We start from the raw sequence: 41,551 nt of genomic DNA on the forward strand, positions 1-41,551 counted from the left end.
CCGCGCGCCCGGCCGGGGGGCGCCCCCCGGCGCGGGGGGGGGGGGGGGGGTGCTCCGGGGGCTGGGTGATTTTCGGACTGCCGACCCTGTCCGACGGTGCCCGACCGCCGTTGGCAGTCTGAAAATCACCCGTCACGCCCCTCTCCGCACCCACCCCCTCCACCGCCCCCTCCCGCAGCGCGTCCCTCTCGCCTGGGAGAGGGAGGTGGGAGGTGGGAGGTGGATGGGGGTGCTGGGGGTGGGTGGGTGCGGGTTGGGGTGCCTCGGGCGCGCGGGGCGGGGCCCGCGCGCCCCGGGGTGGTGGTGGCGGTCAGGCGAGGTGGGTGAGGAGGAGGGCGCTGAGCCGTCCGGGAGCCGGTGGGACGTGGCGGCGGGGATGGCGGCGGTGAGGTGGGTGGCGACGGTAGGACGACGGGGGTTCCGGCGCCCCGGCGGTCGGCCCAGAGTCGGCCGCCGTCGGGGGTCGGGATCTCGTGTTCGGTCCTCATCCGGAGGATCCTCGCAGGCCTCGGCTCAGGCGGGTTCGGGGAGGCGGATCGGCATCAGGACGGAGAAGGTGCCGGTGCGGCCGGGGGTGCGGATGGCGAGCGGGGCGATCGGGCCGCCGAGTTCGAGCAGGAGCTGGTCGGGGCGGCCGGCGTCGAGGGCGTCCAGGAGGTAGTCCCGGTTGAGGGCGATGTGGACGTCGTCGGGGGTGGGGTCGGCGGCGACGGCGAGGCCGCCGTCGGGGGTGAGGGTGAGGACGGTGACCTGGCAGTCGGCGCCGTGCGGGCCGGAGGGGAGGGTGTGGGTGGCGCCGGTCTCGATCGCCGCGCGCAGGTCGGCGGCGGGCAGGGTGATCCGGTGCCGGGGGTCGAGGCGGGTCAGCACGCGGTGGTCGGGGTAGTCGAGGTCCGGGGTGGTGCCCTCGATGCGGTGGTCGGGGGTCTCGGCGCGGAAGGTGCCGCCGCCGAGGGTGAGGGCGACCTCGGTCGCGTCGTCGGGGAGCAGCGTGCGCAGGGCGTCGACCAGGGCGGTGGGGACGGTGGTGCCGGGCACCGGCTGCTGGGGGGCGCCGAGGGCGGGCAGTTCGGCGAGGGCCATCCGGTAGCGGTCGGTGGCGACCAGGCGCAGCACCGGGCCGTCCGCTTCGAACAGCACTCCGGCGAGGGCGGGCAGTTCGGGGTCGGCGCCGACCGCGAAGCGGACCGCGTCCAGGGCCGCGGCCAGGCCGTCGGCGCGGACGGTGAGGCGCAGGTCGGACGGGGTGGTGGTCATCGGGTGCTCCCTCTGTTCGATCATCGTGCGGATCAGGGAGAGCTCGCGGCGGGCGTCGGCGAGGCCGTCCTCCAGTCGGCGCAGGTGGGTGTCGAGGACCCGGTGGGACTGGTGGCCGGACAGGACGGCGCGGATGTCGGCCAGCGGCAGGCCGACCCGGCGCAGCCGGGCCAGCAGCCGGGCGTCGGCGAGTTGGCCGGGCCGGTACCAGCGGTAGCCGGTCTGCGGGTCGACCCAGGCGGGGGTGAGCACCTCGGCGCCGTCGTAGTAGCGCAGGGTGCCGACGCCCAGGCCGCTGGCGCGGGCCAGCTCGCCGATGCTGTGCAGGTCGCTCTCCATGCCGATGACTCTCGGGGCTCGACCTGGTCGAGGGTCAAGCGAGGTGGCCGAGCTTGTGGGGGTTGCGGACGACGCGGACGGCGGAGACCAGCGGTTCGCCGTCGGGGCCCTCGCTGAAGTCGAGGACCGAGACGGAGTCGACGGCGCCGTCCACGGTGACCAGCAGGCCGGGCTGGCCGTTCACCAGGACGGGCCGGACCTGCGCGGTCTCGCCGAGTTGGCGGAGCACGCCGAGCAGGAAGCGGGCCACGTTGTCGGCGCCGGTGACCGGGCGGAGGGCGGCGCGGATCACGCCGCCGCCGTCGCTCCAGGCGGTGACGTCGGGGGCGAGGAGTTCGAGCATCCGGTTGAGATCGCCGCCGACGGAGGCCGCCAGGAACTGGTCGGTGGCCCGGCGGCGCAGCTCCGGCGGGGCGTCGTAGCGGGGGCGCCGGGCGCGCACATGTGCCCTGGCGCGGCTGCCGACCTGGCGGCAGGCGGCCTCGGTGCGGTCCAGCGCCTCGGCGATCTCCTGGTAGGAGAAGCCGAAGGCCTCCTTGAGGACGAACACCGCCCGTTCCAGCGGGGAGAGGCTCTCCAGCACCACCAGCAGGGCGACCGAGACGGTCTCGGCGCGCTCGACGTCCTCGGTCGAGTCCGGGGCGGCGACCAGCGGCTCGGGCAGCCAGGGGCCGACGTAGGACTCGCGGCGGACGGCGGCCGAGTCGAGGCGGTTGAGGGCGAGGTTGGTGACCGTACGGGCCAGGTAGCCGCCGGGGCTGGCGACCGGTCCGGTGACCCGGCTCCAGCGCAGCCAGGTGTCCTGGACCAGGTCCTCGGCATCGGCGACGCTGCCGAGCATCCGGTAGGCGATGCCGAAGACCGTCCGCCGGTGCTGTTCGAAGTCGGCGAGCCGGGTGTCGGGCTCCAGGGCGGCGGTCTCGGGGGCGTCGGGCTCGGCGGCGTCGGTCACGTTCGGGACGCTACCGCACGGTAGTGGTCAGGAGCGGAAGGTTTCGTACGCGGGGGCGAGCAGGGCGGCGAGGTCGCGGCCGTGCACGGTGATGCCGGAGCGGCCGAGGCGCCGCAGCGAGGGCTCGTCGGGTTCGTCGTCCGGGGGTTCGGGCCGGAGGGTGAAGTCGCCGCGCCAGTAGGCGGCGACGTTGACCGTCGGAGGCTTGGGCCGCTGGTCGGTCATGCGTCCTCCTCGGCGACGGCGTCCTCGCGGGTGAGGGCGACCAGTTCGCGCAGGGCCTCGGTGGGGAGATCGGTCAGCCAGCGCTCGCCCGCGCCGACCACGGTGTCGGCCAGGGCCCGCTTGGCGGTGAGGAGTTCGTCGATCCGTTCCTCGACGGTGCCGACGCAGACCAGTCGGCGGACCTGGACGTCGCGGCGCTGGCCGATCCGGAAGGCGCGGTCGGTGGCCTGCTCCTCGACCGCCGGGTTCCACCAACGGTCCAGGTGGATCACCTGGTTGGCGGCGGTGAGGTTGAGGCCGGTGCCGCCGGCCCGGAGCGAGAGGAGGAAGACCCCCGGACCGTCCGGGGACTGGAAGCGTTCGACCAGCTCCTCCCGGCGGGCGCGCGGGACGCCGCCGTGCAGGTGGAGCACCTCCTCGCCGAGTCGGCGCTCCAGGTACGGGCGGAGCATGGTGCCGAACTCGGCGTACTGGGTGAAGACCAGGGTGCGGTCCCCCTCCGCCAGTGCCTCCTCCAGCAGCTCGGCGAGCCGGGCCACCTTGCCCGAGCGCTCCCCCAACGGCGAGCCGTCGTGCAGCAGTTGGGCCGGGTGGTTGCAGACCTGCTTGAGCTTGCCGATCGCCGCCAGCACCGTACCGCGCCGCTCCACGCCCCGGATGCCCTCGACCCGCTGGAGCAGGTCGGCGACCACCGCCTGGTAGAGGCCGGCCTGCTCCGCGGTGAGGTTGCACCAGACGGTCATCTCCTGCTTGGCGGGCAGTTCGGCCGCCACCGCCGGGTCGGACTTGAGCCGGCGCAGCACGAACGGGGCGGTGCGGCGCCGGAGTTCGGCGGTGCGTTCGGGGCTGCGGTGCAGTTCGACCGGGATCGCGTAGCGCTCCTTGAAGCGCTCGGCCGGGCCGAGCAGGCCGGGGTTGGCGAAGTCCAGTACGGCGTGCAGCTCGGCGAGCCGGTTCTCCACCGGGGTGCCGGTCAGGGCGATCCGGTGCCGGGTGACTGGCAGCGCGCGGATCGCCCGGGCCTGGGCGGTGCCGCTGTTCTTGATGTGCTGCGCCTCGTCGGCGACCACCCGGCGCCAGCGGATCGCGCGCAGCGCGGCGAGGTCGCGCTGGACCAGTCCGTAGGTGGTGATGACCAGGTCCACGTCCCGTACGGCGTCGGCGAGTCGACCGGCGCCGAGGCGGTCGGCGCCGTGGTGGACGTGCCGGCGCAGGGCGGGGGCGAAGCGTTCCGCCTCGCGCTGCCAGTTGCCGACCAGGGACATCGGGCAGACCAGGAGGGTGGGCGCGGTCGGCCCGGCGGCTCGTTCGGCGGCGAGCAGGGCGAGGGTCTGGACGGTCTTGCCGAGGCCCATGTCGTCGGCCAGGACGGCGCCGAGGCCGAGCCCGGACATGGTCGTCAGCCAGGCGAGGCCGCACTGCTGGTACGGGCGCAGTTCGGCGCGGAAGTCCGGTGGGAGAGCGGGGACTTCGGGGGCGGCGGCGCGTCCGGCGAGCAGGTCGCCGAGCGGGCCGTCCGCCTGGACGCCGGTGACCGGGAGGCCGGCGACGGTGGCCTCGGGGTCGAGGGCGAGCCGCAGCAGGTCGGCGGCGGCCAGCAGGCCGTCGCGCTGCTCGCCGAGGAAGGCGAGCGCGGCGGCGATCTGGGCCGGGTCGGCCTCCAGCCAGGTGCCCCGGACCCGCACCAGGCCCTGTTTGGCGGCGGCGAGTTCGGCGAGTTCCCGTTCGGTGAGCGGGGTGCCGTCCGGGCCGAGGGCGGCCTGCCACTGGAAGGCGACCACGGCGTCCCGGTCGATCCGGCTGGTGACGGCGAGGGTGCCGGGCGCGGGTGGGGTGGTGGCGCGCAGGGCGAGTCCGAGCCGGGGGCGGCGGCGCCACCAGGCGGGCAGCAGCACGCCGAAGCCGGCCTCGGCGAGGGCGGGGGCGGCGGTGCGCAGGAAGTCGAGGGCGCCGGTGCGGTCGAGCGGCAGGGCGGACGGGCGGGAGCGGTGGCGCAGCCCGTCCAGGGCGGGCCAGCGGTGGGCGGCGCGGGCGAGTTCGGCCACCAGGGTGTCGGCGGGGGCGGCCCGGTCGGTCTTCCGGGCGAGCGTGGCGTGGGCGGCGCCGCCCTCGTGGAGGTCGGCGGCGCGGACCAGCAGGGAGGGTTCGTCGACGGCCTGGAGCAGGAACTCCAGCCGCCAGGCGTCGTCGGAGGGGCGGCCGTCGGGGTCGTCGTCGGCGGGGCCGAGCGGTTCGACCAGGCGGAAGCAGAGCCGCAGCGCGGGGTCGGCGGGCTCGGCGGCGGCGTACCAGTCGGCGATCCGGCGGCCCAGGGCGGCGACCTCCTCGGGCGGGGCGTCGAGCTCGCCGGTGGGGGTGGCGAGGGCGTGCAGCCAGCGGTCGGCGACCGGTTCGCCGGGGGCGGGGAAGGGCGTGTCGGCCAGGGCGGCCCGGGCCTCGGCGTCCGTCAGGGCGGCCAGGGCGGCCTCCAGCAGCGCCTCGCCGGTGTCGGCGCCGGTGTCGGTGTCGGCGCCGGTCGGCCATTCGCCGAGCAGGACGGGCGGGCAGCCGGCGGCCAGCCGGGCGGCCTCGCGGCGGTCGGACGGGGTGGGGTCGGGGCGCCAGCGGGCCTGCGGGCGGCCGTCGGCGAGGACGGGCAGCGGCAGCACCCGGCCCCGGCCGACGGCCCGCCAGGCGAGGTCGTGCACCCCGGTGAGCCAGCGCAGCGAGGGGCCGTACACCACCTCGACCCGGCCGGTGCCGGGCAGGTCGGTGTCGGTGACGGCCCAGTGCGGGTCGTGGACCTCGCCGAGCAGCTGGGCGGCGGCCGCGGCGTCGAAGAGCAGCGTGGGCACCCGCCAGGGGGTGAGCACGGCGCCGCCGCGCGGCGGGGCGACCGGCAGGTCGGGCGAGGGGGCGGGCAGGGTGCCGACGGTGGGCAGCGGCAGGGTGGCCCAGCGTTCGGGGGCCTGCCCGGCGAGCCAGCCGAGGCCGGGCCCGATGCCGCCGAGCACGGCGGCCAGGGTGTCGGCCGGGCAGGCGTAGGGGTGGGCGCGCGGGGCGGGCCGGTCGGGGTGGGGCTCGGTGGCACCGGGGTGGGTGCGGGCGTCCTCGGCCCAGAGGGCCAGCCGTCCGTCCGCCCGCCAGAGTGCGTGCAGGACGAACATGGGGGGCCTTTCGGGGCAGGTGGGGACCGTCCTTCGCAGCCTAGCCGGGTGGTCGGACAGTGCCCGTCGGGCCGGGCCGCTGAGCCGTTCGGGCGAACCTCGGGAGATGTGGTTGAAACTTGAACGAAATCGTCGTACGGTGGAGCCAAGAAGTTGAAGCCTAAACAAATGGCTTCGAACCCGAGGAGGAGCCATGGGCCTGTTCAACCGCACCAAGACCGTCACCGCCGCCCCGGCCGCCGTCCGGACCCCGGCCGGCCCGGACCTGTCGCACCTGACCGGCGACTGGGCCATCGACGCCACCCACAGCGAGATCGGCTTCTCGGTCCGTCACGCCATGGTCACCAACGTCAAGGGCCGCTTCACCGAGTACGACGGCAAGCTGCACCTGGACGGCGCCACCCCGGCCAACTCCTCGGCGGACCTGGTGATCAAGGTCGCCAGTGTCGACACCAACCAGGCCCAGCGCGACGAGCACCTGCGCACCGGCGACTTCTTCGCCACCGAGACCTACCCGGAGATCCGCTTCCGCAGCACCTCCACCGAACAGCGCGGCGAGGACTCCTACCGGATGCACGGCGAGCTCACCATCAAGGACACCACCCGCCCGGTGGTCCTCGACCTCGACTTCACCGGCAGCGCCACCGACGCCTACGGCGCCGAGCGGGTCGGCTTCGAGGGCCGGACCGTGGTCGACCGCACCGAGTTCGGCCTCACCTACAACGCGGCCCTGGAGACCGGCGGCGTGCTGATCGGCGAGAAGGTCAAGCTCAGCTTCGACATCTCCGCCGTCAAGGCGGCCTGACCCGGCCGCCCCCGAGCCCACCGCCCCTGCCTATCCCCCCGAGGCAGGGGCGGTGTTGCGTACGGCCGAGGCCAGCGCCGCGTCCGCCGGGGGCAGCCAGCTGCCCGCCGGGCGGTCCAACCAGCCCTCGGCCGTGGCGAGTTCACCCGCCGCCGCGGCCAGTGCCGACAGCCCCGGGTGGCGCTCCCCCGGCCGGTGCACCAGGCTGACCAGGCACAGCGGCACCGGCTCCACCAGCGGCACGTTCACCGCCCCCGGGATCCTCGGCCCGCCGACCGTGGTCAGCATCGGATCGCCGTGCCGGGCCAGGTAGCGGGCGGTCTCGTCCAGGCCCACCGGCGGGACGTACGGCTCGGCCGCGCGCAGCCCGTGCTCGCGCAGCAGCCGGGCCCCGAGGTCGGCCCACTCGGTGGTGGCCGGGTTGCCCGCGCAGATGTCGACCGGGTGCCCGGCCAGCTCGGCGAGCCGCAGCACCGGGCGGCCGGCCAGCGGATGGCTGTCCGCCATCATCACCGAGATCCGCTCCAACCGCACCGGCAGCTGGGCGAGTTGACCGCGCACCGGATCGGGCAGACCGGCGAAGCGACCGAACGAGGCGTCCAGCCGGTGCGCCAGCAGTTCGGCGGCGGCCGCGGCCAGCCCGCCGTGGAAGCGGGCCAGCAGCTCCCCCTCCGGCCAGGCGGCCCGGGCCCGCCCCAGCACCCGGTCGGCGGTGAGGTCCGGCCCGGTGACGTCGCTGTTGAGGTCCAGCAGCAGCGGCCGGGCGACGACCCCGGCGCCGCGGCCGGCCTCGGCGAGGATCTCGCCGTGCAGGGCGAGCAGCCGGCGCGCCCTCGGCAGCAACCGGTGTCCGGCCGGGGTGAGTTCGACGCTGCGGGTGGTGCGGGTGAACAGCGGGTCGCCGAGCAGCTCCTCCAGGGAGCGGATGTCCCGGCTGAGGGCCTGCTGGGCGACGTACAGCCGCTGGGCGGCCCGGCCGAAGTGCAGGGTCTCGGCGGTCGCGACGAAGCCGCGGAGCAGGCGGGGGTGCAGGTCACGGGGCATGGGCGGCAGATTAACAACACCGCGTTGTGGATCCGGCGGAACAGGTGTTGGACGCCCGCCGCCGACCCGGGCGAGGGTGGCCGCATCCCCCTTCCGTCCGGTGCCCCAGGAGCCCGATTGCCCACCCGCGCCCTGCTCGCCTCCTACCGCTCCTACCGCCGGCTGTTCGCCGCCCCCGGCGCCGCCGCCTTCACCCTGGCCGGGCTGCTCGGCCGGCTCGCGCTGTCGATGAACGGCGTCTCGCTGGTGGTGCTGCTCGCCGAGCGGCGCGGCTCGTACGCGCTGGCCGGAACGGTCTCGGCGGCCGGACTGGTCACCGGCGCGATCGGGATGCCGCTGCTCGGCCGGCTGGTGGACCGGTACGGGCAGGCCCGGGTGGCGGTGCCGGCCGCGCTGTACAACGCCGTCCCGCTCGCCGCCCTGCTGCTCTGCGTCCGGCTCGGCGCGCCGGACTGGACGTTGTACCTCTGCTGGGCGGCCGCCGCGGCCGCGCCCAACCTGGGCGGGATGGCCCGGGCCCGCTGGGCCCACCTGCACCGGGACGACCCGGCCGCCCGGCACCTGGCCAACTCCCTCGAACAGGCGCTGGACGAACTCTGCTTCATGGCCGGACCGGTGCTGGCCATGCTGCTCTGCACCGGGCTCGCCCCGGAGGCCGGGCTGCTCACCGCCGGCGCCCTCGGCACCACCGGCGCGCTGCTGTTCGCCGCCCAGCGGCGCACCGAACCTCCGTTGGCCGGCAGGTTGTTGGCCGAACCGCCGTCGGCCGGACGGTCGTCGGACGGACGGTCGCCGGACGGCGGGAAGCACGGCTCGCCGCTGCGGGTGCCCGGGCTGCGGGTGCTGGCGCTGACCTTCCTCGCCACCGGCATGGTGTTCGGCGCGAACGAGGTCACCACCGTCGCCTACGCCGAGGCGCTCGGCCACCGGGCGGCGGCCGGTCCGCTGCTGGCCCTGGTCGCGGCCGGATCCTGCGTCGCCGGGCTGCTGTTCGGCCTGCTGACCCCGCGTCGGGCGCCCGCGACGCGCTTCCTGCTCGGGGCGGCGGCGATGGCCGGGGTCCTGCTGCTGCCGCTGGCCGCCGGGCTCGGCGGGGCCGGGCTCGCCCTGCTCGGGGCGGTGCTGTTCGCGGCCGGGACGGCCACCGCGCCGACCATGGTGACCGGCATGACGCTGGTCCAGGAACTGTTGCCGCAGCGGCAGTTCAACGAGGGGATGGCGGTGGCGGTGTCCGGCATCGTGGTCGGCATCTCGGCCGGGTCGGCGCTCGCCGGGACGCTCGCCGAACACACCCCGCCCGGCACCGGCTACGTGCTGCCCGCCGGGGCCGCCGCGCTCGCCCTGCTGATCGCGCTGACCGGACGCCGCCATCTGCGCACACCCGGGGGCGGCACCGGGAGCGGCCCCGGGGCGCGGGAAAATACCGAGCGGGTTGTCAGTGCCTCCGTCTAACTTCTAGGGCATGGCGGAAATCACCTACGTCCGAGGCGATGCCACCACGCCCCAGGGCAAGGGCGTGAAGGTGATCGCGCACGTCTGCAACGACCTGGGCGGCTGGGGAAAGGGCTTCGTGCTCGCGCTCTCCAGACGCTGGCCCGAACCCGAGTCCGCGTTCCGACGCTGGCACCGGGAGCGGGCGAAGAACGACTTCGGCCTCGGCGCCCTGCAGTTGGTGCAGGTCGAGCCGTACGTCTGGGTGGCCAACCTGGTCGGCCAGCGCGGCATCCGGACCGGGCGCTCCACCGGAGTGCCGGTGCGGTACGAGGCCATCGACACCGCGCTGGCCGCCCTGGGCGGGCGCGCGCTCGAACTGGGCGCGTCCGTCCACATGCCGCGGATCGGCTGCGGACTGGCGGGCGGGCGCTGGGAGAAGGTCGAGCCGCTGGTGGCCGACCGGCTGACGGCGCGCGGCGTGCCGGTGACGGTCTACGACGTCGACTGACCGGCGGCGCGGCCCGACTTCGACTCCGACCCTGACCCCGTTCCCGACTTCGACACCGATACCGACTTCGACCCCGACTGCGCCGGCCAGGCGTACACGTACTCGGGCAGCAGGTGGCCGCCCGGGAAGACACCTTCCTGCGCCCTGATCCGGACCCCGCCCTCGCGTTCGTAGAAGGCGATCGCGCGGGTGTTGGCGCGCAGCACCTCCAGGCGCAGCTCCGCGCCGGGGTGCCGCTCGGCGACCTCGGCGCGGGCCGCGGCCAGCAGTTCCCGACCGATGCCCCCGCCGGTGAGGCCCGGGCGGACGTGCAGGTTGTCCACCAGCACCCCGCCGTCGGGCTGCGGCACCAGGTAGACGAATCCGACCGTTTCGCCGGACCGTTCGGCGATCAGCAGCACGGGCGTGTTCTCCGGCGTCCCGTAGTCGACCGTCAGGCGCAGCTCCCACAGCTCGCGCCGCTGGGCGGCCAGTCCGTCCCCGAGCGCCTCGTCGGGGACCATCCCGCGATAGCTGGTGCTCCAGCTGTCGGTGTGCAGATCCGCGACGGGCACGGCGTCCTGCGCGCCGCCGTGCCGAATGATCGTCCGCCCTATTCCGGTCATGTGACGAGCCTCCCACAGAGATGGAGTTGAACATGTTCAGCAACAAGGTCTACAGTTTCGACAACGTTTTGAACGCGTTCGAAATCACGGGGGTGGTGAGCGTGGCACCGGATGCGGAGGGGGCATCCGGTGCCACGAGCACCGACAGCACCGACACCGGGTGGAGCGTCGTCTCCGGCTAGGCTCGTGCTCGTGGACGACCTGGCAGCGACGAACCGAACGGACGGCGAGAAGGGTGCGGCCGACGCCTCGGCCGCACCCGGCACGGACGGCGGGCCCATGCCCGGCAGCCGGGCCCGGCCCAAGACCGACAAGAGCGAGGCGACCCGGGCCCTGATCCTGGAGACGGCCATGCGGCTGTTCCAGGAGCGGGGCTACGAGAAGACGACCATGCGCGCCATCGCCACCGAGGCGGGCGTGTCGGTCGGCAACGCCTACTACTACTTCTCGGCGAAGGAATTCCTGATCCAGGGGTTCTACGACGGGATGACCCACGACCACGCGGCGGACGCCAGGACCCGCATGGCCGGCACCCGGGACTTCGGCGAACGCCTGGAGATCGCGCTGACCTCCTGGCTGGACACCGCCGCGCCGTACCACGAGTTCGCCGCACAGTTCTTCCGCACCGCGGCCGACCCGACCAGCTCGCTGAGCCCGTTCTCCAACGAGTCCCACCCGGCCCGGGCGACGGCCGTCGAGCTGTTCCGCGACGTCCTCCAGGGCTCGGAGCTGGCGCCCAAGCTGGACGCCGAACTGGTCGAACTGCTGCCGGACGTGCTCTGGCTGCACCTGATGGTCGTGGTGCTCTACTGGGTCTTCGACCGGACCGAGGACACCGAGCGGACCAGGGAGTTCGTCCGGCGCTCGACCCCGATGGCGGCCCGGGTGATCAACCTGTCGCGCTACCGGGTGTTCCGACCGATCGTGCGGGACGCCAAGGGGCTGATCCAGGACTTCATCCTCCCCACGATCGGCAAGACCGCCGTCAAGTAGCGCCCGGCGGACCGGAGTCGGAAAACGACCCGGAGTCGGAAAACGGCCGGGGCCGGTCCGCGGTGCGGGCCGGCCCCGGCCGTCGTCCGGGCGGACGGTTCAGAACCCGGACGGTCTCGGACGGCTCAGAACTCGGTCGGCGTCCAGGCCCGCAGCGGAGTGCGCAGCAGCAGGTCGGCGGCGACCGCCGCGCCGGGGCGCAGCTCGGTGAGCAGTCCGGCCGCGGCCAGCCGCGGGACCGTCTCGGCACCCAGGTAGAGCGAGCCCAACCGGCAGGCGTCGAGGGCGAGATCGGCGTCGTCGGTGGTCCGGACGCAGCGGCCGGTGCCGTCCTCGGCGACCTCGATCGCGAAGCGGCCGGAGGCGTAGCCGAGGTGGTCCTCGACCTCCAGCACCACCCGGCCGGCGGCCCCGTACGAGCGGGCGCCGAAGGCGGCCTCGACGTCCAGCAGCCGCAGCCACATGGCGTCGGCGTTCCCCTTGTCCGGGGTGGCCGCACGCGGGTCCTGGAGCAGCAGCGGCAGCGGGTCGTCCGGGGCGACGCCCTCCACCACGACCCTGCGCACCCAGTCGACGCTCAGCACCAGGCGCCACAGTTCGACGGCGGTCGGCAGGTCGAGGGCGATCAGCTCCTCCACGGTGAGCGTGGAGTCGGGGACGGCGCCGTCCCACTTGTTGTCGATCCGGTAGACCACCAGGCCGGTGACCTCGCCGTCGGCGTTCCGGTGGACGGCGACGAACGGCTCCTTGAAGTCGTCCCCCGGTACCTCGATCACCCGGGTGGTGCGCTCCCACCAGATGTCGTCCCGGGCGATCGCGCCCGGCTGGGTGAGCCGCCAGCGGTCGTACAGCGGGGCGCCGAGCTCGCGCTGCTCCGCCAGGGTCACGAAGTCGACCCGGCCGCCGGGCACGCCCGGCAGGCCCTCGCGCAGCCCGCGGGTGCGCGAGAGGTCGACGGTCCAACCGCAGCCCTGGGTGGCCGGGCCGAAGCCGAAGCGGCCGTAGATGTTGTACTCGGCCGCCATCAGGACGGCGACCGCACAGCCCCGCTGGGCGGCGGATTCGAGGTCCCGGCGCATCATCGCGCTGAGCAGGCCCCGGCGGCGGTGGGTGGCGCTGACCGTGACGTTGGTGAGGGCGTCGGCCCGGACGAGGGCACCGCCCGGAACGGTCAGTTCGACGTCGAAGCTGCGGAAGGTGGCGATCTGGCGGTCACCGTCGAAGCCGGCCTGCATCCGCCCCGGCTCCCACTGCCGCCGCCGCAGCCCCGGCGCGATGCCCGCGTGCGGGCGCAGGAAGCCGAAGTTCAGCGCCCGGTTCCATTCCTCGACCTCGTCCACGGAGACGGCCCTGACCTGCAGTCCGTCCACGGTGTCGACGGCCGTGTCATCGATCTCGTTGCCCATCCGGCCACGGTACGGCGGTGGCCGGGCGGGGGCATCCGATTATTCCGTGGCCGATCCGTCGTGCCGACCGGGCAGGACGACCCAGTGGTTGGTGCGCAGGACGCGGTCGTCGAAGTCGAGGTCCCGCTCGCCGAGCAGCCGGAAGCCGAGCCCGCGGCAGACCCCGTTGGAGGGGGCGTTGGTGACGCCCGGGTTGGCGTGCACCTCGCCCCACCGGCCGTCCGCCGCCGCGTCGTCCAGCACCCGGCGGGTGGCCGCCTTGGCGAGGCCCCGGCCCTGGTACTCGGGCAGCACCATCCAGCCGATCTCGGAGACGGTGACGCCGTCCGCCTCGTCCTGCCAGAGCACAACGAGGCCGGCCGCCGTGTCGGTGTCGCCGTCCGGCACGATCACCTTGATCCAGGCCTCGTCCGCCGCCGCCAGTGCGAGGTCCTTGCGCAGCCGGGCCTCGACCTTCTCCCGGGGCAGCGGGCCGCCCAGCTCGGCCATCATCACCTCGTCGCACTTCATCCGGACGTACGCGTCGACGTCGCCCGCCTCGATGTTCCGCAGCCGCACGGTTCCTCCTGGGAGTGGTCGGAGCGGCCACGCTAGCCCGCGCCTCCGACATCGACGGGTCCCGTGCCCGGGCTACGGCTACGGCTACGGCTACGGCCGGGCGTAGTAGTCCGGGGTGCCCATGATCCAGAGGCTGGCCTGCTTCACCGGCATGCCGACCCGCGGCGCCTCGATCATCTGGTCGTCGCCGATGTACAGGCCGACGTGGTGGATGTCCGCGGCGCGGCCGGTGTCGGTCCAGAAGACCAGGTCGCCGGGGCGCAGCTGGCGGTAGCTGACCGGGGCGGACTGGGCGTACTGGTCGGCGGCGAAGTGGTTGAGCTGCCGGCCGCCCTCGCGCCAGGCCATCATGGTCAGCCCCGAGCAGTCGTAGCCCTCCGGCCCCTCGCCGCCCCAGATGTAGGGCAGGCCGATCTTGGACTTGGCGAAGGCGATGGCGGCGGCCGCGCCCTCGGCGGACCACGGCCGGCCCGCCGGCGGTGGCGCCTGGGCCTTGGCCGCGGCGGCCGCGGCGGCTTCGGCCTCGCGGGCGGCCTGCTCGGCGGCGGCCCGGGCGGCCGCCTCCGCCTCGCGGGCGGCGATCGCCTCCAGCGCCTCGCGGCGCTGGCGCTCCAGCTCGACGGTGGTGTTCCGGGCGGCGGCCAGTTCGGCGAGCAGCCGCTCCCGGTGCGCGGCCGCGGCGGCGACCTCGCCCTGCTGGGCGGTGAGGCGCTGCTGCGCCCTGGTCCGGGCGGCGCCGACCTCGGTCGCGGCGTGCTCGGCGGTCCGGGTGGCGGCCTGGGCGGCGGCGGAGGCGCTGCGGGCGGCGGCGGCCGTGGAGGTGGCGGCGTCCAGGATCTGCCGGGTGCGTTCGCTGACCACGCCGATCACGGCGGCGCGGTCGCCGGCCTCGCGCGGGCCGTGGGCGCCGAGCAGGGCGTTGAGCGCGGACAGTTCGGCGCCTGCGCCCTGGCGGTACGTTTCGGCGGCGAGCCGGGCGGCGTCCTCGGCGGCCGTGGCGCGCGCGGCCTCGGCGGCGGCCGCGCGCCCGTTGGCGGCGGTCTCCTCGGTGCGGGCCCGGGTGAGGGCGAGCTGGGCGCCGTTGTAGGCCTCGACGGCCTGTTCGGCGCCGCGGCCGGCCCGGTCGAGTTCGGCCCGGGCGGCGGTCAGCGCGGTCTCCAGCGTGGCCGCCGAGGCGGCCTTGCCGTCGGCCTCGGCGCGGGAGCGGTCGATCTCCTCGGCGGAGGGGTACGGCTCCTGGCCGGTGCGGGGCGGCCCGGCCGCCGGGTCGGGGGCCGCCGGGGCGGCCTGGGCGGCGGGGAGCAGCCCGAGCAGGGCGGTGAGGGACAACAGGAGGGTCGGCAGGATCCTGCGCGCCACGAGACATCCCTTCTCACGGTCCGGAGGGGACGGCGGCGGATGCCGGGCGGCGCGCGGCCGCCGGGGCCGCCGGGGCTGCGGTCGAGGCGGCGGGTGCTACGGCCGAGGCGGCCGGGATCCGACGAATCATCCCATCACGTGACAGAACGGTCACTCGCCGCTCATGTTCTCAACTCCGGCGGCTTTCACACCTGGAACGCGCTCCGCCGGTCGGGTGACCATCAGATGATCCGATCGCACGTCAACTCCGCGCGGACGCCCACGGTATACGAACCAAGGCCGGAAGGGGCGGATCTAACGATGGATCCGGCGGGTCCGGGTGCGCAGGTGAGGGTGTCGGCCGGGACGGCGCTCCTGGCCGGTGGGGCCGACGGCGTACGTCCGGTTGCGCCCGGCACGGACCGCGCGGCGGCGCTGCTGGGCCCCGGCCGAACGGTCCGGGGCCGCGCCGGAGGGCCCCTCGGCCGGTTGCGGGTGCGGTGCGGACGGGCGCGGCGCCGAGGCGGCCACCGCGGCCGAGCGGCGGTCGGCGAGCCGGGCCTGACGGCGGGCCAGCCCCCGGGCGGCGTGGGCGTCGAGGTGGGCGGTGGCCCGGGCGGCCATCCGTTCGGCGACCCGGTGGGCGGCCGGGTGGTTGGCGGACACCTTGTCGGGCGCGCCGGCGATCAGGTCGAAGAGCCAGGTGCGGGCGCGGTCCGCGCGCCGGTGCAGCAGGCGTTCGCGCCGCAGCGCACGCGCCCGGCGGCGGGAGCGCGTGGTGTAGCGCCAGCGGGCCCACGGGCTGCTCGGGCGGGCCAGCCGGATCGCGCCGATCCAGGACAGGCCGGGGACCATGATCCCGAGCAGGCCGGTCCACACCTTGCCCTTGAACAGGGTGATCACCGAGGCCAGCGCGTTCACCGAGATGATGGTGATCAGGCCCCACCGGGTGTCCTCGCCGGGCAGCGCGCCGAACGGCACGTATCCGATCAGCAGCAGCGCGGTGGAGAGGATGCCGAAGATCACCGCGTCCACCGACTTGCGGCCCTGTTCGCTCCAGTAGACGTCGTCCAGGTGCAGGATCAGCGCGAACTCGTCCAGCACCAGACCGCAGCCGATGCCGAAGAGCAGCCCGAACACGTCGATCCACGGGGTCCCGCCGTAGGTGGCGAACACCCCTATGCCGCCGACCAGCAGGAAGCCCAGGCCGAACACCATGTGGTGGATGTGCAGGCCGCCGGGGGTGACGTTGCCGGGCCACCAGCGCACCTGGGCCCGGATCATCCGCACGCTGAAGCGGATGAAGACGAAGGAGGTGATGAAGCCGACCAGCAGCAGGAACAGCGGTTGCTTGTGCGCGTTGACGATGTGCTCGCGGTAGCTGTCCAGCAGTGTCGTCATGGGTCTTACCTTCGTTCCTGGTCCTGCGTCCTGCCTGCCGTGACATGGCCCGGGCCCCAATACCGGCCCAACACCGGGCCCGCTAAGGAACCCAACGCGCGGTCAGAACCCACGGGTGCGCTTGGCCGCCCGGCGCGGCATCGCCGGGTAGAGGGAGGGGAGCTCGGCGCCGACCGGCAGCTTCAGGAAGAGCCGGGCTATCTCCCCACCGAGGTTCACCCCGACGGCCAGCGCCATCGCGATCGCCGCCGCCCGGAAGACCGACACTAGGCCGGCGCTGGAGTGCCCCTGGGCGAAGGCGAGCATCCCCAGGTAGAGCGCCGAACCGGGCATCAGCGGGCCGATCGCGGCGGTCACGTAGGGCAGCGCCGAGCCGTTGCGGTAGCGCGCCATCAGCTGGCCGAAGAGGCCGACCAGGCCGGCCGCCACGCCGGTCGCGGCGATCGGGTTGACGTGGGCGTTGTAGACCAGCGCGCCGTAGCTGGCCCAGCCGATGCCGCTGTTGAGGGTGACCAGCGCGAGGGTGCGGCGGTCGGTCTGCAGCAGGGTGGCGAAGGCCAGGGTGAGCACCATCGCGGCGATCATCTGCACCGGCGGGTAGCTGATGCCCACCAGGCTCTCGTCGGGTTTCAGCTTCGCCTCGAAGCCGACGCCGAGGTAGAGGATCATGATCACGCCGATCACGATGCCCGCGACCAGGTAGACCACTTCCAGCAGGCGTGCCGCGGCGGTGATGTAGAAGCCGGTCAGGCCGTCCTGGACGGCGGCCACCAGGGCGCGCCCGGGCAGCAGGGCGAACAGCCCACCGGTGATCACCACCGAGCCGCGCAGGCCCCAGTCGTTGAAGGACAGGATGATCCCGGAGGCGGCGGCCGGCATCGCGGCCGCCACGAACTGGTAGAACTCCGGCAGCCGGCGCTTGGCCAGCGCGGACGCCAGCCGGTCGCCGAGCACGGCCGCGACGAAGGCGCTGGCGAAGACCAGCCAGGCCTTGTCGTCGAACCGCCCGCCGACCAGGAAGGTCGCCGCGCCGGCCAGCAGGCCGGTGGTCAGGGCGAGGAACCAGGCCGGGTACGGGTGCCGGTTGCGGCGGATCAGGGCCAGTCGGCGGTAGGCGTCGTTGACCGTCACCTTCTCCGCGGTGATGTCCGCCACCAGCTGGTAGACCGCGTTCAGCCGGGTGTAGTCGGAGGTGCGGCGGCGCACCACCCGGTCGGCGGTGACCGGCGGCTCGACCAGCGAGGGCTGGTGCGAGATGCCGATCAGGGTGAAGGTCACCTGCGGCTCGCAGCGGTCCAGCCGGTAGGCGTGCGCGATGCCGAGCATCGCCGCCTCGACGTCCTCGGCGGCCTCACCGCTGGCCAGCAGCAGTTCGCCGATGCGCAGGGTCAGGTCGAGGATGCGCGGCACGTTGCGGGTGACGGCCGCCGAGGGGTGCATCTCGCGGGCGGTCCGCTCGAAGGCGGGGCGCTCGGACATCGGGGTGCGCAGCAGGGTGCGCATCCGGTCCGGCCAGGGCGCCTCGCCGGGGGCGCCGGCGGTCAGCTCGGGGATCGGGATGCCGGTGGGCGGGGTGTAGCCGGCGGCGCGCCACTCCTCGGGGGTGAGGGTGTCCTCGGCGACCGAGCGGCGCCGGGCCGGGCGCGGCTGCTCGGGCCGGGCGTCGCGGGGGCGTACGTCGACGGTCAGCTCGGGGTGCGGCTCCAGCGGCGGTCCGGACCGCCGTCCCGGCCCCGGCTCGGGCTGCGGGCGCGGTCCCTTTTCGGGGGACGGTTCGGGGGCCGGCGCGGGCGCCGGCGCGGGGGCCGGCGCCGGAGTCGGTTCGGGCTCGGGGGCCAGCAGGCCCTTGGTCTCCGGGACGGGCGGGACGAGCGGGACCACGGTGACCGGGTCGACGACCGGGGCCGGGTGGCCGAGCAGGCCCTCGGTGGGCGGCGCCTCGGCGGGGTGCACCGGCTTCGGCGGTGTCTGCCGCATCTGGCGAACCGCCCGGCCTCCCCTCGCCCGCTTGCCCGCACCCGGTCGGCCCCGCTTCGGCACTTCCGCTCCTTGCCGCCCCTGGTGGCCGCCGGCCACCGTTCGATCTCGGGTTACACCTTGCCTGATCGAACAGCCGGACGCACATGTACGAGACGTCAGGCGGTGCCGCCCCCGGGCGCCTACCCGGCGCGGTGGTCCGCGGTGGGGGCCGCTCCGGAACGGCGCGCCCGGAGCAGTTCGACCGCCACCGGGACCACCGAGACCAGCACGATGGCGACCAGGATGGCCTCGATGTTGTCCCGGACGAAGGGGATCTGCCCGAGGAAGTAGCCGAGCACGGTGACCCCGCCGCCCCACAGCACCCCGCCGACCACGTTGAAGATCACGAAGCTGCGGTAGTTCATCCTGCTCACCCCGGCGACGATCGGGGTGAAGGTGCGCACGATCGGCACGAAGCGGGCCAGCACGATCGCCTTGGGGCCGTGCCGGTCGAAGAATGCGGCGGCCTTCTCGACGTTCTCCTGCTTGAACACCTTGGAGTCGGGCCGGCGGAACAGGCTCGGTCCGACCTTCCGGCCGAACAGGTAGCCGACCTGGTCCCCGGCGATCGCGGCCAGCACGATCAGCGTGCAGACCAGCCAGAGCGGCTGGTGCAGGTAGGTGCCGCCGGCCACCAGCAGGCCGGTGGTGAACAGCAGCGAGTCGCCGGGGAGGAAGAAGCCGATCAGGAGGCCGGACTCGGCGAAGACGATCGCCAGGATGCCGATCAGGCCGAAGGTGGAGATCAGGGTGGTCGGATCGAGCCAGGACGGGCCGAGGGCGAGGCTGGTCACGGTGCGGGCGCTCCTGGAGGTCGAGTCTTGGCAATGCAAGGGTAAAGCAATGACAAAGACTCGTCGGGGAGCGGGATGGTTCCCCGACCGGCCGCCGGTACGGCCGGGGAACCACCGGGGTCACGCAGTGCGGCGGCCGAAGCGCGCGGCTCGGCGGCCGAAGCGTTCGGTGCGGCGGCCGAAGCGCGCAGCGCGGCGCCCGCGGCACTCGGCTCAGAGGCCGTAGCGCTCGACCACCTCCCGGTGCGGGGCGAGGTCCGCCTCCGCCGCCTCGGCCAGGTCGAGCCAGGCCAGCGGGTGCGCCCAGTCGGCGGTGAGCCGGTGCAGCAGGGCGTCGGCCGCCTGGGCCGAGGCGGTCGGCGGGACGCCGACGGCGGCGTAGATGCCGGGAAGGTCCCCGCCCTCCTCCGCAGGATCGGTGACCCGGTACTGCTCCCCGCTGTACGCCCAGACCGCGAAGCCGGCCTCGCGCAGCGCGTCCCGGAACCCGGCCCAGGTCTCGTCGCCGGGCCAGGCGCCGTCGACCCAGTAGCTGGTGTAGCCGGCCGGGTCGAGCAGGGTCAGCAGGGCGAAGACCGGGCGCCAGCCGGCCCGCTCCTCCTCGGGGGCGTCCTCGGCCGGCGGGCGCTCCAGCAGGGCCGGGGAGAAGACCACCACGTCACCGTGGTTGAGCGTGAGGTCCGCGCCGAGGACCGGCAGGATCCGGGCGGTGGCCGGGCCCGTCCGGACCGCGGGCAGGTCGGCCGTCGCACCGTTGGTACGGGTGGCGCGGACGGTGATCAGCTGCCACTCCTCGTCCACCGGGCCCTCGGGCTCGTCGAACTCGATGCCGATCCGGGCACCGGTGGAGCGGACCACGGCCCAGTCCCGGTTGGCGCTGGCGGCGGTGATCAGGTGCCAGAGGTCGGGCTCCTGGACCGTCAGGTGGAGCTGCTCCTCCCCCACCTCCTCGGCGGGCCGGGCGTGCGCCAGCAGCTCCTGGTAGAGGCGCTGCGCGGTGGCGTGGTCGCCCAGCTCGGTGGCGGCGGCCGCGGCCAGCCGGCGGGTGTTGATCCGGCTCGCCTCCAGCGCCAGGATCGCCCCGCACTGCTCCAGCACCTCGGCCCAGCGGCCCTCCGCCGCGGCCCAGCGGGCGCGTATCCAGTGCCCGTCGGCCGGGGCCGTCGCGGCCAGCCGGTCGGCGAGGCGGCGGACGCCCTCGGCGTCACCGGCCTCGATCAGGGCCTGGCCAAGGGTGCCGGTCAGTGTCTCGCTGCCCGGGTCGGCCTCCAGCCGCTGCCAGAGCAGGTCGGCGGCGGCCCGGGCGTGGCCGAGGCCGCCGAGCACGTTGGCCAGCAGCACGGCGAGTTCGGTGGCGCCGGCCTGCTCACCCCGGTACCGGTCCAGGGCGACGGAGAGCAGGTCGGCGCCGGTCTCGACGGGCACCTCGGCCTCGGCCAGGTACGCCGTCAGTTCGCCGGGCGGCACCGGCAGCTCGGGGACCGGCAGCGCTTCGGCGGCCGCGCGCAGGGCGGCGACCTGCTCGACCACGCCCTCGGTGCGGCGCAGCCGGCCGAGCTTGCGCTCCCCGGACGCGGCGAGCGTGAGCGCCACCGTACGGGCGCCGCGGGCGAGCGCCAGCCGGCCGGCCGCCAGCAGCAGGTCCACACAGGGGCGGTGCGAGCCGGTGCCGTCCAGGTACCCGACCCAGCGGGCCACCGCGGCGCCCAGCTCGGCGTCGTTCTCCCGGGCGCCGGCCGCGACCAGCAGCTCGACCGTACGCGTCCAGGCCTCGCGCAGGTCGGCGTGCCGCTCGGCCTCGGCCTGGGCGGGCAGCAGGGCGAGCGCCTCCGCCGTCCGGCCGAGCGAGGCGAGCGCGCGGGCCCGCAGCAGGGCGCCCCAGCGCCGGTCGCTCTCGTCGAGCTCCTCGTTCCGGGCCTTGGCCGTCCGCTCGGTGGTGTCCAGCAGGGCGAGCACCTCCTCGTGCCGGCCCAGCAGGTGCAGGGTGCCGGCCCGGGCGCGGTGGAAGCGGAGCGAGACCTGCTGGCCCGCGGCCTGCATCCGGGCGGCGGCGGTGTCCAGGTGGGCGAGCGCGTCGGCGGGCCGGTCGTCGTCCTCCAGGGCGTCGGAGTACTCGCGGGAGAGGCAGTCGAAGCAGGCGCGGCCGGGCTCGATCCGGTCCAGCGTCTCGCCGACCACCTCCAGGCGCTCCGGGACGTACCCCGGGCCGTCGACCCGGGCGTGGCAGATCGCGAAGTCCTGCACCACGCAGACGGACTGCGGGCAGCCGGCCGTCTCCTCGCGGTGCGCGAACTCCAGCAGGTCGACCACCTCGGGCATGACCGACTCGCCCTGCTGGCGCTTGTTCAGCAGGTTCTGCATCCGCCAGTGCCGCAGGTAGACCTCGACCCAGGGCAGACCGAGGGCGCGGGCGGAGGCGAGGGCCTCCGGGTAGGCGGCGTCGAGCTGCTCGTTGCGGCCCTCGGTGGCGTGTTCGGGCAGCTCGTAGATGGCGTCGGCCAGTCGGGCGTGGCCGGCCGTGTGGAGCTGCTGGTGGGTGTCGCGCACCCAGGCCCAGATGTCGGTGGTCATGGTCGTTTCCCCTGCGTCGTGCTGATGAGTTGTCTATCGCGAACCACTGACAGTCCGTCCGTCACGCTTCCCCGGGGCCACTGGAGGAGTCACCGGAGGGGTCGCCGGGGAGGGCGCCGGGGAGGGCGCCGGGGCTGTCCGGGACGTCCGGCAGGCCGACCGGGACGGCGGCCGTGAGGGCGGAGACGGCGGTGCCGATGCCGGCCAGCGCGGCGCCGAGGTCGCCCTCGGCGGGGCCGGTGGCGGCCGCCGCCATGATCACCTTGAGCGAGCGGAGCAGCCCGGCCGCGGTGGCGCTGCCGGTGTGCCCGGTGCGGTAGGCGGCCAGCAGGTCCCGTACCGCCGGGCAGTCCAGGTTGAGGTAGAGCCGGGCCTTGACCCGGCCGTCGGTGCGGGCGGTGAAGGCCCGGGCGAGCCGCAGCGCGGCGGACGGGATCCGGGCGTCGGCCTGGTCGTCCTCGATCCGGGCCTTCAGCTCGGCCTCGCGGTCGGGCACCAGGACGAGCGGCAGGCCGGGCGGGTCGAAGCGGGCCGGGACGAGCTGCTCGCCCTCGTCCGCGAGGGCGCCGGACAGCCAGGCCGACTCCTCGGCGGGCAGCGGGCGCTCCGGGTCGCGGAACAGTTCGCGGTTGCCCTGCTCGCTGCCGAGCTCGACCAGTCGGCAGCCGCGCAACTGGGCGTAGCGGCGCAGGAACGGCAGGACGGCGTAGCGGTCGCCGCGGGCGATCGGCACCCGCATCACCCGGTAGAGCATCTCCTCGAAGCCGCCGCCGCTGCCGAGCGCGACGTGCACCGCCCCGCCGCCGGCCGCCCGCAGGCCGCCGGCCGTCAGGTCGCCCTGCGAGGTGGGCACCGGGACGTCGTCGGCGAGCAGGGTGAACAGCCGCTCGTCGCAGAGCGCCGCGCCGAGCAGGTCCTGGCCGTGCCGGGTGAGGATGCGGCGCCAGACGGCGGGGCGCAGCCGGGCCGTCTCGTAGAGGCCGTCCACGATGGCGTCGCCGAGCGCCCGTTGGAGCGCGCGGTAGTGCTCGTCGCGCTGGAGGTCCTCGCGGCTGGCGGTGGGGGTGAGCCGGTTGGACTCGATCACGCCGCCGATGAATCCGGCCCAGCTGGGCAGCAGGTCGCGGGCGTCCTCGGCGAGCAGCATGCCGCGCAGGTAGACGGCGAGGTCGCGGTTGTCGCTGCTGCCGTAGGTGCCGCCGTCCTGGACCCAGAGCAGGCCGATCGCGTCGGTTCCGGCGGTGTTGTCGTCGCCGCCGGGCCCGTCGCTCCCGTCGTCGACCGGTTGGGTCCGGGCCGGCTGGGTCGGCTGGACCGGGAAGGCGGTGAGCGGCTCGAAGCGGCGGCCGAAGGCGGTGGCGAAGGCCATCCGGGCGGCGTGCTGGTCGCCCGGCACCTGCTGGCGCCAGGGCACCCGGACGGCGTTGACGGGCTCGGTGTCCTCGCCGACGAAGACCGGGATCGGCAGCAGCACGCAGTAGCGGCCGAGGACTTCGCGCAGCGCCTGCTCGTCGGCGAGGTGGGCGTGCTCGGCCTTGAGGGCCAGTTCGACGACCGTGCCGGGCTCCGGCCGGGCGGGCACCGGCTCGACCTGGTACTGCTCGCCGCCGCGGCTGCGGTAGCGGTGGCCGTGCTGCGGTTCGCGGTGCGAGGTGGTGGTGACGGTCACCTCGTCGGCGACCGAGAAGGCGGACAGGAAGCCCAGGCCGAAGGCGCCGATCAGCTCCTGGTTGCCGGTCAGTTCGCGCAGCATCCGGGTGTAGCCGGTGCCGACGGTGGCGAGGTAGGCGTGGATCTCGGGCTCGGTGAGGCCGGCCCCGGTGTCCTCGATGGCGACGGTCCGCCGGACCGCGTCGGCGCGCACCCGGATCCGCGGGCGGTGGTCGCCGTCCGGGTCCTCCAGGAGCCGCCGGGTGTGCGAGTCGTGGGCGTTCTGGACGAGTTCGCGCAACGCGACCAGCGGGGTGGAGTAGAGATGGGTGGCGAGGACGTTCACCAGGCCGCCGAGATCGACCTCGGTGGTGCGCAGGTCCTCGGTCGGGGCGGGCTCGGCGGGGGTGGGTTCGGTCGGGACACCTTCAGACATGGGTCCTCAGTGTGCCAGTGCGACAATCTGTCGACCATTTCTTTCTATACATCAGTCTTCCGAGCTGCCGGGCCGACTGCGGCGAGCGATCCGACCTGACGGAATGACGGATTCTCGTCAATCTGGTCAACCGGAATTGACCGGTCCCCCACCATCGAGGGAAATGCCACCCGTTTGGTGGAGTTCGTCCACGTCGCTGGTGAATGCTGAGTGTGCGACGTCAGGCAACGGCGCGACGGAGCGGCCACTCCGGATCGCGCCACATTCGCACTTCCAGTTCAGGGAGACCACCGTGTCCCGTTTCCGCGCAGCCGCCGCCGTCACCGCCCTCGGGGCCTTCCTCCTCGTCGGCGTCGGTGCCGCCACCGCGCACGCCGACAACGACGCCGGCTCGATCGACCACTCCAACAGCAGCGTGGTGAGCAACGTCGGTTCCGGCAACGTCATCGGCACCGTCCACGGCAACGTGGTCAACACCCAGCAGACCGCGACCGGTTCGGGGGCGAGCAACCAGAACAACGGCCTGGCCTCGGCCGGCAACGGGGGCAGCATCGGCGCCGTGCAGGGCAACGGCAACTTCGACGCCCGGGTCTACTACCCGCACGTCCTCTACTAGCTGCACCGGGCTGCCGCCGGGCCTCCGGTCCGGCGGCAGTCACCCCGCGGGCCGGGTGCCCGCCCCCTGTCGACCCGGGGGCGGGTGCCCGGCCCGCTGCGCTGCTCCGGTGGTTTCGGCGATTACGGCAGCTCCGGCGATTACGGCAGCTCCGGTGGTTACGGCAGCTCCGGCGGTTCCCGTGGCTCCGGTGGTTCGGGCAGTTCCGCAACTCCCAGTGCCGCCCGGCCGATCCGCCGCAGGCAGTCGCCGAGGTCGGGCCGGGCGCTGTGCGGGGCGTTCCGCACCCCGTCATTGACCAGTGAGAAGAGTGCGTGCACCCGGATCCGGGCGGCCACCGCGTCGTCCTCCGGGCGCACCTGTCGCAGCAGTCCGACCCAGGTGCGCAGGAAGTCACGCCGGAAGTCCACCGCGACGCGGCGGTCCGGCGGGGCCAGCCGATCCGTCTCGCTGAGCATCGCGCCCAGGTAGTCGCCGTTGCGCAGCGCGAAGTCGACGTACGCGCGGAGCCCGGCCGCCAGCGCGGCCGCCTCGCCGGCGGGGGCCGATCCGGCGGCGGCCGCGATCGCGCCGTCCACCTCGTGCCAGAGCCGCTCCCGGCTGCGCACCAGGGAGGCGGCGAGCAGGTGCGCCTTGCTGTCGAAGTGCCGGTACACGCTGGGCCCGGAGATGCCGACGGCGGCGCCGAGTTGGTCGGTGCTGACGTTGTCGAAACCGCGCCGGTGGAACAGCCGGACGGCCGCCGCGAGCAGTTCCTCCCGGCGCGCCTGGGGCCTGGGCCGCGGTGCCGGTGCGGCCGTCGGCGTCGGGCCGGCGGTGGTGCCGTCCAGGGACACCGCGAGGACGGCCGCGACCAGTTCGCGCAGCAGCGGCTCGGCCCGCCGGGGCTGCGGCGCGGCCGACTGGTAGGACAGCCCGGCGCAGCCGGAGAGCGCCGACCAGCAGAGCAGTTCGGCGTCCGGGACGGTGAGTTCGGGCCGTTCGGCGCGCAGTACGGTGACCATCAGGGCGACGTCCGCCCGGAGTTCGCGGCGCAGCGCGGCCCGGCGGTCCGGCGGCAGCAGCCGGGCGTCGCGCTGCACCAGGGTGCCGAGCGGGCGGTGGGCGACCGCCACCGCAGCCAGGGCGGAGCCGAGTTCGGCGGTGTCGGCGGCCGAGCGCAGGGCGTCGGAGAGCGCCTCCAGGCCGGAGCGGACGGCGCGGTCGAGCAGTTCGGGCTTGCCGCGGAAGTGCCGGTAGAGGGCGGGTGCGGTGATGCCGACCCCGGCGGCGACCTCGGTCATCGAGACCTGGTGGTAGCCGCTGCGGTGGAAGCGGTCGGCGGCCACGGCGAGGATCTGGGCGCGCCGGCCGGGCGGCCTTCGGACCACCATCTGCTCCCCTCCCGTTCTGTCCCCGGGCTCCTGGCGGGCCCGTCCGCAGGCTAGCAAGAATTCACTTGGTCGCCGTGCGGAGCAGGCCCTCGGGGCCGTTCCCCCGGTTGTTCCCTCAGCTGTTCCCCGGGTCGTCCTGAGGTCCTCCCCGGGTCGTTCCCCGGCTCCGGAACGCTGGACAGCCGAAGCTACCCGGGATTAACTTGTCGGGCCACCACCTGGTACGTTCCGCCTCCGTCGGCCCGCCGGCCGGCACCGTCGAAGGGAGCGCCGCCGTGCGCCGCACCGTGTTCAACGAGGACCACGAGGCCTTCCGGGAGACCATCCGGGACTTCATCGCCAACGAGGTCGTCCCGGTCTACGAGAGCTGGGAGGCCGACGGCCACCCGCCCCGCGACTTCTACCGCCAGCTCGGCGAACTCGGCGTCTACGGCATCGAGGTGCCGGAGGAGTACGGCGGCGCCGGCGAGAGCGGGTTCAAGTACCAGGCGGTGATCGCCGAGGAGGCCGCCCGGGCGGGTGTGAGCTTCGGCTCCTCCGGCGTGCACACCGGGCTGGTGCTGCCGTACCTGCTGGAGTACGCGAACGAGGAGCAGAAGCGGCGCTGGCTGCCCGGCTTCGTCTCCGGCGACATCATGACCGCGATCGCGATGACCGAGCCGGGCGCCGGCTCCGACCTCGCGGGCATCACCACCACCGCCCGGCTCTCCGAGGACGGCACCCACTACGTCCTCAACGGCGCCAAGACCTTCATCACCGGCGGGGTGCTGGCCGACCTGGTCCTGGTGGTCTGCCGCACCGCGCCGTACGACCCGGAGAACCGCCGGACCGGACTGTCCATCCTGTGCGTCGACACCACCTCGCCGGGCTACTCGGTCGGCCGCAAGCTGCAGAAGATCGGCCTGCGGACGTCCGACACCGCCGAGTTGGCGTTCGTCGACGTCAAGGTGCCGGTGGCAGACCTGCTCGGCGAGGAGGGCCGGGCCTTCTCCTACCTGACCCACAACCTGGTGCAGGAGCGGCTGGCGATCGCCGTCGGCGCGTACGCGGCGGCCGCGGCGGCGGTGCGGTTCGCGGTGCAGTACGTCAAGGACCGCAAGGTGTTCGGCAAGGCGGTGGCCGAGTTCCAGAACACCAAGTTCACCCTGGCCGACTGCCAGGCCCAGGTGCTGGCGCAGCAGTCGATGGTGGACCGGGCCCTGGAGCTGTACCAGGACGGCGAGTTGAGCGTCGCGGACGCGGCCGCCGCGAAGCTGTTCTGCACCGAGTCGGCCTCCACCGTGATCGACAAGTGCCTGCAGCTGCACGGTGGTTACGGCTACATCCTGGAGTACCCGATCGCCCGGCTCTACACCGACAACCGGGTGTTCCGGATCTACGGGGGCACCAGCGAGGTCATGCGCAGCATCATCGCCAAGTCGCTGGGCCTGTAGGGCCGCAGGCGCGCGAAGCTGCGGCGGGCCGCACCCCCATGGCGGCCCGCCGCGTCCGTTCGGCCCGGCGGCTGCGGCCGGGTCCGGCGGCTGCGGCTGCGGCTGGCTGCGGACGGCTGCTGCCGGCTCCGGCGGTGCCGGTTCGCTCAGTTGGGTGAGCCGTGCTCCGCGCGCCAGGCCTCCCAGCCGGCCGAGGAGGCCACCTTCGCCTCGTGCAGGGCCCGTTGGGCGAGCGTGGTCGGCGGGGTCTCCATGCTGCGCACCCAGTCGCGGCCCGCGGTGAACAGCGCCGCGCAGACCAGCGCCGCCCCGGCCGCGCCGAGCACCGAGCCGATGCCGGTCAGTACCACGCCGCCGGCCAGCAGCGAGCGGTTGACCTGGATACCGCCGAAGATCCTCTGGTTGGTCGCCATGCCTCCACGATGCGGGCAGTCGGTGGGGGCTGCACCTCGGGCGGCCCGGACCGGGGCCCTTCGGAGTGCGTTCGGAGTGCGTTCGGAGTGCGTGAGCCCGCCTTCGGCGGCTCTCGGGGTGCGCGCGGCCGGTGCGTCCGCGAACCTGGGCACACGGCTTGAGGAGGAGGCGGCGCGATGCCCGATCTCGAACGGCTCGCCGTGGAGCACGCCGCGCTGGCGGCCGAGAGCCCGCACGGGCGCAGTGCCCACCTGGTGCTGCACGACGGGGTGCTGCGGCAGACCGTGATCGCGCTGACCGCCGGCACCGCGCTGGACGAGCACGCGCCGCCCAGCGCCGGGAGCGTCCAGGTGCTGCGCGGGCGGGTCTCGTTGACCATCGCCGGGCGCCGGCTGGAGCTGTCCGTCGGCACGCTGGAGCCCGTACCGCAGGAGCGGCACGGGCTGCTGGCGCACGTCGACTCGGTGGTGCTGCTGACGGCCGTCACGGCGTGACCGGCGCGGTGCCCCGTCGTTACGGCACCTCGGTCCCCAGCACGCTGCCGCTGACCAGCCGGAGCCCGCGGAGGAACTCGAAGCCGTTCGGCGCCAGTTCGGGCGCGGCCAGCCACTGGGCGACGTAACCGGCCAGCAGGATCTGGTAGAAGGTGCCGCGGGCGAGTTCCTCCTCGGTGTCCGGCACCTCGGTCACCCCCTGGAACACCGCGGCGAGGCCGAGCCGGCCCTCCTTCTGCGCCTCCTCGAAGGCCCGCGCCAGTTCGGGGTTGTGCCCGGCCTGGGCGAGTGCCTCGAACTGGGCCGCCCAGAGGCCGCGGTGCTCGACGAACACGTCCCGGAGGCCGTTCCAGACGGCCGCGAAGCGCACCTCCGGATCCTCCGAAACCTGGTTGGCGCCGTACACGACGGCCCCCAGGGCCTCGCCCATCTCGCCGATCGCCTCGATCATCGCGGCGTTGAGCAGCGAGTCCTTCGAGCCGAAGTGGTAGCCGATCGCGGCCAGGCTGACGCCGGAGGCCGTCGCGATGTCGCGGGCCGTGGTGCGTCCGTAGCCCTTCTCGTACAGGCAGCGCTTGGCGCCGGCCATCAGGTCTTCGCGGTTTCCCATGCTCCCGATCCTACGGAAGGTCTGGACGGATGTCTTGCACATGCGTCTTGGACTTTTGTTTTGGACGAACGTGTTGGACATTCGTGTTGGACGCTCGTACTAGACAAGCGTCTGACACGCCCGTACTGTCTTCCCCATGACCGCAACCACCGGCCGCGCAGGCCGTCGCGAATGGATCGGCCTGGCCGTCCTCCTGCTCCCGACGCTCGTCCTGTCCATGGACATGGGCGTGCTGTTCTTCGCCGTCCCGTACATCTCCACCGAGCTGGCGCCCAGCGGCACCCAGCAGCTGTGGATCATGGACATGTACTCGTTCCTGCTCGCCGGGCTGCTCATCACCATGGGCGCGCTGGGCGACCGGATCGGCCGCCGCCGGCTGCTGATGGTCGGCGCCGCGGGCTTCACCGGCGCCTCGCTGCTGGCCGCCTGGTCCGGCAGCGCCGAACAGCTGATCGCCGCCCGCGCCCTGCTCGGCATCGCCGGGGCCACCGTGATGCCCTCGACCCTCGCGCTGATCCGCAACATGTTCCACGACGCCAAGCAGCGGCAAGTCGCCCTCGGCGCCTGGGGCGGCGTCCTCACCGCCGGGGCCACCCTCGGCCCGGTCGCGGGCGGACTGCTGCTCGACCACTACTGGTGGGGCTCGGCCTTCCTCGTCGCCGTCCCGGTGATGGTCCTGGTGCTGCTCACCGCCCCCGTCCTGCTGCCCGAGTACCGCGCCGGCGCGGACACCGGCACCGCCCCCGGCCGCTTCGACCTGCTCGGCGCCGTGCTCTCGCTCGCCGCGATCCTGCCGCTGGTCTACGGCGTCAAGACCCTCGCCGTCGACGGCTGGAGCACGCTGCCCGCCCTCGCCACGGCGGCCGGACTGCTGCTCGCCCTCGCCTTCGTGTGGCGCCAGCGCACCGCCGCCAACCCCCTGCTCGACCTCAGCCTGTTCCGGATCCGCACCTTCAGCGGAGCGATCAGCGTCAACACCCTCGCGATGTTCGCCATGATGGGCTTCTCCCTCTTCACCTCCCAGTACCTCCAGCTGGTCAAGGGCATGAGCCCGTTCACCGCCTCGCTCTGGTCGCTGGTGCCCAGCCTCGGCGTCGGCGCGGCCGTCGGCATCAGCTCGGCCCTGGCCGGCAAGGTCCGCCCGGCAGCCCTGATGGGCGGCGGCTTCCTGATCGGCGCGACGGGCTTCGCGATGATGACCCAGGTCGGCCCGCACTCGCCGCTGGCGCTCATCCTCACCGCGGCGGGCGTGCTGGCCGCCGGCACCGTCGGCACCATGACCATGACCGCCGAGATGGTCGTCTCCGCCGCCCCGGCCGAGCAGGCCGGCGCCGCCTCCGCCACCTCCGAGACCGCCGTCGAACTCGGCAGCTCGCTCGGCATCGCCCTGCTCGGAGCGGCCGGCGCCGCCGTCTACCACCACCGGCTGGACGGCGCCCTCCCGGCGGGCGTCGACGGCACCGCGGCCCACACCGCGCAGGACACCCTCGGCGGCGCGGTCTCCGTCGCGGCCCACCTACCGGGGCAGCTCGGCCCGGACCTGCTGGAGGCCGCCCGCAGCGCCTTCACGGACGGCCTGCACGTCGCCGCCGCCGTCGGCCTGCTCTTCGCCCTCGGTGCCGCCCTGCTCGCCCACCGCCTCCTGCGCCACCTCCCGGTCGCCACCGCGGCCGCCCCGGAGCCCGTCACCGCCTGACCGGCCCGGCCCACGGCGGCCGACGCCCCGATCCACGCGAGTCATCGAGAGCCCCCGCCCACATCATCGGGCGGGGGCTCTCCGCCGTCCGGGAGCAGCGCTGGCGTCGCGGTTCCGGGCACCCGGGCGACCGACCGACCGGGCGAAGGGTCGCGGTCGAGCCCGGCCAAGGCCCGCGCCGTTTCACGGATCGATCACCGGTCCACCGATGCCCAGCATGGCCGCCATCTCGTCCAGGCCGACGGCTCCGTCGAGGCCCTCGGCCTCCGCCTCGTCCGCGAGGCCGTTGAGCCACTCGTCCTCGGCCTCAGCGGAATCCCCTTCGGCGGCCCACGCCCCCGTCGATGCGCTCATCCGGCGACGGTACCGCCGGGTTCGCCCCTCGCCCGGCCACAGGGGGCGCGGGCAGGCGAACGGGGGCGTGCACGAGCGGGTGTGCACGCCCGGCGGTCACGACTGTCACGTCCCGAACCGGCGCACACACTGCGGCCCCGGGCCCGCCCGGCTGCCGGTCGGGCGGGCGGGGTCGGCGGCGTGCCAGGGTGGGGGGATGGGGACTGATCACGGGCGGGTGCGCGGGAGTTATGACGCGGTGGCGGAGGAGTACCTGGGGCGGATCGGGGGTGAGTTGACGCACAAGGTGGTGGACCGGGCACTCTTGGCAGCCGTGCTGGAGGAGGCCGCGGGCGGGGTGGTGGCGGATCTGGGCTGCGGGCCGGGGCACGTGGCGGGGTGGCTGGCCGAGCGCGGTGCGCGGGTGGTCGGGATCGACCTCTCGCCGCGGATGGTGGAGCTGGCCACCCGTGAACAGCTTCTGGTCGAGTTCCGTACCGGTGACCTGCTGGCGCTGCCCGCCGCCGACGGGGAGTTCTCGGCCGCCGTGGCCCTGTACTCGGTGATCCACCTGGAGCCGGCGGAGCTGCTGCCCGCCTTCGTGGAGATGCGGCGGGTGCTGCGGCCGGGTGGGGTGCTGCTGGTCTCCTTCCACCTGGGCGAGGAGGTGCGGCGGCTGGAGGAGTGGTGGGGCCACCGGGTCGACGTGGACTTCCACTTCCTGGAGACCGGCGCCGTCGCCGCGCGACTCGCCGAGGCCGGGTTCGCCGTCGAGGCGCGGCTGGAGCGGGAGGGCCTGCCGGAGGAGGCCGACACCCGGCGCGGCTACCTGCTGGCGCGGCGGCCCCGGTAACCGTCGGGGGCGGTGCCCCGGTGACGATCGGGGGCGGCGCTCCCGGGAGCCGTCCACCCGGGGGTGGACGGCGGTGCGTCCACCTCGGGGTGCGTGTCGCCGCGCCCGGAGGGGAGGACCGTGGAGGGGTACCCACGACCGTCAGGAGCCGCCGTATGTCCGTGCCCGCCCTCCTCTCCCTGCTCGGCCTGGCCTGCTGGATCGGCTACGAGCTGCTGCTGCGCCGCCGCCAGGACGCCGCGGCCGGCACCTGGCGCGCGGACGACCGCGACCGCGGCTCGACCAGGCTGCTGCTCTCCTGCTACGTGGCATCGGCACTGGTCGTGGTGCTGCTCGCCCGCGCCTCGGTCGGCGAACTGCCCGTCTGGGCCCGCTGGTTCGGGGTCGCGGCGGTGGCCGCCGGGCTGGCCCTGCGGGCCTGGGGCATGCAGACCCTGGGCCGCTTCTACACCCGCACCCTGCGCACCGTGGACACCCAGGAGGTGGTCCGCAACGGCCCGTACCGGCTGATCCGCCACCCCGGGTACGCCGGCAGCCTGCTGGTCTGGATCGGGTACGCGCTCGGCACGGCCGGGTGGGTGGCGGCCCTGGTGGTCGCCGCGCTGCTGCTCGGCGCGTACGGCTGGCGGATCGCCGCCGAGGAGCGGCTGCTGCTGTCCGCCTTCGGCCCGGCGTACGCCCGGTACCAGCGGGAATCCAAGCGTCTGGTGCCGTTCGTCTACTGAGCGCACCGGCGTCGTCGGGAGCCGTGTTGCGGGCCGTCGGCCGACCCGGAACACTCGCGGTCCGCTCGAACAGCACCTGGTTTTCGGCCAGCGTTTCCCGGCCGGTGTATCCGTTCGGCGTGAGGGCCAGGCATACTGGCGAGCATGGGCGCTCGCGCCCCCCGTGACTCTAGACAAGAAGGGACCGGTGGCCAGGGATGCTGCGGAACGGTCTTGAGCCCTGGCACATCTTGGTGGTGCTGGCGGTCGTAGTCCTGCTGTTCGGATCGAAGAAGCTGCCGGAGATGGCGCGCGGCCTCGGCAAGTCGATGCGCATCCTGAAGGCGGAGACCAAGGCGATGCGCGAGGACGACCCCTCGACCGACGCCGGCACCGCCCAGAGCACGGCCGCGCCGCAGCAGCCGGCCGACCGTCCGGCCGTCACGCCGACCAACGTGACCAAGGCCACCGAGACGAAGCACACCGAGACGACCGCCTGAGTCGGTCGTCCGAGCTGAGGCTCGCGAGTTTCCTGTTGAGCCCCCGGTGGATTCCACCGGGGGCTCAACTGTGTTCCGGGGCAGGTGCGGCCGCCGGTGCCCGGATGGGCGAGCGCGCGGCGGGCACCCGCGAGCTGTACGACGTGGTCATGCGCCCACCTGGGACTCGGTGGTCCGGCGTGACACGGACGGTCGTCATCGGCGGGCGGTTCGATGTGGGGCGGGGCAGGCTGGGCGGGATGTCCGAGGACCCGCTGACCGTGGATGTGCGCGCCTGGCTGTGGCTGCTGGGCGCGTTCGCGCTGCTCATGACCGGGTACTTCACGCTGCCGCTGCAGTGGCTGGGCGACCGGCGGCCGGTGCTGAGCTGGTCGCTGTTCGCGGGGGCGCTGACCGGGCTGAGCGCACTGCTGCTGGGCAAGATCGCGGGGGTGATCCGGGGGACGGCGAAACGGCCGGTGTACTGGCTGGCGTTCCTGATCTGCCTCGCGGTGACGATCTTCTCGGCGACGTACTACGTGCTGGGCGCCCACAAGGCGGAGTTCGCCGGGCTGGAGACCAGGCTCGACGCGCTCTACTTCACCGTGGTGACGCTGGCGACCGTCGGGTACGGGGACATCACGCCCGCGGGGCAGGCGGCACGACTCGTGGTGGTGCTGCAGATCGGGTACAACTTCGTGTTCATCGCGGCGGCGGCCGGGACGGCGTCCCGGGCGATCCGGGGGAACGTGGAGAAGCGGATCCATCGGCAGGGGTGAGTCCGACTCCGGTTTCCGGCACGGCGGGTCTGTGCACGCGACCCGCCGCACGTCCGGGGTTCGTTCAGTCGTCCTCGTCGGGCGGGGTCGCGCGGAGGGCGGTGACGATGCCCAGGGCGACGGTCGCGATCGCGAGAGCGAGGAGCGTCGCGAAGGCGACGGCGATCAGGAATCGCACGGGCGCTCGCGGTCTCGGTCGGCGTCGAGGAGGAGCGTGAGGAGGTTGAGGAGGGTCGAGGCCGGCGCCGTGTTGAAGCGGACCAGGACGCGGCCGTCGAGGGTCTTGTCGGTGGTCGCGGAGGGGAAGATGAGGCCGAACCTGCGGCCGCGCTCGTGGAGTTCGGCGAGCAGGGTACGGATGTGATCGTCGGTGTAGGCCCGGATCCGGGGATCGGTGGGCTTCATGGGGTGGCGGGTCACTGGCCACCGCCCAGCTCGCACTCGAACCAGATGGTCTTGCCGCGCTCCTGGCGGTCGACGCCCCAACGGGCGGTGAGGGCCGCGACCAGGTGGAGGCCCCGGCCGGACTCGGCGAGGAGGTCCAGGGGTTGGAGGGAGGGGAGGACCGGGCTCTCGTCGGAGACCCCGACCCGGAGGGTGCGGGTGGTGACGGAGAGGATCTGGACCACGGGGGCGGGGGTGTTCGCGTGGTTCCACGCGTTCGAGATCAGCTCGCCGAGGGCGAGTTGGGCGTCGAACGTGTCGGCGGGCGGCCAGCCGAGGCGGATCATGGCGCCCGCGAGGGACTGGCGGGCGAGGGCAAGGGTGGGCGTGTTGCACTGACGCATGGGAGATCTCCCGGCGTGAGGTGGGGTGGAGAACCGGCGGAAACGTCGCCGTGAGCCAGGCCATGGAGAGAAGGACATGGCTGCTCTGCGGTGCGGACAGCGCGCATTACTGACGATCCGTCGGATCGCTGTGAGATCGACCATAGCGCAGGCCGTCTGAATTTTGAGGTCTTCGCCTCAAAATTAGCTCTATCGTGGCAGCCAGCCCAGATGGACCTGCATGCTGGCAGAGCGGCACACTGGCCCCAGTACCGGTAGAGAGGACACCATGCCCCTTCGCTCGAATCCGACTCTCCGCCAACGCCGAATCGGCACTGAGCTGCGGAGAATGCGGGAGCAGGCCGGTCTCGGCAGTAGCCAACTCGCCCGCACGCTCGGCATCAGCCCCGGGCAGATGACCCAGATGGAGAAGGCGAAGATCGGAGTCAGCCCCGAGCGTCTGCGGACTGTCGCCTCGGCCTGCAACTGTGTCAACCAACCGCTGGTCAACGCACTTGTCGACATGGCTTCGGAGCGAGAGAAGGGCTGGTGGGAGAAGTACCGCGGCACTCTTACGATCGACTTCCTTGAGGTGGCAGAGCTCGAAAGCCGATCCACCCGATTGACCATCTGCACGACAACCTTCGTGCCGGGCCTCCTGCAGACCAACGACTACGCGTCGGCCGTGTTCGCTCGGATCTTCCCTCCGCTGCCGCCACAAGAGATCGAGACCAGGACCGCCTTTCGACTCAAGCGACAGGAAGTCGTCAGCTCCAGTGCGATTCCTGTCCAGGTCTTCGTCCACGAGGCAGCCTTGAGGATGCAGTTCGGCGGCCCCAGCGTCCTCGCGAGCCAGCTCGAATCGCTTCTCAACGACTCGGAACAGCCCGGCATCTCAGTCCGCGTCGTGCCCTTCGCCGTCGACACCTTTCCAGGCTTCGGCGAGAACCTCACCTTCGCCGAGGGGCCCGTACCTGAACTGGACACCATCCAGATGGACGTGGCCCAAGGTGCACTCTTCTTCGACTCTCCAGCCGACCTGGCCAAGCATCGGGCGATCTTCTCCGCCCTGGACTCCACGGCACTCTCCGAAGAAGGATCACGTGATTTCGTTCGATCCGTCATGAAGGATGTGAAGCCGTATGCATAGGTCAGAGTGGCAGAAGTCCAGCTACAGCGCTGCGAACAACGAGTGCGTGGAGCTCCGTAGGGCCGACACCTCGATCGAACTCCGCGAGTCCGACGAAGGCGACATCATCCTCCGCACCACCCCGGCCGCCCTCGCCACCCTCCTTCACGGGCTCAAGGCCGGCGAGTTCGACCACCACGCCTGACGCCCCTCCCCCGCGTAGGAAGTCGGCCCGTCCGACTTCCTACGCGAGCACCACTTCGCCGCAGCCCCACCGGCCAGGCCGGGCATCCCGGAGGACTGAACCCCCGGACGGCCAGACTCGCCAGCTCGCCTCCAGGGAGAGGGCCGGCCCGCGTTCCGTGACGACGGGCGGCCGGTCGGAGTCCGAGCCCGCTTCCGCTCCGCCCGCGCGGGACGCCGGGCCCCGCCCCCACCCCGGGCGGCAGCGGCGCGAGGTCCTGCGACACCCTTCCGCCCCAGCTGTGATTCACGTCACTGCCGACGCCTCGGTGCAGCACTCGGCCCCGTTCCGCCGTCATAGGGGCAGTGATCGGGACGGGACGAGGAGAGGAGGTCGGCGGGTGAGGTTTCGCAGGAGCGGTCCGGGCATCGGATTCACGGAGTTCGTCGCACAGCGGTCGGGAGCGTTGTTCCGCACCGCGTATGCGCTGACCGGTGACGTGCACGTGGCCGAGGATCTGGTGCAGGAGGCGCTGGAGCGGGCGTGCCGACAGTGGCGGAAGGCCGCGGTGGCGGACTCGCCGGAGGCGTACGTGCGCAAAGTGCTGGTCAACCTGGCCAACGACCGCTGGCGGCGGCTGTCGCGCCTGGGCGAGCGCCCCGGGCTGTCGGGGGTGCCCGAGACGGCCGACCCCCGGGACCGGTTCGGGCAGGTGGATCTGCGCACGGAACTGATCGAGGCACTGCTCGGGCTGCCGATGGGCATGCGCAGCGTGGTGGTCCTGTACTACCTGCACGATCTGGACGCCCGGCAGGTCGCCGACGTCCTGGACATCTCTTCGAGTGCGGTGAGGTCCCAGCTCGCCCGCGGCCTGGCCAAACTGCGCGATTCCGTATCGGGCGCCCAGGCGCCGCACACCCCGTCGGCCGCTTTCGGAGGTACGAAGTGAGGAACACGTCGTCCGGACCCGCCCCGTTCGAGCCGGGCCTCGAAGCCGAGCTGCGTGCCGCGGTGGCCTCCTTCGCCGACGGGCCGACGGCGCCGGTCGTCGACGCGGCCGCGATCGAGCGAGTCGTCAGCCGCAGCCGCACCCGCCGGGCGCTCCTCGGCACCGCTGCGGCGTGCTGCGTGCTGGCGTGCGCCACGGTGGGGTTCTTCGCGCTGAAGCCCGTGCCGCCCGCGCCCGGCGCCTCCCCGTCCCTGTCCCCACCGGCGAACGCGGCGTGCACCCCGCTCGCCACCGGCACCCCCAAGAGCGGAAGCGCCGATGCGACTCCGCCACAGGGGCAGGCGCGGACCGCGGGAGCGGGCATCGCGCTGCCGGACCTGGCCGGCATGCCGGTCGAACAGGCCGGAAGCCTGCTGCGCGGACTCGGACTGAGCTGCACGATCATGCGGCACACGGACTGGAACGCTCCCGCCGGGCAGGTGATCAGCAGTGCCCCCCGGGGCGGCGCAGAACCGGTGGCACCGGGCTCGTCCGTCCTCCTGCTGGTCTCGACGGGCAAACCCGGCAAAACCTGAGCGACCGGGCCCTTCGGCCCGCGCACCGGCTCAACGACGCGCCCCAGCCCGCCCGTTCCTCGCGGTTGGGCCGCCGGAGCTACTCGTCGTCCTGGTCGTCGTCGTCCACCGCGTCCGGGTCGCGCAGCGGACGCAGAGCGCCTTCGGGCTGGGAGGGGGTGAAGGCGTACCGGCCCAGGACGTTCAGGTGGCCGGCCTTGAGCGGGGACAGGCGGGCGCCGTCCTCGTCCAGGACGTCGTGCTCGCGCTGGTCGGCGGGCAGCGCCCGCAGCTGCTCGACGGCGGCGTCGAGGTAGCGGGTGTTCCACAGCACCACGGCATTGAGGACCAGTCCGAGGCTGGCCAACTGGTCCTCCTGGCCGTCCTTGTAGGCCTGCGGGATGTGGCCGCGCTTGCCGTGGCAGATCGCGCGGGCCAGGGTGTGGCGGGACTCCTGCACGGTGAGCTGGCGGTTCATCCGGCGCCGGTAGGTGTCGTCCACCGGGCCGACCAGGTCGAAGAGGTGGGAGGTCTTCTCGATCCGGCCGTACTCGGCGAACGCCTGCCCCAGCGGGGTGGGGTGGCCTTCGCGGCCGAACATCCGCAGCAGGTCGTAGGCGCGGACCTGGTTGGTGATCAGCGACCCGGCCACCCGCAGCATGTCGGGCCACTGCTCGCGGATCTTCTTGAGGTTCACCTTGTTGCGGGCGATGGCCTCCAGCGGCCCGTAGCCGCTGGCCGGTTGCTCGCCGGGGATGTCGGCGCGCCAGAACCGCTGGTCAGCCAGGTCGCGGAAGCGCGGCGCGAAGCGGAAGCCGAGCATCTTGAAGATCCCGAAGACCATGTCGGAGTACGAGGCGTTGTCGGTCGCCACCATCTCCGGGCGCACCCCGCCGTCCAGGTTCAGCAGGGTGTCCAGGATGAACAGGGAGTCGCGCGGGGTGCCGGGCACCAGCATCGCGCCGATCCCCGACACCTGGTCATTCAGTGCGTTGAGCCGGGTCAGACCCCTCTTCTGCCCGAAGTACTTGGGTGAGGGCGCCGAGTTGATGCTGCGCTTGGGCACGACGAACCGCAGGCCGTCCACCGAGGCGAGCATTCCGCCGCTCCAGCTCTGCGCGAGCGGCGCTGGCCGAGCAGGTCTCGAAGGAGCTTCAGGCGTACTGACGCAGGAGCTGCCGATACGACCGGAGCACCTCGGTGTCGATCTCGTACGCCAGGCCACCGAGCAGTTCCCACAGGTGCTCGGTGTCATCGGTGCCCACCGCCTCCACCGCGGGAAGAGCGAATTCGACCACCACGCCTGCCCCCGGCCCCTCGCGCCACCTGCGCGAGGGGCCGCCCTGGCCGAATCCCCGCCCTCGTTCGGGTAAGGCCTCGCCGTGCCGCCCCGCCCGCACGCCGAGCGGGCGACACCCTCGCTCCCTCGCACAGGAAGTCGGCCCGCCCGACTTCCTGTGCGAAGGGAACCAGACCGAAGCAACTCCGCCTTCAGGGGCGAGCCTCGCACCGCAAAGCCTGATCATGATCCTTAGTCCAGGACGCGAATACCGCCCGAGTGCCGTGGACAGACCATCCTCCCCTTCCATACCGTTTCGGTCAGTCGGTCCAACCAGGGCCGGACTCAAGGGGGCTGGCGATGGCTCATAGGCGACTCACTGGCGTCCGCAGCGGCGATTGCAAGGATGGCGAGTGCCCGAACGTCTACGTCACTGACAGGGGCACCCTGGTTTTCCAGGGCGACCAGTACTCGGACCTGGCGGTACCGGCGCATGAGGGAGCCGTGGAACTGCCCGAGGACGTTGTGAAGGAGGCTGTTCGTGCTCTTGGATGGTGAGGAATGGCAGAGGCTTCTGCACGGCTTCGCGCAGTCGGCGTTCCGACTTGAGACCCTGCCCGCGTACAAGGTCGCGGGAGAAGCCGAAGAGATCCAGGATTTCCTGAACGGGCAGCGAATCGACGCTGGCACGTACACCTCTGGCTGGACCGATCGGCTCAAGGCCCACACGGCCGCCGGTCGTACGGTCCAGCGGGTCCATGTCGTGACCCGGCCGCTGAGCGACTACCTGCGGTACGAGTTCATGTACTACCACCCGCACGCCATGGCGGGTGAGAACATCCGGATTCTCGATCTGACCGACAGGCCGAACCCCGGGCTTCCGAATCAGGACTTCTGGATGTTCGACGACACCAGCGTTGTCCTGATGAACTACGAGCCCGACGGAACGCAGATCGATCGCGTGCTGGTCGAAGGCGAAGTGGGACAGTACCAGGAATGGAGGCGGCTCGCGGTCGCCGAATCGGTATCCTTCGCCGAGTTCGTGAAAGAGCATGGGTGGCAATAGACCTGGAAGAGCTGGGTCACAGCAAGGGCGACCTGGCGAAAACGCTGAGAGAAATAAGGGTCCAAGCCGGTCTCGCTGGAGACCGGCTTGCCCGGCGTTGTGGCATGACACAGTCGAAGATCAGCAAGATCGAAACCGGCAGGACCGTTCCGTCCCTGGTGGACGTCGAGCTGATCCTGCGCGCTCTCGGAGTTCCGGCCGAACTGGCACAGCGGGTACTGGACCTGGCTCGGGTGGCGAACACCGAGTGGCAGGACGTGCGGGCGCTCAGGCGGAAGGGGCTGGAGAAGAAGCAGGTCGAACTCGCGGCGCTCGACCAGTCCTCCAGCGAGATCCGACACTTCCTGCTGTCCATGCTGAACACCTTGCTCGGCACGCCCGAATACATCCGAGCGAGCCTCGCGCATGTTCCGGGTGACACCACCAAGGCGGTAGCGAAGAAGCTGGAGCGTCAGACCGTCCTGTACGACGAGTCGAAGGCGTTCACCTTCCTTCTGACCGAGCAGGCGGTGCGCTGGGCCGTACTGCCGGCCCGGGCCATGGCGATACAGATGGACCGGCTCATTTCGGTGTCCAGACTCCCGAACGTTCGCCTCGGCGTGATTCCGCTCGGGAAGTACATCCCGGAGAGCCCGCTGAATACTTTCACGCTGTACGACCACAGCCTGTCCACGGTCGAGACCGAGACCGGAATCGTGATCCTGCGGGATCGCCGAGACATTCAGCGCTACCACGAAATATTCGCCATGTACGAAACGCACGCGCTGTTCGACGAACAGGCGCGCGAACGAATCGCGGAGTGGTCCGCCTTGGCACTCCGGCAGCTTTAGTCGCCGGGCGACGGAGAGCCAGGCAGGTCCGCTGCCCTCAGGCGCGCGGGTCCTGCGGGCCGGCCGCGCGTGCGGCGCGGCCGGCCCGCCGAAGAGAAACAGGTGGGCTCATGAAGAAGATCGCCGCGAAGCTCTGGCAGATCATCCGCGGCCCGATGCAGTGGCGCGTGCTGTGGCTGTGGCACTCGAAGTTCATGGTCGGCGTGACGGGAATCGTCCGCGACCAGGACGGCCGGGCGCTGCTGCTCAAGCACCGCCTGTGGCCGGAAGGCCGGCAATAGGGCCTCCCGACCGGCTACGCGAACGCGGGCGAGAGCTTCGAGGACACGATCGTGCGTGAGGTCCGGGAAGAGACCGCACTCACGGTGAAGGTGTGCGAGCTGGCGCACCTGAAGAGCGGCTACAAGCTGCGTGTCGAAGTCGCCTACGAGGCCCTGTACATCAGCGGACAGGCGCAGCCGGCCTCGTTCGAGATCCTGGAGGCTCGATGGTTCTCACCGGACGATCTCCCTGAGGAAGTACAGGAGTCGCACCGCGAGTTGATCAACTGTCGGCAGTACTGACCCCCGGCTGAGCGGGCCCAACTGGCCCACGGGGTGGTCTCCAGTCGGATACGGGAATACCTTCCGGGTGCCGTGGACAGCTGCCGGACAACTCCCTAGCGTCCCTCACACATGGTCCAACATGCACTGACTCTTCGGAGGTTGAGATGAGCGAGGCAGCAGCCCTGTGCCTGGATGGTGACGCCTGGCAGGCCAGGTTCCGCGACTTCACAGCGGAAGCCTGGCGGCTTGAGACGCTCCCGGTCTACAACGTCCCGCAGGAGGACCAGGAGTTGCGGGCGTTCCGAGCCGGTGAGCGGATCGACCCGCACGCACACTCCAACAGCTACACGGAGGACCTCAAGCGCGTGCGGCGGGAGGGGAAGATCAAGGGGCGCGTGCACATCGTCACGCGCCCGCTCTCCGAGTACCTCCGCTACGAGTTCATGTACTACCTCCCCCATGCCTGGGCCGGGGAGGACATCCGCATCATGGACGTCACCGATCGCCCCAACCCGTTGGCCGGCGTCACCGACTACTGGATGTTCGACAAGAGCGAGGTCGTACTCATGAACTACCTCTCCGACGGAACGCAGATCGACCGCACCGTCTTCGAGGGCGACGTCAGCCCGTACATCGAGTACCAGCGGATCGCGCTCGCCGAATCGGTGCCCTTCGAGGAGTACGTGAAGGACATTGGCGCTTGATCCACAGGAGCTGGGTCAATCTCATTCAGACCTGGCGACAATCCTTCAAGAGCTCCGAAAACGAGCTGGACTCTCCGGAGTCCAGCTTGCTCGGCGTGTCAACATGTCGCAGTCCAAGATCTCCAAGATCGAGACCGGCAAGGTCACGCCATCGCTTGTCGACGTCGAGCTGATCCTGCGGGCGCTAAGGGCGTCCGCCAGTAGGTCATCGGATGCGGGGTGTGCGAGGCCGGGTGTTCCAGCGGTAGAGGGACCAGGCGCGGCGGATCAGGCAGCGGA

The 41,551-nt window shown here is 73.0% G+C and carries 42 protein-coding genes and 2 pseudogenes; 22 read left to right on the forward strand and 22 right to left on the reverse strand.

Translation table 11 applies throughout. The annotated features are described in order from the left end of the window. Positions 1 to 513 precede the first annotated feature (513 nt). The 4 genes from ABTZ03_RS37635 to ABTZ03_RS37650 form a co-directional block, all read right to left on the reverse strand. Positions 514 to 1,596 carry a DNA polymerase III subunit beta family protein gene (locus tag ABTZ03_RS37635; RefSeq protein WP_350517700.1) on the reverse strand — a complete coding sequence of 361 codons (1,083 nt, stop codon included), beginning with the start codon at positions 1,594 to 1,596 and terminating at the stop codon, positions 514 to 516. A gap of 34 nt (positions 1,597 to 1,630) precedes the next feature. Continuing rightward, positions 1,631 to 2,437, reverse strand: a complete 807-nt coding sequence (sigJ, locus tag ABTZ03_RS37640) for an RNA polymerase sigma factor SigJ (RefSeq protein WP_502894724.1) — start codon at positions 2,435 to 2,437, stop codon at positions 1,631 to 1,633. Between the two features lie 138 nt (positions 2,438 to 2,575). Then, positions 2,576 to 2,773: a hypothetical protein gene (locus ABTZ03_RS37645; protein WP_350517702.1), complete on the reverse strand. Its 198-nt coding sequence runs from the start codon at positions 2,771 to 2,773 to the stop codon at positions 2,576 to 2,578. Then, positions 2,770 to 5,919, reverse strand: coding sequence for an SNF2-related protein (locus tag ABTZ03_RS37650; RefSeq protein WP_350517703.1), 3,150 nt, complete (start codon positions 5,917 to 5,919; stop codon positions 2,770 to 2,772). The genes ABTZ03_RS37645 and ABTZ03_RS37650 overlap by 4 nt, the downstream gene beginning before the upstream one ends. Positions 5,920 to 6,112: 193 nt before the next feature. Here ABTZ03_RS37650 and ABTZ03_RS37655 point away from each other — a divergent pair, with 193 nt between their 5' ends. Further along, entirely contained in the window at positions 6,113 to 6,724 is a 612-nt protein-coding gene (locus ABTZ03_RS37655) for a YceI family protein (RefSeq protein WP_350517704.1), read from the forward strand. Positions 6,725 to 6,754: 30 nt separating this feature from the next. Here ABTZ03_RS37655 and ABTZ03_RS37660 read toward each other — a convergent pair whose 3' ends face one another. Next, positions 6,755 to 7,768: a LysR family transcriptional regulator gene (locus ABTZ03_RS37660; RefSeq protein ID WP_350517705.1), complete on the reverse strand. Its 1,014-nt coding sequence runs from the start codon at positions 7,766 to 7,768 to the stop codon at positions 6,755 to 6,757. Between the two features lie 117 nt (positions 7,769 to 7,885). Between ABTZ03_RS37660 and ABTZ03_RS37665 the strand changes: the two genes are divergently transcribed. Both ABTZ03_RS37665 and ABTZ03_RS37670 read left to right on the forward strand, forming a co-directional pair. Continuing rightward, the gene (locus ABTZ03_RS37665) at positions 7,886 to 9,220 is read left to right on the forward strand and encodes an MFS transporter (RefSeq protein ID WP_350517706.1); all 1,335 of its coding nucleotides are present in this window, start codon (positions 7,886 to 7,888) and stop codon (positions 9,218 to 9,220) included. Positions 9,221 to 9,230: 10 nt separating this feature from the next. After that, positions 9,231 to 9,710: a macro domain-containing protein gene (locus ABTZ03_RS37670; protein ID WP_350517707.1), complete on the forward strand. Its 480-nt coding sequence runs from the start codon at positions 9,231 to 9,233 to the stop codon at positions 9,708 to 9,710. On the opposite strand, the gene ABTZ03_RS37675 is transcribed toward ABTZ03_RS37670, so the two are convergent. Then, positions 9,695 to 10,315 (reverse strand): GNAT family N-acetyltransferase, encoded by a 621-nt coding sequence (locus ABTZ03_RS37675; protein ID WP_350517708.1) that lies wholly within the window; start codon positions 10,313 to 10,315, stop codon positions 9,695 to 9,697. The two genes, ABTZ03_RS37670 and ABTZ03_RS37675, sit on opposite strands and share 16 nt — an antisense overlap. Positions 10,316 to 10,347: 32 nt before the next feature. Between ABTZ03_RS37675 and ABTZ03_RS37680 the strand changes: the two genes are divergently transcribed. Together ABTZ03_RS37680 and ABTZ03_RS37685 are read left to right on the forward strand one after the other, a co-directional pair. Continuing rightward, positions 10,348 to 10,497 carry a hypothetical protein gene (locus ABTZ03_RS37680; RefSeq protein ID WP_350517709.1) on the forward strand — a complete coding sequence of 50 codons (150 nt, stop codon included), beginning with the start codon at positions 10,348 to 10,350 and terminating at the stop codon, positions 10,495 to 10,497. Between the two features lie 10 nt (positions 10,498 to 10,507). Then, positions 10,508 to 11,308: a TetR/AcrR family transcriptional regulator gene (locus ABTZ03_RS37685; protein ID WP_350517710.1), complete on the forward strand. Its 801-nt coding sequence runs from the start codon at positions 10,508 to 10,510 to the stop codon at positions 11,306 to 11,308. Between the two features lie 125 nt (positions 11,309 to 11,433). On the opposite strand, the gene ABTZ03_RS37690 is transcribed toward ABTZ03_RS37685, so the two are convergent. The 8 genes from ABTZ03_RS37690 to ABTZ03_RS37725 form a co-directional block, all read right to left on the reverse strand. Next, positions 11,434 to 12,714, reverse strand: coding sequence for a GNAT family N-acetyltransferase (locus ABTZ03_RS37690; RefSeq protein WP_350517711.1), 1,281 nt, complete (start codon positions 12,712 to 12,714; stop codon positions 11,434 to 11,436). Positions 12,715 to 12,753: 39 nt separating this feature from the next. Next, entirely contained in the window at positions 12,754 to 13,272 is a 519-nt protein-coding gene (locus tag ABTZ03_RS37695; protein ID WP_350517712.1) for a GNAT family N-acetyltransferase, read from the reverse strand. Positions 13,273 to 13,362: 90 nt separating this feature from the next. Further along, on the reverse strand, positions 13,363 to 14,631 hold the full coding sequence (locus ABTZ03_RS37700) for a C40 family peptidase (protein ID WP_350517713.1): 1,269 nt from the start codon (positions 14,629 to 14,631) through the stop codon (positions 13,363 to 13,365). A gap of 294 nt (positions 14,632 to 14,925) precedes the next feature. Continuing rightward, positions 14,926 to 16,011, reverse strand: a complete 1,086-nt coding sequence (locus ABTZ03_RS37705) for a hypothetical protein (RefSeq protein WP_350517714.1) — start codon at positions 16,009 to 16,011, stop codon at positions 14,926 to 14,928. Positions 16,012 to 16,113: 102 nt separating this feature from the next. Next, positions 16,114 to 17,988 carry a threonine/serine exporter family protein gene (locus tag ABTZ03_RS37710; protein ID WP_350517715.1) on the reverse strand — a complete coding sequence of 625 codons (1,875 nt, stop codon included), beginning with the start codon at positions 17,986 to 17,988 and terminating at the stop codon, positions 16,114 to 16,116. A 182-nt stretch (positions 17,989 to 18,170) separates the two neighbouring features. After that, positions 18,171 to 18,824: a DedA family protein gene (locus tag ABTZ03_RS37715; RefSeq protein ID WP_350517716.1), complete on the reverse strand. Its 654-nt coding sequence runs from the start codon at positions 18,822 to 18,824 to the stop codon at positions 18,171 to 18,173. A gap of 213 nt (positions 18,825 to 19,037) precedes the next feature. After that, entirely contained in the window at positions 19,038 to 21,395 is a 2,358-nt protein-coding gene (locus tag ABTZ03_RS37720; RefSeq protein WP_350517717.1) for a hypothetical protein, read from the reverse strand. Positions 21,396 to 21,456: 61 nt separating this feature from the next. Next, the gene (locus ABTZ03_RS37725; protein ID WP_350517718.1) at positions 21,457 to 23,481 is read right to left on the reverse strand and encodes an ATP-binding protein; all 2,025 of its coding nucleotides are present in this window, start codon (positions 23,479 to 23,481) and stop codon (positions 21,457 to 21,459) included. A gap of 292 nt (positions 23,482 to 23,773) precedes the next feature. On the opposite strand from ABTZ03_RS37725, the gene ABTZ03_RS37730 reads away from it, so the two are divergent. Continuing rightward, on the forward strand, positions 23,774 to 24,097 hold the full coding sequence (locus ABTZ03_RS37730; protein WP_350517719.1) for a hypothetical protein: 324 nt from the start codon (positions 23,774 to 23,776) through the stop codon (positions 24,095 to 24,097). A 158-nt stretch (positions 24,098 to 24,255) separates the two neighbouring features. On the opposite strand, the gene ABTZ03_RS37735 is transcribed toward ABTZ03_RS37730, so the two are convergent. After that, a complete protein-coding gene (locus tag ABTZ03_RS37735; protein ID WP_350517720.1) occupies positions 24,256 to 25,470 on the reverse strand; it encodes a TetR/AcrR family transcriptional regulator in 1,215 nt (404 codons plus the stop codon). Positions 25,471 to 25,745: 275 nt separating this feature from the next. Here ABTZ03_RS37735 and ABTZ03_RS37740 point away from each other — a divergent pair, with 275 nt between their 5' ends. Next, positions 25,746 to 26,903 (forward strand): acyl-CoA dehydrogenase family protein, encoded by a 1,158-nt coding sequence (locus tag ABTZ03_RS37740; protein WP_350517721.1) that lies wholly within the window; start codon positions 25,746 to 25,748, stop codon positions 26,901 to 26,903. Between the two features lie 146 nt (positions 26,904 to 27,049). Here the strand turns inward: ABTZ03_RS37740 and ABTZ03_RS37745 are convergent, their stop codons facing one another. Next, complete coding sequence (locus ABTZ03_RS37745; protein WP_350517722.1) at positions 27,050 to 27,316, reverse strand: hypothetical protein; 267 nt, start codon at positions 27,314 to 27,316, stop codon at positions 27,050 to 27,052. A gap of 177 nt (positions 27,317 to 27,493) precedes the next feature. On the opposite strand from ABTZ03_RS37745, the gene ABTZ03_RS37750 reads away from it, so the two are divergent. Continuing rightward, entirely contained in the window at positions 27,494 to 27,811 is a 318-nt protein-coding gene (locus tag ABTZ03_RS37750) for a cupin domain-containing protein (RefSeq protein WP_350517723.1), read from the forward strand. Between the two features lie 19 nt (positions 27,812 to 27,830). Here ABTZ03_RS37750 and ABTZ03_RS37755 read toward each other — a convergent pair whose 3' ends face one another. Beyond that, a complete protein-coding gene (locus tag ABTZ03_RS37755; RefSeq protein ID WP_350517724.1) occupies positions 27,831 to 28,421 on the reverse strand; it encodes a TetR/AcrR family transcriptional regulator in 591 nt (196 codons plus the stop codon). Positions 28,422 to 28,557: 136 nt separating this feature from the next. On the opposite strand from ABTZ03_RS37755, the gene ABTZ03_RS37760 reads away from it, so the two are divergent. After that, positions 28,558 to 30,117 carry an MFS transporter gene (locus ABTZ03_RS37760; RefSeq protein WP_350517725.1) on the forward strand — a complete coding sequence of 520 codons (1,560 nt, stop codon included), beginning with the start codon at positions 28,558 to 28,560 and terminating at the stop codon, positions 30,115 to 30,117. 183 nt (positions 30,118 to 30,300) lie between these two features. Here ABTZ03_RS37760 and ABTZ03_RS37765 read toward each other — a convergent pair whose 3' ends face one another. After that, the gene (locus tag ABTZ03_RS37765) at positions 30,301 to 30,471 is read right to left on the reverse strand and encodes a hypothetical protein (RefSeq protein ID WP_350517740.1); all 171 of its coding nucleotides are present in this window, start codon (positions 30,469 to 30,471) and stop codon (positions 30,301 to 30,303) included. Between the two features lie 196 nt (positions 30,472 to 30,667). On the opposite strand from ABTZ03_RS37765, the gene ABTZ03_RS37770 reads away from it, so the two are divergent. From ABTZ03_RS37770 to ABTZ03_RS37785, 4 genes are all read left to right on the forward strand, one after another. Further along, a complete protein-coding gene (locus tag ABTZ03_RS37770; protein ID WP_350517726.1) occupies positions 30,668 to 31,303 on the forward strand; it encodes a class I SAM-dependent methyltransferase in 636 nt (211 codons plus the stop codon). A 155-nt stretch (positions 31,304 to 31,458) separates the two neighbouring features. Continuing rightward, positions 31,459 to 32,028, forward strand: a complete 570-nt coding sequence (locus ABTZ03_RS37775) for a methyltransferase family protein (RefSeq protein WP_350517727.1) — start codon at positions 31,459 to 31,461, stop codon at positions 32,026 to 32,028. Positions 32,029 to 32,225: 197 nt separating this feature from the next. Further along, a complete protein-coding gene (gene tatA, locus ABTZ03_RS37780; RefSeq protein WP_350517728.1) occupies positions 32,226 to 32,507 on the forward strand; it encodes a Sec-independent protein translocase subunit TatA in 282 nt (93 codons plus the stop codon). Positions 32,508 to 32,746: 239 nt separating this feature from the next. Further along, positions 32,747 to 33,265 (forward strand): potassium channel family protein, encoded by a 519-nt coding sequence (locus ABTZ03_RS37785; RefSeq protein WP_350517729.1) that lies wholly within the window; start codon positions 32,747 to 32,749, stop codon positions 33,263 to 33,265. A gap of 165 nt (positions 33,266 to 33,430) precedes the next feature. Here ABTZ03_RS37785 and ABTZ03_RS37790 read toward each other — a convergent pair whose 3' ends face one another. Further along, positions 33,431 to 33,670: a hypothetical protein gene (locus ABTZ03_RS37790; RefSeq protein WP_350517730.1), complete on the reverse strand. Its 240-nt coding sequence runs from the start codon at positions 33,668 to 33,670 to the stop codon at positions 33,431 to 33,433. Between the two features lie 11 nt (positions 33,671 to 33,681). Next, on the reverse strand, positions 33,682 to 34,053 hold the full coding sequence (locus ABTZ03_RS37795) for an ATP-binding protein (protein WP_350517731.1): 372 nt from the start codon (positions 34,051 to 34,053) through the stop codon (positions 33,682 to 33,684). Between the two features lie 268 nt (positions 34,054 to 34,321). Here ABTZ03_RS37795 and ABTZ03_RS37800 point away from each other — a divergent pair, with 268 nt between their 5' ends. From ABTZ03_RS37800 to ABTZ03_RS37815, 4 genes are all read left to right on the forward strand, one after another. Next, on the forward strand, positions 34,322 to 35,182 hold the full coding sequence (locus ABTZ03_RS37800) for a helix-turn-helix domain-containing protein (protein ID WP_350517732.1): 861 nt from the start codon (positions 34,322 to 34,324) through the stop codon (positions 35,180 to 35,182). Beyond that, positions 35,175 to 35,366: a DUF397 domain-containing protein gene (locus tag ABTZ03_RS37805; protein WP_350517733.1), complete on the forward strand. Its 192-nt coding sequence runs from the start codon at positions 35,175 to 35,177 to the stop codon at positions 35,364 to 35,366. The genes ABTZ03_RS37800 and ABTZ03_RS37805 overlap by 8 nt, the downstream gene beginning before the upstream one ends. 445 nt (positions 35,367 to 35,811) lie before the next feature. Further along, on the forward strand, positions 35,812 to 36,294 hold the full coding sequence (locus tag ABTZ03_RS37810) for a SigE family RNA polymerase sigma factor (RefSeq protein WP_502894725.1): 483 nt from the start codon (positions 35,812 to 35,814) through the stop codon (positions 36,292 to 36,294). Beyond that, positions 36,291 to 36,869, forward strand: coding sequence for a PASTA domain-containing protein (locus ABTZ03_RS37815; protein WP_350517734.1), 579 nt, complete (start codon positions 36,291 to 36,293; stop codon positions 36,867 to 36,869). The genes ABTZ03_RS37810 and ABTZ03_RS37815 overlap by 4 nt, the downstream gene beginning before the upstream one ends. Before the next feature lie 79 nt (positions 36,870 to 36,948). Here ABTZ03_RS37815 and ABTZ03_RS37820 read toward each other — a convergent pair. Both ABTZ03_RS37820 and ABTZ03_RS37825 read right to left on the reverse strand, forming a co-directional pair. Continuing rightward, positions 36,949 to 37,974: pseudogene (locus ABTZ03_RS37820) on the reverse strand (Tn3 family transposase); the annotation flags it as partial. Between the two features lie 28 nt (positions 37,975 to 38,002). Continuing rightward, entirely contained in the window at positions 38,003 to 38,149 is a 147-nt protein-coding gene (locus ABTZ03_RS37825) for a hypothetical protein (protein WP_350517741.1), read from the reverse strand. 519 nt (positions 38,150 to 38,668) lie between these two features. Between ABTZ03_RS37825 and ABTZ03_RS37830 the strand changes: the two genes are divergently transcribed. From ABTZ03_RS37830 to ABTZ03_RS37850, 5 genes and pseudogenes are all read left to right on the forward strand, one after another. Next, the gene (locus ABTZ03_RS37830; protein WP_350517735.1) at positions 38,669 to 39,193 is read left to right on the forward strand and encodes a DUF6879 family protein; all 525 of its coding nucleotides are present in this window, start codon (positions 38,669 to 38,671) and stop codon (positions 39,191 to 39,193) included. Then, entirely contained in the window at positions 39,184 to 40,023 is an 840-nt protein-coding gene (locus tag ABTZ03_RS37835; RefSeq protein WP_350517736.1) for a helix-turn-helix domain-containing protein, read from the forward strand. The genes ABTZ03_RS37830 and ABTZ03_RS37835 overlap by 10 nt, the downstream gene beginning before the upstream one ends. A 110-nt stretch (positions 40,024 to 40,133) precedes the next feature. Beyond that, a pseudogene (locus tag ABTZ03_RS37840) lies at positions 40,134 to 40,586 on the forward strand (NUDIX domain-containing protein). A 164-nt stretch (positions 40,587 to 40,750) separates the two neighbouring features. Beyond that, positions 40,751 to 41,272: a DUF6879 family protein gene (locus tag ABTZ03_RS37845; protein WP_350517739.1), complete on the forward strand. Its 522-nt coding sequence runs from the start codon at positions 40,751 to 40,753 to the stop codon at positions 41,270 to 41,272. After that, the coding region (locus tag ABTZ03_RS37850) for a helix-turn-helix domain-containing protein (protein ID WP_350517737.1) at positions 41,262 to 41,551 on the forward strand (290 nt) is incomplete at its 3' end. The genes ABTZ03_RS37845 and ABTZ03_RS37850, both read left to right, overlap by 11 nt.

Origin of the sequence: Kitasatospora sp. NPDC096077 (genome assembly GCF_040303245.1) — a bacterium.
Classification (GTDB): domain Bacteria; phylum Actinomycetota; class Actinomycetes; order Streptomycetales; family Streptomycetaceae; genus Kitasatospora.

What these genes read in the sequence shown, in the direction of transcription:
- ABTZ03_RS37635 (WP_350517700.1), bottom strand. Translation starts at nt 1,596, where the DNA reads ATGGAGAGCGACCTGCACAGCATCGGCGAGCTGGCCCGCGCCAGCGGC.
- sigJ (WP_502894724.1), bottom strand. Translation starts at nt 2,437, where the DNA reads ATGCTCGGCAGCGTCGCCGATGCCGAGGACCTGGTCCAGGACACCTGG.
- ABTZ03_RS37645 (WP_350517702.1), bottom strand. Translation starts at nt 2,773, where the DNA reads ATGACCGACCAGCGGCCCAAGCCTCCGACGGTCAACGTCGCCGCCTAC.
- ABTZ03_RS37650 (WP_350517703.1), bottom strand. Translation starts at nt 5,919, where the DNA reads ATGTTCGTCCTGCACGCACTCTGGCGGGCGGACGGACGGCTGGCCCTC.
- ABTZ03_RS37655 (WP_350517704.1), top strand. Translation starts at nt 6,113, where the DNA reads ATGGGCCTGTTCAACCGCACCAAGACCGTCACCGCCGCCCCGGCCGCC.
- ABTZ03_RS37660 (WP_350517705.1), bottom strand. Translation starts at nt 7,768, where the DNA reads ATGCCCCGTGACCTGCACCCCCGCCTGCTCCGCGGCTTCGTCGCGACC.
- ABTZ03_RS37670 (WP_350517707.1), top strand. Translation starts at nt 9,231, where the DNA reads ATGGCGGAAATCACCTACGTCCGAGGCGATGCCACCACGCCCCAGGGC.
- ABTZ03_RS37675 (WP_350517708.1), bottom strand. Translation starts at nt 10,315, where the DNA reads ATGACCGGAATAGGGCGGACGATCATTCGGCACGGCGGCGCGCAGGAC.
- ABTZ03_RS37680 (WP_350517709.1), top strand. Translation starts at nt 10,348, where the DNA reads ATGTTCAGCAACAAGGTCTACAGTTTCGACAACGTTTTGAACGCGTTC.
- ABTZ03_RS37690 (WP_350517711.1), bottom strand. Translation starts at nt 12,714, where the DNA reads ATGGGCAACGAGATCGATGACACGGCCGTCGACACCGTGGACGGACTG.
- ABTZ03_RS37705 (WP_350517714.1), bottom strand. Translation starts at nt 16,011, where the DNA reads ATGACGACACTGCTGGACAGCTACCGCGAGCACATCGTCAACGCGCAC.
- ABTZ03_RS37710 (WP_350517715.1), bottom strand. Translation starts at nt 17,988, where the DNA reads ATGCGGCAGACACCGCCGAAGCCGGTGCACCCCGCCGAGGCGCCGCCC.
- ABTZ03_RS37720 (WP_350517717.1), bottom strand. Translation starts at nt 21,395, where the DNA reads ATGACCACCGACATCTGGGCCTGGGTGCGCGACACCCACCAGCAGCTC.
- ABTZ03_RS37725 (WP_350517718.1), bottom strand. Translation starts at nt 23,481, where the DNA reads ATGTCTGAAGGTGTCCCGACCGAACCCACCCCCGCCGAGCCCGCCCCG.
- ABTZ03_RS37735 (WP_350517720.1), bottom strand. Translation starts at nt 25,470, where the DNA reads ATGGTGGTCCGAAGGCCGCCCGGCCGGCGCGCCCAGATCCTCGCCGTG.
- ABTZ03_RS37745 (WP_350517722.1), bottom strand. Translation starts at nt 27,316, where the DNA reads ATGGCGACCAACCAGAGGATCTTCGGCGGTATCCAGGTCAACCGCTCG.
- ABTZ03_RS37750 (WP_350517723.1), top strand. Translation starts at nt 27,494, where the DNA reads ATGCCCGATCTCGAACGGCTCGCCGTGGAGCACGCCGCGCTGGCGGCC.
- ABTZ03_RS37755 (WP_350517724.1), bottom strand. Translation starts at nt 28,421, where the DNA reads ATGGGAAACCGCGAAGACCTGATGGCCGGCGCCAAGCGCTGCCTGTAC.
- ABTZ03_RS37760 (WP_350517725.1), top strand. Translation starts at nt 28,558, where the DNA reads ATGACCGCAACCACCGGCCGCGCAGGCCGTCGCGAATGGATCGGCCTG.
- ABTZ03_RS37765 (WP_350517740.1), bottom strand. Translation starts at nt 30,471, where the DNA reads ATGAGCGCATCGACGGGGGCGTGGGCCGCCGAAGGGGATTCCGCTGAG.
- ABTZ03_RS37770 (WP_350517726.1), top strand. Translation starts at nt 30,668, where the DNA reads ATGGGGACTGATCACGGGCGGGTGCGCGGGAGTTATGACGCGGTGGCG.
- ABTZ03_RS37775 (WP_350517727.1), top strand. Translation starts at nt 31,459, where the DNA reads ATGTCCGTGCCCGCCCTCCTCTCCCTGCTCGGCCTGGCCTGCTGGATC.
- tatA (WP_350517728.1), top strand. Translation starts at nt 32,226, where the DNA reads ATGCTGCGGAACGGTCTTGAGCCCTGGCACATCTTGGTGGTGCTGGCG.
- ABTZ03_RS37785 (WP_350517729.1), top strand. Translation starts at nt 32,747, where the DNA reads ATGTCCGAGGACCCGCTGACCGTGGATGTGCGCGCCTGGCTGTGGCTG.
- ABTZ03_RS37790 (WP_350517730.1), bottom strand. Translation starts at nt 33,670, where the DNA reads ATGAAGCCCACCGATCCCCGGATCCGGGCCTACACCGACGATCACATC.
- ABTZ03_RS37795 (WP_350517731.1), bottom strand. Translation starts at nt 34,053, where the DNA reads ATGCGTCAGTGCAACACGCCCACCCTTGCCCTCGCCCGCCAGTCCCTC.
- ABTZ03_RS37800 (WP_350517732.1), top strand. Translation starts at nt 34,322, where the DNA reads ATGCCCCTTCGCTCGAATCCGACTCTCCGCCAACGCCGAATCGGCACT.
- ABTZ03_RS37805 (WP_350517733.1), top strand. Translation starts at nt 35,175, where the DNA reads ATGCATAGGTCAGAGTGGCAGAAGTCCAGCTACAGCGCTGCGAACAAC.